This window comes from Neisseria flavescens, from assembly GCF_001618065.1.
Classification (GTDB): Bacteria; Pseudomonadota; Gammaproteobacteria; order Burkholderiales; family Neisseriaceae; genus Neisseria; species Neisseria flavescens_A.
The window spans coordinates 1-57,671 of record NZ_LAEI01000050.1 but is presented as its reverse complement, the minus strand read 5'-3'; the positions used below and the strand labels follow the sequence as shown (position 1 = coordinate 57,671).

Annotated in this window: 51 protein-coding genes, 2 tRNA genes, 1 pseudogene and 1 riboswitch (1 of these 55 running past the window's edge); of the genes and pseudogenes, 21 read left to right on the top strand and 33 right to left on the bottom strand. The window is 49.5% G+C overall.

Going from position 1 to position 57,671, the window contains the following annotated elements:
* The 14 genes from TW89_RS08305 to TW89_RS08240 all read right to left on the bottom strand — a co-directional run.
* Positions 1-2,145 carry the 5' portion of a collagen-flanked surface repeat-containing protein gene (locus tag TW89_RS08305; RefSeq protein WP_164836713.1) on the bottom strand. It extends 321 nt beyond the left edge of the window, so 2,145 of the gene's 2,466 nt are visible here — the first part of the coding sequence; its start codon is at positions 2,143-2,145; the stop codon falls past the left edge of the window.
* 766 nt (positions 2,146-2,911) lie between these two features.
* Positions 2,912-3,040 carry a hypothetical protein gene (locus tag TW89_RS12100; RefSeq protein ID WP_256388401.1) on the bottom strand — a complete coding sequence of 43 codons (129 nt, stop codon included), beginning with the start codon at positions 3,038-3,040 and terminating at the stop codon, positions 2,912-2,914.
* A 246-nt stretch (positions 3,041-3,286) separates the two neighbouring features.
* Complete coding sequence (locus TW89_RS08295; RefSeq protein WP_128581125.1) at positions 3,287-3,802, bottom strand: SMI1/KNR4 family protein; 516 nt, start codon at positions 3,800-3,802, stop codon at positions 3,287-3,289.
* A 73-nt stretch (positions 3,803-3,875) separates the two neighbouring features.
* On the bottom strand, positions 3,876-5,456 hold the full coding sequence (gene purH / locus TW89_RS08290) for a bifunctional phosphoribosylaminoimidazolecarboxamide formyltransferase/IMP cyclohydrolase (RefSeq protein WP_128581124.1): 1,581 nt from the start codon (positions 5,454-5,456) through the stop codon (positions 3,876-3,878).
* Between the two features lie 112 nt (positions 5,457-5,568).
* Positions 5,569-6,048, bottom strand: a complete 480-nt coding sequence (locus TW89_RS08285; protein WP_128581123.1) for a hypothetical protein — start codon at positions 6,046-6,048, stop codon at positions 5,569-5,571.
* 258 nt (positions 6,049-6,306) lie between these two features.
* The gene (locus TW89_RS08280; protein ID WP_225522198.1) at positions 6,307-7,476 is read right to left on the bottom strand and encodes a chloride channel protein; all 1,170 of its coding nucleotides are present in this window, start codon (positions 7,474-7,476) and stop codon (positions 6,307-6,309) included.
* 108 nt (positions 7,477-7,584) lie between these two features.
* Positions 7,585-8,403 carry a hypothetical protein gene (locus TW89_RS08275; protein WP_128581122.1) on the bottom strand — a complete coding sequence of 273 codons (819 nt, stop codon included), beginning with the start codon at positions 8,401-8,403 and terminating at the stop codon, positions 7,585-7,587.
* A 65-nt stretch (positions 8,404-8,468) separates the two neighbouring features.
* Positions 8,469-9,344, bottom strand: coding sequence for a DMT family transporter (locus TW89_RS08270; protein WP_128581121.1), 876 nt, complete (start codon positions 9,342-9,344; stop codon positions 8,469-8,471).
* Between the two features lie 76 nt (positions 9,345-9,420).
* Positions 9,421-10,155, bottom strand: a complete 735-nt coding sequence (locus TW89_RS08265) for a glutamine amidotransferase-related protein (RefSeq protein WP_070625043.1) — start codon at positions 10,153-10,155, stop codon at positions 9,421-9,423.
* 43 nt (positions 10,156-10,198) lie between these two features.
* Positions 10,199-10,438 (bottom strand): Fis family transcriptional regulator, encoded by a 240-nt coding sequence (locus tag TW89_RS08260; protein WP_003684241.1) that lies wholly within the window; start codon positions 10,436-10,438, stop codon positions 10,199-10,201.
* Positions 10,439-10,492: 54 nt separating this feature from the next.
* On the bottom strand, positions 10,493-11,497 hold the full coding sequence (gene dusB / locus TW89_RS08255; RefSeq protein WP_128581120.1) for a tRNA dihydrouridine synthase DusB: 1,005 nt from the start codon (positions 11,495-11,497) through the stop codon (positions 10,493-10,495).
* A gap of 131 nt (positions 11,498-11,628) precedes the next feature.
* Positions 11,629-12,279 carry a site-2 protease family protein gene (locus tag TW89_RS08250; RefSeq protein WP_049344477.1) on the bottom strand — a complete coding sequence of 217 codons (651 nt, stop codon included), beginning with the start codon at positions 12,277-12,279 and terminating at the stop codon, positions 11,629-11,631.
* Positions 12,280-12,654: 375 nt separating this feature from the next.
* On the bottom strand, positions 12,655-14,073 hold the full coding sequence (glnA, locus tag TW89_RS08245) for a type I glutamate--ammonia ligase (protein WP_070712164.1): 1,419 nt from the start codon (positions 14,071-14,073) through the stop codon (positions 12,655-12,657).
* A 238-nt stretch (positions 14,074-14,311) separates the two neighbouring features.
* Entirely contained in the window at positions 14,312-14,698 is a 387-nt protein-coding gene (locus TW89_RS08240) for a surface-adhesin E family protein (protein ID WP_128581119.1), read from the bottom strand.
* Between the two features lie 194 nt (positions 14,699-14,892).
* On the opposite strand from TW89_RS08240, the gene aroE reads away from it, so the two are divergent.
* A complete protein-coding gene (gene aroE / locus TW89_RS08230) occupies positions 14,893-15,702 on the top strand; it encodes a shikimate dehydrogenase (protein WP_070712163.1) in 810 nt (269 codons plus the stop codon).
* A gap of 2 nt (positions 15,703-15,704) precedes the next feature.
* The gene (gene mtgA, locus TW89_RS08225) at positions 15,705-16,406 is read left to right on the top strand and encodes a monofunctional biosynthetic peptidoglycan transglycosylase (RefSeq protein ID WP_128581118.1); all 702 of its coding nucleotides are present in this window, start codon (positions 15,705-15,707) and stop codon (positions 16,404-16,406) included.
* 39 nt (positions 16,407-16,445) lie between these two features.
* On the opposite strand, the gene pncB is transcribed toward mtgA, so the two are convergent.
* Both pncB and TW89_RS08215 read right to left on the bottom strand, forming a co-directional pair.
* Positions 16,446-17,666, bottom strand: a complete 1,221-nt coding sequence (pncB, locus tag TW89_RS08220; protein ID WP_070712162.1) for a nicotinate phosphoribosyltransferase — start codon at positions 17,664-17,666, stop codon at positions 16,446-16,448.
* A 94-nt stretch (positions 17,667-17,760) separates the two neighbouring features.
* The gene (locus TW89_RS08215; RefSeq protein WP_128581117.1) at positions 17,761-19,056 is read right to left on the bottom strand and encodes a M23 family metallopeptidase; all 1,296 of its coding nucleotides are present in this window, start codon (positions 19,054-19,056) and stop codon (positions 17,761-17,763) included.
* Between the two features lie 363 nt (positions 19,057-19,419).
* Between TW89_RS08215 and TW89_RS08210 the strand changes: the two genes are divergently transcribed.
* The gene (locus TW89_RS08210) at positions 19,420-20,400 is read left to right on the top strand and encodes a hypothetical protein (RefSeq protein ID WP_128581116.1); all 981 of its coding nucleotides are present in this window, start codon (positions 19,420-19,422) and stop codon (positions 20,398-20,400) included.
* 6 nt (positions 20,401-20,406) lie between these two features.
* Here TW89_RS08210 and rfaQ read toward each other — a convergent pair whose 3' ends face one another.
* On the bottom strand, positions 20,407-21,489 hold the full coding sequence (gene rfaQ, locus TW89_RS08205; RefSeq protein WP_128581115.1) for a putative lipopolysaccharide heptosyltransferase III: 1,083 nt from the start codon (positions 21,487-21,489) through the stop codon (positions 20,407-20,409).
* A 148-nt stretch (positions 21,490-21,637) separates the two neighbouring features.
* A riboswitch (PreQ1 riboswitch) is annotated at positions 21,638-21,682 on the top strand.
* A gap of 3 nt (positions 21,683-21,685) precedes the next feature.
* Between rfaQ and queF the strand changes: the two genes are divergently transcribed.
* The gene (queF, locus tag TW89_RS08200) at positions 21,686-22,159 is read left to right on the top strand and encodes a preQ(1) synthase (RefSeq protein ID WP_003748427.1); all 474 of its coding nucleotides are present in this window, start codon (positions 21,686-21,688) and stop codon (positions 22,157-22,159) included.
* A gap of 101 nt (positions 22,160-22,260) precedes the next feature.
* Entirely contained in the window at positions 22,261-22,938 is a 678-nt protein-coding gene (locus TW89_RS08195) for a 7-cyano-7-deazaguanine/7-aminomethyl-7-deazaguanine transporter (protein WP_128581114.1), read from the top strand.
* A gap of 67 nt (positions 22,939-23,005) precedes the next feature.
* On the opposite strand, the gene ubiM is transcribed toward TW89_RS08195, so the two are convergent.
* The 3 genes from ubiM to rplU all read right to left on the bottom strand — a co-directional run bounded on the left by ubiM (position 23,006) and on the right by rplU (position 25,078).
* Complete coding sequence (gene ubiM / locus TW89_RS08190) at positions 23,006-24,190, bottom strand: 5-demethoxyubiquinol-8 5-hydroxylase UbiM (RefSeq protein WP_003680095.1); 1,185 nt, start codon at positions 24,188-24,190, stop codon at positions 23,006-23,008.
* 279 nt (positions 24,191-24,469) lie between these two features.
* On the bottom strand, positions 24,470-24,742 hold the full coding sequence (gene rpmA / locus TW89_RS08185; RefSeq protein ID WP_002212328.1) for a 50S ribosomal protein L27: 273 nt from the start codon (positions 24,740-24,742) through the stop codon (positions 24,470-24,472).
* Positions 24,743-24,769: 27 nt separating this feature from the next.
* On the bottom strand, positions 24,770-25,078 hold the full coding sequence (rplU, locus tag TW89_RS08180) for a 50S ribosomal protein L21 (protein ID WP_002216394.1): 309 nt from the start codon (positions 25,076-25,078) through the stop codon (positions 24,770-24,772).
* 263 nt (positions 25,079-25,341) lie between these two features.
* Here rplU and ispB point away from each other — a divergent pair, with 263 nt between their 5' ends.
* The 3 genes from ispB to TW89_RS08165 all read left to right on the top strand — a co-directional run bounded on the left by ispB (position 25,342) and on the right by TW89_RS08165 (position 26,860).
* The gene (ispB, locus tag TW89_RS08175) at positions 25,342-26,316 is read left to right on the top strand and encodes an octaprenyl diphosphate synthase (protein WP_128581113.1); all 975 of its coding nucleotides are present in this window, start codon (positions 25,342-25,344) and stop codon (positions 26,314-26,316) included.
* A gap of 4 nt (positions 26,317-26,320) precedes the next feature.
* Complete coding sequence (locus tag TW89_RS08170) at positions 26,321-26,767, top strand: DUF441 domain-containing protein (protein ID WP_128581112.1); 447 nt, start codon at positions 26,321-26,323, stop codon at positions 26,765-26,767.
* Positions 26,768-26,785: 18 nt separating this feature from the next.
* Positions 26,786-26,860 (top strand) — tRNA-Arg (locus TW89_RS08165).
* 103 nt (positions 26,861-26,963) lie between these two features.
* On the opposite strand, the gene TW89_RS08160 is transcribed toward TW89_RS08165, so the two are convergent.
* Entirely contained in the window at positions 26,964-28,121 is a 1,158-nt protein-coding gene (locus TW89_RS08160) for an NnrS family protein (RefSeq protein ID WP_128581111.1), read from the bottom strand.
* Positions 28,122-28,207: 86 nt separating this feature from the next.
* On the bottom strand, positions 28,208-28,588 hold the full coding sequence (locus TW89_RS08155; RefSeq protein WP_070712158.1) for a hemerythrin domain-containing protein: 381 nt from the start codon (positions 28,586-28,588) through the stop codon (positions 28,208-28,210).
* 146 nt (positions 28,589-28,734) lie between these two features.
* On the opposite strand from TW89_RS08155, the gene TW89_RS08150 reads away from it, so the two are divergent.
* Positions 28,735-29,193, top strand: a complete 459-nt coding sequence (locus TW89_RS08150) for an RrF2 family transcriptional regulator (protein ID WP_004518811.1) — start codon at positions 28,735-28,737, stop codon at positions 29,191-29,193.
* Between the two features lie 598 nt (positions 29,194-29,791).
* On the opposite strand, the gene TW89_RS08145 is transcribed toward TW89_RS08150, so the two are convergent.
* From TW89_RS08145 to TW89_RS08110, 8 genes are all read right to left on the bottom strand, one after another.
* A tRNA-Ile gene (locus TW89_RS08145) sits at positions 29,792-29,867 on the bottom strand.
* A gap of 93 nt (positions 29,868-29,960) precedes the next feature.
* Positions 29,961-30,812: a dihydropteroate synthase gene (folP, locus tag TW89_RS08140; RefSeq protein WP_128581110.1), complete on the bottom strand. Its 852-nt coding sequence runs from the start codon at positions 30,810-30,812 to the stop codon at positions 29,961-29,963.
* An 84-nt stretch (positions 30,813-30,896) separates the two neighbouring features.
* The gene (locus tag TW89_RS08135) at positions 30,897-32,558 is read right to left on the bottom strand and encodes an electron transfer flavoprotein-ubiquinone oxidoreductase (protein ID WP_128581109.1); all 1,662 of its coding nucleotides are present in this window, start codon (positions 32,556-32,558) and stop codon (positions 30,897-30,899) included.
* A 132-nt stretch (positions 32,559-32,690) separates the two neighbouring features.
* Positions 32,691-33,125: an ExbD/TolR family protein gene (locus tag TW89_RS08130; protein WP_049328855.1), complete on the bottom strand. Its 435-nt coding sequence runs from the start codon at positions 33,123-33,125 to the stop codon at positions 32,691-32,693.
* Between the two features lie 3 nt (positions 33,126-33,128).
* A complete protein-coding gene (locus TW89_RS08125; protein ID WP_049328854.1) occupies positions 33,129-33,788 on the bottom strand; it encodes a MotA/TolQ/ExbB proton channel family protein in 660 nt (219 codons plus the stop codon).
* 102 nt (positions 33,789-33,890) lie between these two features.
* Entirely contained in the window at positions 33,891-34,814 is a 924-nt protein-coding gene (locus TW89_RS08120) for an energy transducer TonB (RefSeq protein WP_049328853.1), read from the bottom strand.
* Positions 34,815-35,166: 352 nt separating this feature from the next.
* Entirely contained in the window at positions 35,167-36,063 is an 897-nt protein-coding gene (locus TW89_RS08115; protein WP_128581108.1) for a tyrosine recombinase XerC, read from the bottom strand.
* Position 36,064: 1 nt separating this feature from the next.
* Positions 36,065-36,493: an acyl-CoA thioesterase gene (locus TW89_RS08110; protein ID WP_101755982.1), complete on the bottom strand. Its 429-nt coding sequence runs from the start codon at positions 36,491-36,493 to the stop codon at positions 36,065-36,067.
* 150 nt (positions 36,494-36,643) lie between these two features.
* Between TW89_RS08110 and fba the strand changes: the two genes are divergently transcribed.
* Together fba and TW89_RS08100 are read left to right on the top strand one after the other, a co-directional pair.
* Positions 36,644-37,708 carry a class II fructose-bisphosphate aldolase gene (gene fba / locus TW89_RS08105; protein ID WP_003686828.1) on the top strand — a complete coding sequence of 355 codons (1,065 nt, stop codon included), beginning with the start codon at positions 36,644-36,646 and terminating at the stop codon, positions 37,706-37,708.
* A 128-nt stretch (positions 37,709-37,836) separates the two neighbouring features.
* Entirely contained in the window at positions 37,837-38,766 is a 930-nt protein-coding gene (locus tag TW89_RS08100) for a glycosyltransferase family 2 protein (protein WP_128581107.1), read from the top strand.
* Between the two features lie 65 nt (positions 38,767-38,831).
* On the opposite strand, the gene TW89_RS08095 is transcribed toward TW89_RS08100, so the two are convergent.
* Positions 38,832-40,508: a formate--tetrahydrofolate ligase gene (locus tag TW89_RS08095; RefSeq protein ID WP_128581106.1), complete on the bottom strand. Its 1,677-nt coding sequence runs from the start codon at positions 40,506-40,508 to the stop codon at positions 38,832-38,834.
* A 178-nt stretch (positions 40,509-40,686) separates the two neighbouring features.
* Here TW89_RS08095 and TW89_RS08085 point away from each other — a divergent pair, with 178 nt between their 5' ends.
* Positions 40,687-41,118, top strand: a complete 432-nt coding sequence (locus TW89_RS08085) for an EamA family transporter (RefSeq protein WP_003680126.1) — start codon at positions 40,687-40,689, stop codon at positions 41,116-41,118.
* Positions 41,119-41,192: 74 nt separating this feature from the next.
* Here TW89_RS08085 and TW89_RS08080 read toward each other — a convergent pair whose 3' ends face one another.
* Complete coding sequence (locus TW89_RS08080) at positions 41,193-42,335, bottom strand: extracellular solute-binding protein (protein ID WP_049321971.1); 1,143 nt, start codon at positions 42,333-42,335, stop codon at positions 41,193-41,195.
* 308 nt (positions 42,336-42,643) lie between these two features.
* Here TW89_RS08080 and rpsT point away from each other — a divergent pair, with 308 nt between their 5' ends.
* The 6 genes from rpsT (at position 42,644) to lpxH (ending at position 49,433) form a co-directional block, all read left to right on the top strand.
* Positions 42,644-42,907 (top strand): 30S ribosomal protein S20, encoded by a 264-nt coding sequence (gene rpsT, locus TW89_RS08075; RefSeq protein WP_002212556.1) that lies wholly within the window; start codon positions 42,644-42,646, stop codon positions 42,905-42,907.
* 169 nt (positions 42,908-43,076) lie between these two features.
* A complete protein-coding gene (locus tag TW89_RS08070) occupies positions 43,077-44,216 on the top strand; it encodes a phospholipase A (RefSeq protein ID WP_128581105.1) in 1,140 nt (379 codons plus the stop codon).
* A gap of 151 nt (positions 44,217-44,367) precedes the next feature.
* On the top strand, positions 44,368-45,069 hold the full coding sequence (locus TW89_RS08065; protein WP_128581104.1) for a DUF502 domain-containing protein: 702 nt from the start codon (positions 44,368-44,370) through the stop codon (positions 45,067-45,069).
* Positions 45,070-45,135: 66 nt separating this feature from the next.
* Complete coding sequence (gene aspS, locus TW89_RS08060) at positions 45,136-46,944, top strand: aspartate--tRNA ligase (RefSeq protein WP_070585093.1); 1,809 nt, start codon at positions 45,136-45,138, stop codon at positions 46,942-46,944.
* Between the two features lie 239 nt (positions 46,945-47,183).
* A complete protein-coding gene (locus tag TW89_RS08055) occupies positions 47,184-48,569 on the top strand; it encodes a PIG-L deacetylase family protein (RefSeq protein ID WP_128581103.1) in 1,386 nt (461 codons plus the stop codon).
* Between the two features lie 153 nt (positions 48,570-48,722).
* Positions 48,723-49,433 (top strand): UDP-2,3-diacylglucosamine diphosphatase, encoded by a 711-nt coding sequence (lpxH, locus tag TW89_RS08050; RefSeq protein WP_225522197.1) that lies wholly within the window; start codon positions 48,723-48,725, stop codon positions 49,431-49,433.
* Between the two features lie 71 nt (positions 49,434-49,504).
* Here the strand turns inward: lpxH and serB are convergent, their stop codons facing one another.
* Positions 49,505-50,335 carry a phosphoserine phosphatase SerB gene (gene serB / locus TW89_RS08045; RefSeq protein WP_128581101.1) on the bottom strand — a complete coding sequence of 277 codons (831 nt, stop codon included), beginning with the start codon at positions 50,333-50,335 and terminating at the stop codon, positions 49,505-49,507.
* A gap of 312 nt (positions 50,336-50,647) precedes the next feature.
* Here serB and TW89_RS08040 point away from each other — a divergent pair, with 312 nt between their 5' ends.
* The 3 genes and pseudogenes from TW89_RS08040 to TW89_RS08030 all read left to right on the top strand — a co-directional run bounded on the left by TW89_RS08040 (position 50,648) and on the right by TW89_RS08030 (position 57,317).
* The gene (locus TW89_RS08040; protein WP_128581100.1) at positions 50,648-52,861 is read left to right on the top strand and encodes a TonB-dependent siderophore receptor; all 2,214 of its coding nucleotides are present in this window, start codon (positions 50,648-50,650) and stop codon (positions 52,859-52,861) included.
* Positions 52,862-53,289: 428 nt separating this feature from the next.
* Positions 53,290-55,496 (top strand): annotated as a pseudogene (locus TW89_RS08035) (TonB-dependent siderophore receptor).
* Between the two features lie 129 nt (positions 55,497-55,625).
* The gene (locus TW89_RS08030; protein ID WP_128581099.1) at positions 55,626-57,317 is read left to right on the top strand and encodes an ABC transporter ATP-binding protein/permease; all 1,692 of its coding nucleotides are present in this window, start codon (positions 55,626-55,628) and stop codon (positions 57,315-57,317) included.
* Positions 57,318-57,671 lie beyond the last annotated feature (354 nt).

Genomic DNA, 57,671 nt, shown 5'->3' with positions numbered 1-57,671 from the left:
GGTATCGCCTTTTTCGCCTTTAGGACCAGTAGCGCCGGAAGCACCAGTAGAACCACCACCGATTACGCTCAGGGTGTATTCGTTAGTGCCGTTTGAAGTCATTTTCAGACCTTCACCAGCGATCAGTTTCAGAGGATTGCCTGCTGAATTTGGGTTGTATTTGAATGTACCTACAGCAGGTGAGCTACCGCTACCATCGTGGCCTTGGAATACAAATGGATTCAGATTTTCGATGCGGTTTGCTACGGCAAACAATTGAGAGCCGTTGATTGCATCGGTAGAAGTTGAAGAGATACGACCTGCGGCAACGTTTTGGATTTGACGTTCGTTACCTGCAGAGCCTACAGACAATACTGCGCCGTTATTTAAACCGCTGGTTGCGCCTGCGAAACCACCGTAAGTGTAGTTGCCAACAGTAGCGCTGTTAGTAGGTGAGAATGCGCTGGTTGTAGAACCGTTACCCAGGGCTACGCTGTTTTCGAGAGTAGATTTAGCTTCTGTACCCAAAGCCAAAGTGTTTTTAGCTGTTGCTTGAGCACCGTTACCCAGAGCAGTTGCATAATCACCACCATTGGCTTGAGCACCACGGCCCAATGCAATCGCTTGTTTAGAAGCAGCGTTACTTTGTACGCCCAAAGCTACTGAATATTTACCAGTTGCTGTAGCAGCAGGACCGAATGCAGCGGCAGAAGTACCGTCAGCTACAGAGCCACGACCGATTGCTACGTCAGAACCTTGTTTCGCTTGAGCGTCGCCACCCAATGCTACCGCGCCATTTGCCAGAGCTTTAGAGCGCTCACCGATGGCTGTAGCTACGATACCGGTTGCTTGAGATTCTGTACCGATTGCCATTGCCGAACCGGCATTATTTACTACGCCGTCGCCATCAGAACCGGTAGAAGTACCATTTGCTGTAGCAGCATAACCTACTGCAACGTCAGCAGTTTTAGAAGCATTTGATTTAGAACCTACTGCAATAGAGTTATTACCAACGGCTTTAGCAGCAGTACCTGCTTTATTACCAAAATTACCATCCATCGCACCGCCAATAGCTACAGAATTTTCACCTGTTGCTTGAGCAGATGCACCACCGGCAAATGAGCCTGCGCCATTCGCTTGAGACAACACGCCGATAGCGGTACTACGTGCAGCAGTTGATTCAGCATAAGCACCGATACCAATTGCATTATCGCCTCTAGAAGCTGTTTTTGTACCGACAGCAATGGAGTTATTGTTAGCCGCAGTAGCAGTTTGACCTACGGCAATAGAGTTAGACTCAGCAGCAGTAGCGTTAGAACCTACAGCAACTGCAGCTTCTTTATTGGCTTGCGCATATGGACCAACTGCAACTGTCAGATTACCTTCTGCTTTTGTATATGAACCAACGCCGATAGCTTGAATACCTGACGCATTTGCGCTAGTACCTGCTGCAATCGCGTGGTCTTGTTTTGCTACGCTATCTTTACCGACAGCAATCGCATTGGTCCAAGCGCCATGAGCGTTATTACCAATCGCGATAGAATCTTGATGTGAAGCATCTGCATGCGTACCCACTGCAACAGCCGCAGCACTTGCATGAGAATTATCACCGATAGCGGTTGCAAATTGTGCGTCAGCAGTTGCACGGTTACCGTATGCACTTGCGGAGTCTTGAGTAGCAGTCGCACGGTTACCTACTGCAGTCGCACGAATTTGAGTTGCTTGGGCTACGTTACCAATTGCAATAGAAGCTTCACCACTTGCAATAGAGCTTACACCGATTGCAGTTGAAGCACCTTTGGTTGCTTGGTTGTTGTTACCTACAGCCAATGCAGAGTTTGCGGTCGCAGTATTATTAGCACCGATCGCAGTTGTACCCCACTCATTATTAGTTGTGTTTTGATAGCCTACAACAATAGAGTTTTGGCCAACGTTGTTACTTCCGTTATAAGTGCCATTTGGAGAAATATTAACTGCAGAATTTCCAAGATCCACTCCAGCTTGAGCAGCGCCTGAAGCCATCAAGGCACCTGCCGCTGCAACTGCAGCAGCTACGGCTTTACGCTTATCGGAAGCGGATTTTTTGCCGTGTGCATGGCTGATTTCGGAAACCGCGGTCCATGTCTGGGTCGCGTGATTCCAAATAACTTTAAAGACTTTATTCATATCGATTTTCCTGTAAGGGGTTTGATTTCTTTTGGGACGTGTTGCTCGGCTGTAAACCGCCTGTCCACACATTTGCCGCATTTCAGAGTTTCCCCTTTATGCGGTTTCATGCCGTAATCTCCTGTATGCAATTCCCGTGCCAAAAGTCTCCATTCGGCCGAATAGCAGCTAAAAGCCTGTTTTAAGGGATTTTATGCTGATACATTTTGAGAAGCTTGTGAAGTTTGGGAAACGATGTGCCGTTTTTTGTCAGCTTGTTTCTTAACAAGTCACTTTTTGTCAGCTTCTTTCAATGCATTCGGAATCCTTGTCCAAATTTTATATGCGTTTGGTTTCGCAAATCAACTCTTCCGATAAAGTGTTACTTTTTCGGCCTCAACGGTCATGCCCGTTAAATTTACTTGTTGCTTTTTTTAAACGGTTTTTCTAGCTGTTTGATTTTACTTTTTTATTCTCAAACAATAATGATTAATAAATAATATATGATTTAAATAGTTTCTTTAGTGATAGATTTAAGTATGGGCTTTTATTTAGAGAATTAATGAAATTTGTATTGAAGATCGGCTTAAAACGTGTGATGGATTTGTATGGCCTGTTTTCAGACGGCCTTTGACGTTTCCTAACATATAAATAGTGAATAAATGATACGAATTTATGCGCTATTGAGCCGATGGACAGCGTTAAAAAGGCAAGTGTAAAACTTGCCTTTACGTTTGGGATTTAGTTGTTCTCTGGTGTAGAAAACCGTGTTGTTTTTCAGACGGCCTTACCAACGGAATGTTTGGGTCACGCCTGCGGAAGCGCCGTTGTTGCCGGCATAGCCGTAACCGCCGGTATGACTGGAGGCGCAGGCGGTAAGTGTGGCGAGGGTGAGGATGAGGAGGATGTGTTTCATGTTTCTTTCTCTGAGTGGGTTGGTTTTAGACTTTTGTGGCGTTGCGTTGCTGCATAAATTGGACGGGCTGGGGCTTAGTCGCTTTGTCCTGATTTGCAGTTAAGCCGCTAAATTGTTTGATGATTGAAGAAGGCCGTCTGAAAACGGGTTTCATGATATTGAAACTTTGTTTTCAGACGGCCTTTATTTTATATCAGCTTACTAGAGACAGGAATATTTGAAATCCTAACCACTTATCCGCCCTACTTACTCGTCTGCAGTCAAACGACGGACAAAATCAGCAAAGCTGTCGGCAATATATTCCTCATGAAAATTATCCAAATAAATATTGATAACCGATGGCTCACCATCGGTATTTATATTGCGGTAATCCAGCGCAAAAAATCCGTGCCCGCTATCTTCTTCGGCAAAGTAAACACCAATATGCGGCAATGCGTGATTTTTGGAATCCTCCAAAAAACGGCTACCCATTTGACCGCACAAGGCATTATTATTCGCAAAACCAATACCATATATACCACGAACCATTAGTTCGCATTCATATCCATCCGTATCGGCATAACGAAAAAAACAACGTTTCAAACTACCGCCATTTTTCAGGCGCATCAAAGCTATATAATCAATGGGCAGAGAATAGCCCAGCTCCTCTTCCACGCGTGCAATAATCTCATCCGTAAGCGGCGTATCCCCTTCAAAACCTTCGTCATAGTTAACAAAAAGATTGGCAGCAAAATCTGCCAACTCAGCTTGGCTAAAAGACATGACTTATCCCATTTATTAAAACTTAGGCCGTCTGAAATCGGTTTTCAGACGGCCTTCATTTTATATCAGCTTATTAGTGGCGGAAATGGCGGATGCCGGTTACGACCATGGCGATGCCGTGTTCGTCCGCTGCGTCAAAGACTTCTTGGTCGCGCATCGAGCCTGCCGGATGAATGATGGCTTTGATGCCCTGTTCGGCAATCACATCCACGCCGTCGCGGAATGGGAAGAAGGCATCGGAAGCGGCACATGCGCCGTTGAGGTCGAGATTGGCATCTTGCGCTTTGCGGGCGGCGATGCGGGTGCTGTCCACGCGGCTCATTTGGCCTGCGCCGATGCCGTAGGTTTGACCGCCTTTGCCGAAGACAATGGCGTTGGATTTGACGTATTTTGCGACGTTCCAGACAAACATCAGGTCGTTCCATTCTTGCTCGGTCGGTTGGCGTTTGGAGACAACTTTCAAATCGGCGCGGTTGATGCGGTGGATGTCGGGGGTTTGTACCAACAGTCCGCCGCCGACGCGTTTGAGTTCAAAGCGATTGGCTCCTGCTTCGAGCGGCACTTCCAATACGCGCACGTTTTTCTTGGCGGCGGCGATTTCGAGGGCTTCGGCGGTGAACTTCGGCGCCATGAGGACTTCCATAAATTGGTTGTCGGTAATTTGTTTGACAGTTTCGCCGTCTACTTCGCGGTTGAAGGCGATGATGCCGCCGAATGCGCTGGTGGTGTCGGTAGCGTAGGCGAGTTTGTAGGCGGTCAATGTATCGGCTGCGACGGCAACGCCGCACGGATTGGCGTGTTTCACAATCACACAGGCGGGCGCATCGAAGGATTTGACGGCTTCCCATGCGGCATCGGCATCGGCGATGTTGTTGTACGACAATTCTTTGCCTTGCAGCTGTTTGTAGGCAGAAAGGCTGCCTGCGGCGGGGTAAATATCGCGGTAGAACGCGGCGCGTTGGTGCGGATTTTCGCCGTAGCGCATGTCTTGCACTTTAATCCAGCTTTGGTTGAACTGGCTTGGGAATTCGCCGATTTGGGGCTGGCCGCTCAAGACGTCGTCTGAAAGCGAGGTCAGGTAGTTGGAAATCATACCGTCGTATTGGGCGGTGTGGCTGAACGCTTTGCGTGAGAGGTTGAAACGGGTTTTGTCGCTCAATGCGCCGTTGTTGGCTTCGAGTTCGGAGGCGATGGCCGGGAAATCGGCGGTGTCGGTAACGATGGCGACGTGTTTCCAGTTTTTCGCGGCAGAACGCACCATGGTTGGGCCGCCGATGTCGATGTTTTCAATCGCGTCTTCCAGTGTGCAGTTTGGTTTGGCGATGGTGGCGGCGAAGGGGTAGAGGTTGACGCACACGAGGTCGATATTGCCGATGCCGTGTTCTTCCATCTTGGCGACGTGTTCGTCCAAATCGCGACGGCCGAGGATGCCGCCGTGGATTTTCGGATGCAGGGTTTTCACGCGGCCGTCGAGCATTTCGGGAAAACCGGTATAGTCGGCAACTTCGATAACGGGAACGCCTGCATCAGCCAAGAGTTTTGCTGTACCGCCGGTAGAGAGGATTTCAACACCGAGCTTGGTCAGGGTTTGGGCAAATTCGACTGCGCCTGTCTTGTCGGATAGGCTGATCAGGGCGCGTTTGATGGAAGACATTTGGATTTCCTTTGTTGAAGGTTTAATCGATACACGCTACTAGAGCAAATATGAAATAAAATTAAATGGGATGTTTAGTCACGATAACATCCCCTTGGACAATTCAATAAATTTATGCCTTACGGCAAGCCATATCTTGTTTATCGCCCTGCATACGGACGCTTAGGCTGTCATTCCCGATTTTTTTAACCTGCATTTGCAATTTATCTGATTTACCAATGCCATTTCTCATCTGGGCAAACATTTCCTTATCCACTTCACGCCACGGAATAGTGCGAATTTTAGTTGTGCTATGTTGTCTTTGAACATCGGTGGTTTTAATATTCAAACCAACTTTTCCTCCGTTCAACGTCCAAGTACCGTCTGTAAACACCCGATAAACTAAGGTTTCATCATCTGGAGAAGGAATATTCATATCCACAATCACGCTTACTTTTTGCTCACTGCCAAAAGTAAACGTCATCGGCGTTTTATCAGTGGCAGCGCACTGCCATTTACCGAGTAGTTGCGCTTCTTGAACAACAACAGGTTTTGCCAACACAGGCGCAGCAGCAAAGGCAGCAAGAAGAAAAATCAGGTGTTTTTTTTGCATAACAGTTTCTTTCTATAAAATCGGGAGTGAATAAGCTACTTTCTTAGTTTTCCAACTGCCTTATACAAGTTTGAAGACACTGGCAATAAGTTCGACAGAATACATCTTCAATCTTGGCAAAACATTATGGGATGAATTTTCAGGGCGGTATTATCCGCTATTTTCGCCTTTTTGGCAGTAGGTTTTTATAGATATTGTTAACAATTTTATTGTAAAAGGCCGTCTGAAACTTGGTTTCAGACGGCCTTTTGCTTTTTCTTATTTAAATCCCATTTTCTTTGCCACCCATACTGCGCCTGCCATGCCTGCACATAATGGCATGAGTAAGGCAACGGGGGCGTAGGTTAGCTCCAAAATAAAGGCTATGGCTGTCAGTGGCATTTTGAGGGAAACGCCGAGAAAAACGGCAGCGCCGACAACGGCAGCGCTTTCGGACGACACTTCTGGGAAAACGCTGTTCCACGCGGCGGCAGCGGCAAAGGCGATGGTGCTGCCGAGCATCATGGACGGGGTAATCAGGCCGCCGTATGCGCCTGCCGCCAGCGCCATTAAGACGACCAGCCATTTGACGGCGGTCAGCTCAAGGCTGTGTTGCCAGTCGGTCATGCCGCCAAAGGTCAGTTGGTTGCCTGCTTTGCCGTTGCCCAAAATTTCGGGAAACCAAACGGCAATCACGCCGATGAGTGCAAACATACAGACGGCCAAGGGAATGATTTTGATGTTGTCGCGCTTGATGAAGGGGAACTTTTGGGCTGTGCGCTGGAAAAAGACGGCGGTTGCGCCCAGTATCGGGCCGATGATGACGGAAAACCAAAGTAATGAGGTGTTGATGGAAAGGTTGGTCGGATGATATTGCTGCACGTCGCCCAAGCCGATGCGTGCGACGGCGGTGGCGATGACTGAAGTCAGCAATGCGGCGGCGACGGCTTGCTGCGTCCACAAGCCCAGCATGGCTTCGAGGATAAAAAGTGTGGAGGCGAGCGGCACGTTATACACAGCCGCCAAACCTGCACCCGAGGCGCAAGCGATGACCAGCCTTGCGTCGTCTTCGCTCAACCCGAAACGGTTGACGCCTACTGAAGCAAAGGCAGCGGTCATTTCGCGCGGCGCAACTTCACGACCGAGCGGCGAGCCCAGCCCGACAGTAATGATTTGCAACAGGGCATGGCTGACGGTTTCAAAAAACGGAAAACCGGCGAGCGGATTTTTAACCACTGCTTTGATACTCGGTTGCGGTCTGCCGTAGCGTTTGAGAAACCACCACCCCAAACCAACCACCACGCCGCAAAAGGCCATCACGCCGATACGTCGCTCCGGACTTGCCTGCGATACGCCCTCTCGGAATGAAACGTATAGGCCGTCTGAACCGTAACCATAGGCAAGATGTTGAATTGTGTGCATGATTTCGGTTAATACAATGCCGACCATGCCGCCGATAATGCCGGTAATGATGAGGGCGGCCCAGAGTTTATGCGTTTCTTTCACGGGATTTGACTTGAGGTAGTAATGGTTTGATCAAAGCGTTTTTCGAGGGAACTATTGTCCGCCTAGGGGATAGTTTTTGGGGGCGACGTGGGTTTTGCCGTTATAAGGGAAAATATATTTCTGATTTTTATAATTTTTCTTTCTTGATACGCCGCTGAGTTTTGCAGCCAACGCCCATACGCCGGATACGGCAGGACGGCTTTTGTCAAAAGCAATTTTGGCTTCCAGGCTGACAAACGTGTCTTCGCAGAGGCGTTTTTCGCGCCCTTTATATTCATCGCAATTGCCGTAATATGCGCCGTTATCGTTACCGCTGATCATGACACTGTTGCGGATTCGGTTGCTATCATCGGTAAACAGGAAGTTTTGCGAAGTCGTCGTGTCGCCTTGGCCTGTATAACTTGATTCGGCAACATAGCCCCAGTTTTGCGCGCCTACCTGAACAAACTTCCACGCCTTATTCTCCGGCGGCTCGCCCCATGCGCCGATTTTATCTTTTCCGTGCCGTTTGATTGCCCACTTGCCGTCTGCTTTTTCCAAAACAAACAATTCTGCCAGACCGGAAGAAGCATGAGCGTCTTGTTTTACTTTTTGTTCCATATCGTAGGCAAAACCTGTGTACAACACATAGCGCGCGGCTTTGCCGTTGCGTGTTACGGTATGGTCGGCGACAGGTTTCATGCAATACATGATGTTGTCAGATGCTGTCTCACTGTCTTTCGGCGGCTTGGCGAGCTGGCATTTGTGCGCGGCAAGCGGTCGGTTGTAATACTTGGCAATGACGGCCTGTACGGCGGCTTTGTCGTTATCGGGTGCAGCCGACGCCAAAACGGGGCAGGCAAGCAAAAGCAGGGAGATAATGCGTTTCATAGAAATTTTCCCAAAATGTTTTATTGAAAAAAGTACTGCTTACTTCAGGCCGTCTGAAACCGTTTTCAGACGGCCTTTTTGTGTTTGTTGCTGACACGCGCCAACATACCGGCGACAAAAGTGGACGCAATAACGACGGTAATGCCCATCGCAGACATAGCACTTAAATGTTCGCCCAAAATTAACACTGCCATGATAACGCCGATGACAGGCTCAAGCGAAATCAGTAGGCCGGAGACGTTGGCAGGGACTTTGTTCATGCCTTTGTTCCACAACAGATAGGCAAGCCAACTGCAACCGATCCCCATATACAAAATCGACAGCGTACCGCCCCATGACCAGTTGATTTGATAACTGTCTGCCAACACCAACGAAAACGGCAGACACAACACCGCCGCTACCGCCATGGAAGCCGCGGTAAATGCGGGCGCACCGATACGGGCAACCATCTGCTGGCTCGGACGTATCACGCCTGCAAAACCCAATCCTGCAAGCAAAATCAACAGACAGCCGAACCAGTCAATCGTACCGCCCTCTTCTGCACCGCCCATTACCATCATGCCCACTCCGGCAAACGCCACTGCGCAGCAAATCCAGTGGTAAAGTTTGGCTTTGTCGTTGAAGAAGAAATGACCGACAAAAACTACCAGTAAGGGTTCCAGCCCGACCATGGTAACCGCGCTGGCGGCAGACGTGTATTTCAAACCGATAAACTGAAGCATTAAAACGACAACGTAGTTGACAAAGGAAATCCACAACAACGGCTTCCACTCGCTCCTCGGAATCCAACCCAAATGACGGCGGCACGACGGCAGCACCATCAACGCGGCAATCAACAACCGCGCCTCAACCATCAGCGTCGGGTCGATCATCTCGTAAGAATACTTGGCAGCGATAAAAGAGCTGCCCCAAATCAGCAGGGCAAGTATTTGATAGAACATGGTCCGACCTTTTAAAAAGGGTTAATCGTTTCTTCTCTATATTTATTATTCAGACGGCCTGGAGGGTTAGCCTTTTTTATTTTGTCTGCGTCAGCGAATCCAAAAAGTCGAAGAGTTTGGCATTCATTTCACTGAAATCCGCCGCTTCGATTTTATCCGGATGCTGAACATAAGTTTGGGCTTGGCTTTGTTCGGCCACATTTTCGCGTCCGTCCGCCGCAATCAGCAGCCCGACGGCTTCGCGGTCAAACTCCAAATGGGCCTGGAAGGCATAATGTTTGGGCGCAAAACGGATAATCTGGCGCGGACAGCCTTTGCTGGTCGCCAACACAACCGCCTTATCCGTCAAACCGGGCATATCGCCGTGCCAATGGCCGGTATTCAGGGTTTTGCCCAACAGGGAAACATGGGCATCCGCCAAACCTTCCGCCGTCAGCTCAATCGGATAAATGCCGATTTCACGCTCAGGGCTGCGTGTGTGGCGCGCGCCGTAGGCAACGGATAAAAGCTGCGCACCCAAACACACGCCGACAATATATTTATCCGCCGCCATCGCCTGACGCATCAGGCGCAGCTCGGATTCGGGGTCGTAATACGGGAATGCCTGCCTGTCTTCATCAGGCGATTGCGGCCCGCCCATCACAATCAAAAAATCTATATCGTCCACATTGTCAGGCAGGGTTTCCCTTTCGTACACTTTGGTTGTACTGATGTTATGTCCGCGCCATTGTGCCCATTTCAAATATGCTCCCGGCACTTCAAATGCCTCGTGCAAGATGAAATGGATATTTAATTTATTCGGATTTTGCATTGTTATTTCTCCTTCGACCGTCAGGACGGATTGCCCTGCCGTATTACAGCATACCGTGCTGTTGTAATTTTTTACGCAGGGTATTGCGGTTCAAACCCAAAATGACCGCCGCTTTAGACTGGTTGCCGCCGCATTGCTCCATCACGCAGGCAAGCATCGGCTTTTCCACTTGATGCAATACCATATCATACACGCCGCAAGGTTCCGTACCATCCAAGTCTTTGAAGTATTGTCGTAAGTTTTGTTCAATACATTGCGCAATGTCAGTCGTCGTTTGATTCATCGTGATTGTCTTTCTTTAGATTTGTTTTTAAATGATGAGGCCGTCTGAAACTCTTCAGCCTTCCCGATAATGGCATACCCAACGATCGGCTTTTTCTGAAAGTATCTCAAGATAGGCGGCAAGGGTATCGTATTGTGCTGCGGCGCTGTCCAAGCGGTTGATGTCTCGGCGTGTTTGTTCGCCGTCGGGCATTTCGTCAATGTACCAGCCTATGTGTTTACGGGCGATGCGTACGCCGGCCACTTCGCCATAAAATTCATGCATGGCGCGGATGTGGTTCAAAATGGTGGCGTTGCATTCTGCCAAGCTTAAGGCCGGCGGCAAAACGCCGTGTTCGGCGTAATGTTTTAAATCACGGAAAAGCCACGGCCTGCCTTGTGCGCCGCGCCCTATCATGATGCCGTCGGCAGCGGTTTGCTTGAGGACGGTGGCGGCTTTTTGCGGCGAAGTGATATCGCCGTTGACCCAAACGGGGATGTTCAGACGGCCTTTGGTTTCGGCAATCAGTTCGTAACGCGCCTCGCCTTTGTACATCTGCGTGCGTGTGCGGCCATGGATGGCAAGGGCTGCGATGCCTGATTCTTCGGCGATTTTGGCGATGGTCGGCAAGTTTTGATGTTCATCGTGCCAGCCTAGACGGGTTTTGAGGGTAACGGGTACGTCCACCGCGTTGACAACGGCTTCCAAGATTGCGGCAACCAAAGGCTCGTTTTGCATCAATGCGCTGCCTGCCTGCACATTGCAGACTTTTTTGGCCGGGCAGCCCATATTGATGTCAATCACCTGCGCGCCCAGGCCGACGTTGTAACGCGCAGCTTCCGCCATCTGTTGCGGATCGCTGCCTGCAATCTGCACGGCTACAACTCCGCCCTCGCCTTCAAAATCGCTGCGGCGCAAGGTTTTTTTGGTATGGCGCAAGCTCGGATCGCTGGTCAGCATTTCGCATACCGCCCACCCTGCGCCAAACTCGCGGCAAATCCGGCGGAACGGTTTGTCCGTAATGCCTGCCATAGGGGCAAGTGCGATGGGGTTGTCAATGAAATAGCCGCCGATGTGCATGATGTGTGCGCCAAATTGAAAGGGCTGAAATTGTACAATTTTTAAGCAACTTTTCCAATCGTATTTACATGTTGCACAATGAAAAAGGCCGTCTGAAACTGAGTTTCAGACGGCCTTTTCAGCCACAACATTTAAATAAACAGCATAACCACCATCTGCACTGCGGCCTGAATCATGGCGATAATCGGCCAAATCAGTTTGGCCAGCAGGCCGGTAAACAACAGGATCAGGATAATCCATGTGCCGTATGGCTCGATTTTACGGAACTGCATGGACTGTTTGGCATTGAGAAAGGTATCGATAAAAATACCGCCGTCCCAAGGCAAAATCGGAATCAGGCTGAATGCGACCCAAATCGAGTTCACCATCACGCCGTAACCGGCCATCTGCGCCAAGGGCGCTTGATAAGACTCAGGCACATACGCAGCAAGTACGACGACAAAGCCCCAAAAGAACGCCAAAATCAGATTGGCTATCGGCCCCGAAATCGACACCCAACGCCACGCGCGGCGCGGATCACGGAAATTGCGCGAATCAATGGGCATAGGACGCGCCCAACCAAACAAAAAACTGCCTATCATCAGACACACCAACGGCACGACAATCGTACCGACAGGATCGATGTGCGGCAGCGGATTGAGGGTCAAACGCCCAAACTGCTCGCCGGTATGGTCGCCCCAATACCGCGCCGTATAACCGCGTGCCACTTCGCGCACGGTAATGGCCAACAACACGGGCAATACTGCCAGCAGAAATACGCCTAAATCAAAATTTGCAAACATGGTTTTCCTTATCAAACATGCCGTCTGAAAACAGAAAATATCCTTTCAGACGGCCTGAGGCTTTAATCTTCTTCTGTCTTATCCGAATCGAAAGACTCTTTCAGCTCTTCCCAAGTAATGCCTTTACCTTGCGGATTTAGTTTGAAGACTGGTTCACTATAAAGTAATGGCGAATATCTTTAATAAAAGGCCTGTCATGCTGAAATTTAACACGCAGTACTAATTCCATAAAGGTTTTCAAACAGCATGATTCATTGCTTCTCGCTATCATACCCAATTCGAGCACCCCATTTATTTCAAGCCTAAAGGCCGTCTGAAACTTCAAATCCAGTTTCAGACGGCCTTTGATTTCCTATTTAAAATGTTTCAGCTGTTTTACAGGCTGTAATACATTTCAAATTCCAGCGGATGAGGTGCCATGCGGATGCGGCGGACATCCTCCTCTTTAAAGGTGATGTAGCTGTCGATCCAGTCTTTGCTGAACACGCCGCCGCGCAGGAGGAATTCGTGGTCGGCTTTGAGGGCGGCCAGTGCTTCTTCCAAAGAAGCGCAAACGGTTGGCACCAATGCATCTTCTTCCGGAGGCAGGTCGTACAGGTTTTTATCGGCAGGGTCGCCCGGATGGATTTTGTTTTGAATACCGTCCAAACCGGCCATCAACAAAGCGGCAAACGCCAAGTATGGGTTGGCGGTCGGATCAGGGAAACGCGCTTCGATGCGGCGTGCCTTACTGCTGTTCACAGACGGAATACGGATGGAAGCGGAACGGTTTTTGGCGGAATAAGCCAGTTTGGTTGGCGCTTCAAAGTGCGGCACGAGGCGTTTGTAAGAGTTGGTGGACGGATTGGTAATCGCGTTCAGGGCTTTGGCGTGTTTGATGATGCCGCCGATGTAATAAAGGGCGGTATCGGACAAACCGGCATAGCCGTCGCCTGAGAACAGGTTTTGACCGTCTTTCCAAATGGATTGGTGAACGTGCATACCGCTGCCGTTGTCGCCCATGATGGGTTTAGGCATGAAGGTGGCAGTTTTGCCGAAGTTGTGGGCAACGTTTTGAATCACGTATTTCATGTCTTGGGTTTGGTCGGCGCGTTTAACCAAAGTGGCGAAACGGGTGCCGATTTCCATTTGGCTGCCGGTACCGACTTCACTGTGATGCACTTCCACTTCGATGCCGAGTTCTTCCAAAATGTTCACCATGGCAGAACGCAGGTCTTGACCGCAGTCAATCGGCGCAACAGGTGCGTAACCGCCTTTGACGGTCGGGCGGTGGCCGGTGTTTTGACCGTCCATGTGCAGGCCGCTTGACCATGCGCCGCTTTCGGAAGTGATTTCGTAACGGGTTTTGTGCATATCGGTTTCAAATTCTACGCCGTCAAAAACGAAGAATTCAGGCTCGGGGCCGAAATAGGCGGTGTCTCCGATACCGGAAGATTTCAAATAGGCTTCGGCGCGGCGTGCGATAGAGCGGGGGTCGCGGTCATAGCCTTGGCCGTCGGCCGGGTCGATAACGTCGCAGGTAAAGACAACGGTGGTATCGTCGTAGAAAGGATCAACGAAGGCCGTAGACGCATCGGGACGCAACTGCATATCGGAAGCCTGAATACCTTTCCAACCGCCGATGGACGAACCGTCAAACGCTTGACCGTTTTCAAACCATTCTTCGGGATCGTCGAGGACGATGCGGGCGGGGATGGTAAAGTGGTGCTGCTTGCCTTTGGTATCGGTAAAGCGCAAATCTACGAAGCGGGCTTCGCTTTCTTCAATCAGTTTTACAGCGTCTTTGATGGACATCTTCAGCTCCTGAGGGAATGGGTTTAAGTTGTTATTCTACCACGGTAAGGCCGTCTGAAATACATCAGGGCCCCCGTTTTTACGCAATGAAATATAGTTTCAGACGGCAAGATTGTCAACAATATGCTTTGGTTTATCTGTTCAAAAGCGGAATGCCCGCTCTTTTGTCCGAATGCCGACAAAACAGATGCCGTCTGAAAGCAGTTCAGACGGCATCTGTTGTTTGATTTGAAAATGGTCAACGAGGATCGTGGTTGCAGACAAATTTGTACATACTCTCTCCAAGCGTACCGGGAATAACATAATCCCATTCGGCATAGGATCGTGTATCAGAGCCGATAGGGTTTCCCGATTTGGAATACCACGTTACCGTCAAAGACCTACGACGTTTACCACTGCAATCTATTTCTTCCAACCCTTTATCTGTATTATAAAATTTTCCATTGCTATGCTTTTTCGGCTTGGCATACCTCATTTCAACCCATGCACTATTGTCCGTACGGCTGTCTGCATCACCAAACACGGCAGTATTGTTACTGTCATTACCTAACCACACCCAATCCGCCGCCACCGCCGGCGTTGCCAACCCTAATGCAAATACTGCCAAGCACAACACCTTTTTCATGTCCGCCCCTTTCGTCCTTGTCAACAAAATCAAAGTTAAATTGTAAAAAAATAAAGTTAAATTGTAAAAAGAAAACGACTTTTTTTCAAGAAACAAATATTCCATCATGCTACCTGACAACCGTTTCAGACGACATCGTTTCCATCTGTACGCCGCCGTTATAAAATAGCCGTCCCGTCTTTTGGAACACGACCATGACTACCCTCCCGCGTTACGCCGTTTTCGGCAATCCCGTTGCACACAGTAAATCGCCGCAAATCCATCAGCAGTTTGCGCTGCAAGAAGGTGCGGCCATCGAATATGAGCGCATTTGTGCCGAAATCAGCGGTTTTGCCGAGGCTGTTGCGGCGTTTCGTGCCGAGGGCGGGCAAGGTGCGAATGTAACCGTCCCGTTCAAGCAGGAAGCTTTTGCGCTGGCGGACGAACATTCCGACCGCGCTTTGGCTGCCGGCGCGGTCAATACGCTGGTGTGGTTGGAAGACGGCAGAATACGCGGCGACAATACCGACGGTATCGGTTTGGCCAACGACATCACGCAGGTCAAAAATATTGCCATCGAAGGCAAAACCATTTTACTTTTGGGCGCGGGCGGCGCGGTGCGTGGCGTGATTCCGGTTTTGAAAGAACACCGCCCTGCCCGTATCGTCATTGCCAACCGTACCCATGCCAAGGCCGAGGAATTGGTGCGGCTTTTCGGCATTGAAGCCGTCCCGATGGCGGATTTGAACGGCGGTTTCGATATCATCATCAACGGCACGTCCGGCGGCTTGAGCGGTCAGCTTCCTGCCGTCAATCCTGAAATTTTCCGCAACTGCCGCCTTGCCTACGATATGGTTTACGGCAAAGCGGCGCAGGCGTTTTTGAACTTTGCCCAAAGTAACGGCGCGGCCGAAGTTTCAGACGGCCTGGGCATGCTGGTCGGTCAGGCTGCCGCCTCTTACCATATTTGGCGCGGATTTACGCCCGATATCCGCCCCGTTATCGAATACATGAAAGCCCTGTAACCATGTTCCGCATCATTAAATGGCTGATTGCCCTGCCCATCGGTATCTTCATTTTCTTCAACGCTTATGTGTACGGCAACATCATTACCTACCGCGCCGTCGCGCCCAGCAAAACCACCTTCATGTCCATGCGCATGAGCCAGTTTGCAAAAGAAGGCCGCGATGTCGAGCTGGATTACCGTTGGGTGCCTTACGACCAAATTTCCGTCAACCTCAAAAAAGCCCTGATTGCCTCCGAAGACGCCAACTTTGCCGAACACAGCGGCTTTGACTGGAACGGCATCAAATACGCCATGAAACGCAATAAGCAAAGCGGCGAAGTCAAAGCCGGCGGCTCGACCATCAGCCAGCAACTGGCGAAAAACCTATTTCTCAACGAAAGCCGCAGCTACCTACGCAAAGGCGAAGAAGCGGCGATTACGGCGATGATGGAAGCCGTTACCGACAAAGACCGAATTTTCGAGCTGTATCTGAACTCAATCGAATGGCACTACGGCGTATTCGGCGCAGAAGCTGCGTCCCAGTATTTCTACAAGAAACCTGCCTCCGCCCTCACCCGCCAACAAGCCGCCAAGCTCACGGCGCGCGTTCCGGCTCCGCTGTTTTACGCAGACCACCCTAAGAGCAAACGGATGCACAACAAAACCAATATCATCCTGCGCCGCATGGGTTCGGCAGAATTACCCGAAAGCGATATGGATTAATTAAAAAGGCCGTCTGAACATTTCAGACGGCCTTTGTTTTTAGGCTTTCTCTTCCGGCTCTGGTACGTCAAACACTTGGCGCAGGTAAGCGAGGAAGGTGTTATTGGTGGTCATGGTTTTGCCCGGGGAGTCGGAGAGCTTGGCGACGGATTGGCCATTACACTCGACAAGCTTCAAAACAATGTTCAAAGGCGTGTGTCCCAAGTCGTTGGTCAGGTTGGTACCGATACCGAAACTGGTTTTGAAACGGTCTTTGAAGTATTGGTGCAACGCCCATGAACGCTCAATATCGAGGCCGTCTGAAAAGGTCAGCATTTTGGTGCGGCTGTCGATTTTGAGTTTTTTGTAATGCTCGTAGGCTTTGTCGCCCCAAACATAAGGATCGCCGCTGTCGTGGCGCAGGCCGTCGAAGAGTTTGGCGAAGTAAAGGTCAAAATCGCGCAAGAAGGCATCCATGCCGACCACATCGGTCAGGGCGATGCCAAGGTCGCCGCGGTATTCATGTACCCAGCTTTCCAGCGCGGCTTTTTGGAAATTGCGCAAACGTACGTCCAAGGCTTGGAAGGCTTGGAGAAACTCATGCGCCATGGTGCCGATGGGTGTGATGCCGAGTTTTTTGGCCAGATAAACGTTGCTGGTACCGCGCACGATGTCGGGAGCAGCTTCCAGCAAGGTGCGGATAACGTGTTCCTGCCATGCGAGGGTGTAGCGGCGGCGTGTACCGAAATCGGAAATAAGGAACGGCGGATCATTCGGATTTTGAGTGGCCGCAATTTCTTTCAGCTGTTGCGCTTTGGCCTGCAAACGGCGCTCGCCTTCTTCGATGACGGCAGGCGTTTCCAAGCGGCGGAAATAGAGTTCGTTGACGATGGCAAGAATGAAAATCTCGAAGAACATCGCCTGTATCATCGGGCCTTCGATGCGGATGTTCAGACGGCCTTGATCGTCAGGGCTGACTTGGACAAAGCGGCGTTGGAGTTGGAAAAGTTCGAGATAATCGACAAAGTCGCTTTTGATAAAGCGCAGACTGCGCAAGTAGTCGAGTTCGTCATGCGTAAAGCGCAGCTGACACAGGGCGTCGAGTTCGCGTTCCAAGTCTTCTTGAATATCGGCCAGCGGATACACCATCTCTTTGTTGCGACAGCGGAATTCGTAGAGGCTGTGGGTTTGCGGGAACTGGTGCAACACGACTTGCAGCATGGTGAATTTGTACAGGTCGGTATCAAGCAGGGATTGGATAATGGGCTGATGAGCAGACATAAGCTTTCTCTGAGTAAACGTGGGCGTTGAGGTATCGATTTTAATGGAAAAGGCCGTCTGAAAGAAACCTTATTCAGACGGCCTTTATCTTAATTTAATCCAGCTGCGCTACGGAAACCGGCAAAGAGCGGATGGTAGACAACATCGTGCTGGCATCTTTTTGCTGTTTGCGGAACGCGGCCATATTGGTCGGGGTCAATTTCGGCGTCGGCAGGGCGACGGTAGTCGGGTTGACCGGCTGGCCGTTGACACGTGCTTCGTAGTGCAGGTGCGGACCGGTCGAACGGCCGGTTGTACCGACAAAACCAATCACTTCGCCGGCGCGGACTCTGCCATCGGCAGGGCTGAACGCGCTCATGTGGCCGTACAGGGTTTCCACACCGTTGGCATGGCGAATCATCACGGTGTTACCGTAGCCGCCTTTCCAACCTTTGAAAATCACTTCGCCGTCGGCAGCGGCCTTAATCGGCGTACCGGTCGGCGCGGCATAGTCTATACCGGTGTGCATACGGACGGTATGCAGAACCGGGTGGACACGGTAGCCGAATGGGGAAGAAATGCGCGTGTACGCAACAGGCTCGGTATTAAAGCCTGCTTTTTGTTGCAGGGACTTACCGTTTTGGTCGTAGTAGCTACCGCTTTCTTCGTCACCTTTGCCTTGGCTGTAATAATAGGCTTGGTAGGTTTTGCCGTCTTTAACCACTTCAGCCGCCAAAATATCGCCGACCGCCATTTGCTGGCCGCGGAAATACATGCTGTTGTACAAAAGACGCACGGTATCGCCTTCTTTCAAATCGCTCATATTGAATGAGTCGGCAAAGATTTCTTTGAGCTGGATATACACTTCGGAAGGGATTTCGGCACGGAGCATATCGCCGATGGCGGAAGTGCGGATTTGCACGGAGCGCAGGGTCGGCATGGTTTTCATGTCGATTTCGGCATTGGAGATGCGCCATTTACCTTTGACTTTTTCCAAAGCCACCAAGTTGCGTTCTAATTCTTCATCGGTAAAGAATTGAACGTCGGTCACTTGGCCTGAAGAATCGATGCGGATGTTGACGGATTGGTTGGTCCGCAGGTTTTTCATGTCGAGGTTGGCATTGTTTTTCGCCATGATTTGCTTGATGTCTTCTTGGTTGACACCCATGCGCGTCAAAACGTCTGCCAAAGAGTCGCCGGCTTGGACGGCTTCTTGCGCCCAATAGCTGGATTGATAGGTATTGGTTTCCACATAAACGGCAGGTAGCTCTTCGGAAATACGCTCGACTTTGAAATCGGTTTGTGCTGGTTGAGGGTCGGTAATGGCGTATGCGGTCATGATGCCTGAAGCCGGCAGCAGAAACGCTAAGAGGGTTGCTTTGAATCGAGTGGAATATTTGTTTTTAATCACGCGTTATCCTTAATGGGGCGGTCTGTTTTTTGAGGTTTGCAGAATGCCGGCACATCCGGCCTGCCGCGACCGCCTGCTGGTTTAAACAGTTTTGGGGATAAAGGACTTGGAGTCTTTTTTCCGATCTGAAAATCAGGTTTTCATTCGGAATGAATGAGGTCGTGTTTGAGATTGACGTTATTATCAGGGCTATTGTGTTGATTTACACCCTGTTTTTCTGAAATTTACGCCACGCATTTTAACATGACAGCCCGTTTTTTCCAAACCGGCCGTCTGAACGGCTCTTTTTAAGTACATGAGGGCAAGGTTTCGAAACGCATCATTTGTCGCGTAAAATAACGGTTTTTCTATCCATTTGCGCTTATGAAGCTGACCCTCGCCCTTCCCTCGCTCAACCGTTTTGCCGACGAATCCGTGCCTGCGCTTGCCTTACCTGCTTTTAACCGTCTTTTGCGTTACGGCACATTACGCAAAGAAACACTCAGGCCGTCTGAATTTTACGGACGCCATTTGTGGAACGGCAGCCTCATTACCCAAGTGCAACGTTTACGCCACACAAGCCAAAAACGAGCGGCCGCTTTTGCCTCTCCCGTTTGGCAACAGATGGGCATGCACCATGTCAACATTATCGGCGGCGAGTTTATCGGCATCCAAAAAGAAGAGGCTCAACGGTTATGTGCGGATTTGTCGGCGTTTTATCAAGATAAAGATTGGCAATTCGAGCCGCTTTGCGAAAGCATGTGGCTGCTCAGTATGCCGACGATAGAAAATTGGGGCGCGGAATGTGTTTTGGATGTATGCGGGCAGCCGGAAATGGACGGTCAGGCACATGGCAAAGATGCGGTGTCTTGGTTGGCCATGCAGACGGAAATCCAAATGTTTCTCCACACGCATCCAATTAACCAAGCGCGTGAACAACAAGGATTGCCGGAAATCAACGGTTTGTGGCTGTGGAATGATGCGGACGGTACACAGTCTGCGGATATTGTCGCCTCAGACAGCGCATGGGCGCATTTTTCGGATACGCCCAAACTCGATGCGCCGTATGATTTGAAGGCTTGGTTTGAGATGGTTCAAGAAACAGGAAATACTGTTTCAGACGGCCTTATCTTTTTGGACGACTTGGTTTCCACCTTACAAACAGGCGATGTTTGGGCATACAAAGATATTTTGGAAAGCTGGGAAACCCGTTGGTTTGCGCCTTTATGGGACGCACTCGCTTCAGGCCGTCTGAAAACCGTATGCATTGCTACAGATGGCGAAAACGGCGGCACGCTGGAAATCGGCCGCCGTTCCAAATGGGCATTTTGGCGCAAAGCTAAAACGTTTAACGGATCGTGGTAAGCGGTTTTAAGCCTCCAACGCCTCCAATTTGGCTGAAATTTTATCCCACACATCCTGCAAAGGAATCGCTTTCAACAGACGTGTCGGATCGTTGGTATCGATACTGTCTGGGTGAGGCAGTTCGGCATAATCGCCGGCATAAATGACTTCCGCCTGCTCGGAATACGGACGCCATTTATCCACCCATGACGCGCCAAACAAAGCGATTTGCGGTTTATCCAAAGCTGCGGCGATGTGCATCGGTGCGGAATCGACACCGACAAACAGTTTGGCGCCCTCAATGGCCGCCGCCAATTCACGCAGGCTCAAGCATCCGGACAACACATATACTTTTCTGCCCTCTGGAATATTCAGACGGCCTATAATTTCCTGAAGCATGTATTGCTCGACAGTGTCGGGAGAAGCAGTCAATACGACATTCTGCCCGCTGTTGAGCAGAAGCTGTACGATGGCGGCATTCTTGCCGTCTTCCCAACATTTGAAATGCCAACGCGCTCCCGGGTGCAGCAACACATAATCTTCGCCGCCCCAACCCTGCTCACGCAATTTCTGCCGCATGCTTTCCCTTGCATCTTGTGCCACCCAAAGGCGTACTTTCGCATCGGCCACGTCTTCCGGCTGGATAAGCGGCGCAAGGATATTCAATTGGTTTTCAACGATATGATGGCTGGTATCCAGCTCATGGTTGATAAAATCATGACAGAAACGCCACCAAAAACCGTCGCGCTTGATGCAGTCCAAACCCACGCTGCAACGGGCGCACAGTTTGGCAATTACCGCCGCGCGCCATTGATCGGACAGATTGAAAGCCCAGTCGTAATCGCGTGCCTTCAGCTTAGACAAAAGGTTTTTCTCACACGCCAACTGCTTGAATACGCCCAGCTTCTTCCAATTTCGATCAATGGTAAAAATCTGCGCAATCTGCGGATTATCGGCAATCAGCTGCTCCGTACCGGCGTATACCAGCATATCGATTTCGCAATCGGGGAAACGAGTTTTCAGCGCATCGACCACCGGCGTGCTCAAAAGCACATCTCCATGATGGCGCAATTTGATGATCAGAATACGTTTGGGTTGGGCTAAAGACATACAAATACTTTCAGACGGCCTGTTGATTGGTTGCTATTGTAAAGCGGAAAACAGGTTTCATAAAATACAAAACAGGCCGTCTGAAAGCTATCCTGCTGATTCATCGCTATAAAATCCGCACAAGTCATGCAATTTATATTACAATTCGCACCCCGTGGTTCGAAAACCTCCCACATTAAAAAACTAAGGAAACCTCATGTCCCGCAACAACGAAGAGCTGCAAGGCATCTCCCTTTTGGGCAACCAGAAAACCCAATACCCGAGCGAATACGCGCCTGAAATTTTGGAAGCGTTCGACAACAAACATCCCGACAACGACTATTTCGTCAAATTCGTCTGCCCCGAGTTCACCAGCCTCTGCCCGATGACCGGCCAGCCCGACTTTGCCACCATCTACATCCGCTACATCCCCCATATCAAAATGGTGGAAAGCAAATCCCTGAAACTCTATCTCTTCAGCTTCCGCAACCACGGCGACTTCCACGAAGACTGCGTCAACATCATTATGAAAGACCTCATCGCCCTGATGGATCCGAAATACATCGAAGTATTCGGCGAATTCACACCGCGCGGCGGCATCGCCATTCATCCGTTTGCCAACTACGGCAAAGCAGGCACAGAGTTTGAAGCTTTGGCACGCAAACGCCTGTTTGAGCACGATGCACAATAATCCCGTTCAGACGGCCTAACGCCCTTTTCATTGCAAGACTTTCTCTATTGCACAGTCTTGCAAGGCTTCATGCCGTCTGAAAAAACTTCCGAAAGATTTCCATGTACGAATTTACTGCCGCACAGCAGAAGAAAGCGCTCTTCTGGCTGGTGCTTTTCCATATTTTTATTATTGCCGCCAGCAACTATCTGGTACAGTTCCCCTTTCAAATTTTCGGTATTTTTACCACTTGGGGCGCATTTTCCTTCCCCTTTATCTTCCTCGCTACCGACCTGACCGTGCGCATTTTCGGCGCGCCGTTGGCTAGACGGATTATTTTTTGGGTGATGCTCCCCGCCCTGCTGCTCTCTTACGTCTTCTCCGTCCTCTTTCATGACGGCAACTGGACAGGCTGGGCATCTTTAACCGAATTTAACACCTTCGTCGGCCGTATCGCATTGGCCAGTTTTTCCGCCTATGCGCTCGGGCAAATCCTCGATATTTTCGTGTTCAACAGATTACGCCGTCTGAAATCATGGTGGGTTGCCCCTACTGCTTCCACCGTGGTCGGCAACGCGTTGGACACGCTGGTGTTTTTCGCCGTTGCCTTTTATGCGAGCAACGATGAATTTATGGCGGCAAACTGGCAGGGCATCGCCTTTGTCGATTATCTGTTCAAACTCGCCATCTGCACACTCTTCTTCCTGCCTGCATACGGCATCGTATTGAGCATCTTGACCAAAAAACTGACTTCCTTAAACGTCCGTCAAGAAATGCCCGAATCGGTTTTAGCCAAATAAGCAGCAGATAAAAAACAAGGCCGTCTGAAACTTTAAGCGTTCAGACGGCCTTTTATGTTTTAAACAATTAACCGGTCAATTGTTTGGTAATCAGTTTTTTCAGCGGCGGGAAGTTATTGCTTGCACGCAATACCAAACCGCGCAGCAGTTTCGCCGGAGCAGTTTCATTGGTAAAGAGTTTCAGCAACATATTGGTGCCGTGGTAAATCGGATGGGCGTGGAGCATATGCTTGGTGCTGTATTTTTCCAGCAGGCTCTTCGCACCAATATCTTGACCGCGTTGCTCGGCTTCGAGAACCAATTTAGCCAAAAGATCGGCACTTGCCAAACCCAAGTTGAAACCGTGCGCAGTAACCGGATGCATACCGACTGCGGCATCGCCGATCAACGCGCTGCGTTTGCCGTAGAAACGTTGGGCAATCATGCCGACCAAAGGATAATTGTGAATGGTGCTGACCAATTCCATATCGCCCAAACGGCCTTTAAGCTGCTCTTTCACACTGGCTGCCAATTCTTCCGGCGACATGTTTTTAATCGTTTCGGCTTTATCGCTGTCCACCGTAATCACTGTATTGGTCAAATGCTCTTCCAAAGGCAGCAACGCAATGGTGCGGCCGTAGTGGAAGCATTCATATGCGGTATGCAGGTTGGACAGGGTATGCTTCATGCGGCACACAAACATGGTACGGCTGTAATCGTGCATATCGGAAGAAATGCCCAGTTGACGGCGCGTTTGCGAGAAGCGGCTATCGGCGGCCAACAACAGACGGCCGGTCAATACTTCTCCGCTTTCCAAAATGACTTGCGCCTCATCATCAGAAGTTTTGACTTCTTTAACATTGGTGCCGGTCAGAATTTTGACGTTGTCCAATTTGGACACAACTTCATAAGCGGCTTTGCGGATATTGTGATTGGAAATCAAATAGCCCAAGCAGTCCGCAGGCTCGCCGCGCGCCTGAGTCGGTTGCGGGAAATGGAGCTGGTAATCGGAATGGCCGTTCAACACTTTGGCATCGCGCAAAGGATAAATTTCGTCTTTTGGAATCAAATCCCACATACCCAATCGCTGCATGATTTCACGCGACAAGTGCGTCAATGCGATTTCACGGCCATCATACGGCGGATTTTGCAACACTTCTAAAGGACTTCTTTCAATCAGGGTTATGTTCAAACCGCTTCCGGCCAACTCTGCGGCAAAACTTAATCCGGCAGGGCCTGCGCCGACGACGAGAATATCACTGTGTAAGCTCATGGGAGGAATTCCTTGTATTCAACTGATACGGATTTTTTCAGACGGCCTTAAGTTTACTGTGTTTAGCTACATGAGGGTAAATCAAAGGCATTTGATAGATTATATAGAAAGAGTCGATAGAATAAAACAAAGGCCATCGATTGTAAGCACGTTTTTACTTTGGCCTTAATATAAATCAAGCTTCACGACATACAGATTTTATCAAACGGATAAACAGTCAAATAAACAAAAACAAAACCGCATTCCAAAAAGGGAATGCGGCTTTCAATCGTAAAACGATTATTCTTCAGAACCGGTGTAAGGACGGATGCTGACAGTTTTACGGTTCAGCGCGCCTTTGGTTTTGAATTCAACGTAACCGTCGACTTTAGCAAACAAAGTGTGGTCTTTGCCCATGCCTACGTTGTCACCTGCGTGGAATTTAGTACCACGTTGACGAACGATGATAGAGCCTGCCGGAATCAGCTCGTTGCCATAGGCTTTAACGCCCAAGCGTTTGGCTTCTGAATCGCGACCGTTGCGGGTGCTACCGCCTGCTTTTTTACTTGCCATTTGTAATACTCCTGAACTTACTTGAAATTAGGCGATTGCCACGATTTCGATTTGGGTGAAATTTTGGCGATGGCCTTGGCGTTTTTGGTAGTGTTTGCGACGACGCATTTTGAAAATGCGTACTTTCTCGCCACGACCATGAGCAACGACTTTAGCTGTTACTTTTGCGCCTTCGATAAAAGGTGCGCCTACTTTTACAGATTCGCCGTCAGCAATCATCAAAACTTCAGTCAGTTCGATTTGGCTGTCGAGTTCGGCTGGTATCTGTTCTACTTTCAATTTTTCGCCAACGGAAACTTTGTATTGTTTACCGCCGGTTTTTACGACCGCGTACATACTCAACTCCATGAGAATTAGGTTAACATTCCGCACACCATGTGCGAAACGAGCTATTCTATTTCTATTTACCTGTTTTGTCAAAATTTATTTTATTTACAAGTGAAAAGGCCGTCTGAAAGATATGTTGCATGCTTTTTAACTGATATAATCACGCGCTGGATTGCTGATATCTTTATGCAACATTATTACCCCGACCGAATGTACGGGTTTAAACAGATTCATTGGAGCCCCCGCTCCGTTTTATCAACAGAGAATGTTTTATGCTCGAAAACCTGCCTTACTTCCAACGCCACCTGCCCGATGACCTTGCCAAAGTTAATGCGGTCATCAACCAAGCTGTTCAATCCGATGTTGCGCTGATTTCGCAAATCGGCACATACATCATTAGCGCGGGCGGTAAGCGCCTGCGTCCGATTATTACCATTTTGGCAGGCAAAGCAGTCGGGCATGACGATGAAAAACTGTACTCGCTGGCAGCGATGGTGGAATTCATCCACACCTCCACCCTCCTGCACGACGATGTCGTCGATGAAAGCGATTTGCGCCGTGGCCGTAAAACCGCAAACAACCTCTTCGGCAACGCGGCGGCTGTTTTGGTCGGCGACTTCCTATATACACGCGCCTTCCAACTGATGGTTGGTTCGGGCAGCATGCGTATTTTGGAAGTGATGGCAGATGCGACCAACATCATCGCCGAAGGCGAAGTCATGCAGCTGATGAACATCGGCAATACGGATATTACCGAAGAGCAATACGTCCAAGTTATCCAATACAAAACAGCCAAACTGTTTGAAGCGGCCGCTCAAGTCGGCGCAATTTTGGGCAAGGCGTCCCCCGAACACGAGCAAGCCTTGAAAGACTACGGCATGTACGTCGGTACGGCTTTCCAAATCATTGACGATGTATTGGACTATTCAGGCGAAACCGAAGAAATCGGCAAAAACGTCGGCGACGATTTGGCCGAAGGCAAACCTACCCTGCCATTGATTTACCTGATGCGAAACGGTTCCGAGCAGGCAGCAAACGATGTGCGCCACGCCTTGGAAAATGCCGACCGCAGCTATTTTGAAAAAATCCACGACTATGTCGTCAACTCCGATGCTTTGCCGTATTCGATTTCCGAAGCGAAAAAAGCCGTCGACAAAGCCATCGCTTCATTGGACGTGTTACTTGACAGCGAAGTCAAAGATGCCATGATCCAACTGGCAAAAGAATCCTTGGCCCGAGTATCTTAATCCGATGAATTTCAGCTTTGTCCCTTTGTTTCTGGTTACACTGATTTTTTTGGGCGTTGTCAGCAACAACAACTCAATTACGATTTCGGCGGCCGTCTTATTGTTGATGCAACAAACCGCTTTGTCGCAATACATTCCCTTCGTGGAAAAACACGGTTTGCATCTGGGCATCATCCTGCTGACCATCGGCGTATTGAGTCCACTGGTTTCCGGCAAAATACAGATTCCGCCGCTGTCCGAGTTTCTCAATTTCAAAATGATTGCCGCCGTCCTTATCGGCATCTTCGTCGCTTGGCTTGCCGGACGTGGCGTTCCATTGATGAGCGAACAGCCTGTTTTGGTAACCGGATTATTAATCGGCACAGTCATCGGCGTTGCCTTTGTCGGCGGTATTCCGGTCGGCCCTTTGATTGCCGCCGGCTTATTGTCTTTTGTTGCCGGAAAGGTTTAAAATCCCCTCCTTTAACGCCTCGCCATAGTTCAACGGATAGAACGTATGCCTCCTAAGCGTAAAATACAGGTTCGATTCCTGTTGGCGAGGCCACTATTTCAATAAAAGCCTTTCATACTTTGAAAGGCTTTTTTTATTATCAATAAATAAAGGCCGTCTGAAACTTTTCAGACGGCCTTTTCATTTTGCCAAACCGTTAACCCGGACGGCCATCCGAACGCGGACGGATCAGCCAAGGAATATATTTCCATGCGTACAACAGCAGAGACACGGCAAACAAAGCGGCGGAACAACGGATACTGTGCGTGTATGCCGTACCGCTCACAAAGGTAGCCAAAACACGGATAACCGTTGCGGCAATCATCAGCCAAAAGGCGACAGGAACCACTTTAGGCGGCGGATAAATAGAGTTGCCGGTATGGCCAAGCGCAGTTCGTGCCATCATGCCCAAAGTCAACACGCCGATACCGCCAACGCCGATAAGGTGTACGCCAAGATTCAAGAAGCTTGGAATCCAATAAGAAATACCGACCGCAATCAAACCCAAGCCTGTAAACAGATAGCCGGCAAACAAAATCCAAAGCATAGGCTCTTTCAGTACGGCTTTATACCACCAGCGGTACACCTGCACGGTAAAAATCACACCGGCAGCAATAGAGAACAAAGCAGCCAATTTCGGCAATATGTTATGAGCCATCATCATGGCAGTCAGCATTGGCAACCAAAGCGATGCGTGCGCTACCCACTGAGGGCTGGGAATTTGCGGTACGTTCAAACGTTTGGACGTAAAGAACGAGATAATCCGCATACCGATCAAACCGATAAAACCGGCCACCATAATCAAACCGGATTGCAGACCGGTCATCAGCGCGATGGCATCAAACGGCTGCATTTTCATATGGAACGCGAAATGGGTACCGCCCAAAACAAAAATAGCAAATACGGCAACATAGTTACGCTTGTTTTGAGAACGGATTACCGGCAAAGCCATGCATACCGCGCCATACCAGAAAAAGATCGTGCCGAATATACCGCTTGCCGTTGCACCCCAGCCGGGAATAAACGCACACAAACGCGCAAGCAGCCAAAATGCGGTCAAACCTGCCAACGCCTTACCGCGCGTGGGCGGCTGGCCAGTCCAAGTTGCCACGGCCGTCAGCAAGAATGCAATGACAACCAATCCGGCGTAGCCCCAAATCATTTCATGGGCATGCCAATACAAACCCGGCAATTCAGGCGTACCCTGATAGCCAAAGCCCCAAAGCAATATAGACAATGCGCCATACAAAGCCGCCAACGAGTAAAACGGGCGGAAGGCCATTGCCCATACAGGATGTTTGAACAAATCGTTCATGGTGGTTCCTTCAATTTTTATATCATCATAAAACAGCAACAGAGGCCGTCTGAAACTTTTCAGACGGCCATCGATTCCCTGCCCTATTACACATTCTCAGGCAAAGGCAAAAAAGGTTCAATCGCAGGAAAAAGCTCGCGCTCCTCAAAACGCGCATGATCGCGCAAAGTTACCGCAAAATCCTTATTCCATGATTCATTCACATATTCAGGATGAGCCATCATCGCACGCAACTTGGCATGATCGCCTTCAAAACGCTGCCTCAACGCCGGATCAACTTTATCCCAATACGGCGCAAACATGGTTTCCTCTTCCAAAAAATGTGGCTCAAGCTCCGCAAAATGAGGATCCAGCTCTGCTTGATGGCTTTGCTCCGGCGTACGCAGGAGACGGACGCACAACGACAGCGAGCCATGGTGCTCACGGGAAAGTTCTATTAATGCAGGATGGCGTTTCAAGGGTTTCATAAGTTCGTTATAATGGCAATAGTCTGTCAAACTGGATTAATTTAAATGTTTCAGATATTATGAAACCCAACCCCACATAAAGTCAAACAGCCCTTTACCAAACACTACCCTTTTGACATATAATAAAAATATCTAAAGAGCCAGCCATGTATCTGACCCAACATACCGATTACGGATTGCGCGTATTGGTTTATACCGCCATCAATGATGACACCCTCGTCAATATCGGCACCATTGCCGAGACTTACAATATTTCCAAAAGCCATTTGATGAAAGTAGTTACCTCATTAGTCAAAGGCGGTTTTCTGGTCAGTGTGCGCGGCAAAGGCGGCGGTTTACGCTTGGCAGACAATCCTGAAAACATCAATATCGGTGCAGTTGTACGCCATCTTGAGCCGATGCAGGTTGTCGAATGCATGGGCGACAACAACGAATGCCTCATCACCCCTTCTTGCCGACTGACCGGCATCATTACCGGCGCCATCAAAGCCTTCTTCAACCATTTAGATCAATACTCCCTGCAAGATCTTTTGGACAAACCAACCTACGACATACTCTATACCCCGCGTATCCCGATCAACGAAATACGCGGAACGGCCGACTAAATCTTCAGGCCGTCTGAAAACAATCCAGCCATACTGAAATAGTATTACTTAAAAAATAAAAAATGCCGTCTGAAATAAAGATTTGCAGACGGCATTTTTTTATAAAACACTCTACAGCTTAAATAGCTGACTTTCATTCGATAGGTTAATTTTTATGCTAAATATGTCGAATATAAGACAATAGAAAAACATAAAATAAGAATAATCATCGCAACCGTAAAATTTATTCTTAATATTTTCAAATAAAATTATTAGATATTTTTGTTATTCAAACAGTATCTTGTAAAATTTTAATTCCATACTTCTATGAGTAAATAGATATTCAAAAAAACCTATATCCATCCTTCTGATTTAATTATTTTATATAGCATTACTAGATTAATGATAATTGCAATAAAATACAAAAATACTAAACAAAACCAGAAAATAAAGGCAATAACTCCACCAAACTACTCCTTCTTTTTTAAAAAGAATTTTCCCTAAAAAATATATTGGACGACATAACCGAATTGCTATTGTCGACATTATATTCCAATCTTTCGCAAACCAATGAATACAAAAATGCCCGAAGCCAAAAGCCTCGGGCATTTTTAATATTTGGTGGGTCCGGTGGGTTTCGAACCCACGACCAAGGGATTATGAGTCCCCTGCTCTAACCCCTGAGCTACAGACCCGTCAAGAGTAGAAGCGGATTATAGCATAACTTGTTGCTTGTTCAAGATGCCGGGCAAATGTTTCAGACGGCTTGTTGGTTTTCTATTCGGGCATTATGCCGATACGCCCAATGCTTCCCAAACTTTCAAAGCATCAGCCGTTGCTTTGACATCGTGAACACGGATGATTTGCGCACCTCGGGCGACAGTGGCCAAAGCGGCTGCGACGCTGCCGTGTACACGTTTGGCGGCATCTTGTTCGCCTGTCAGCTCACCAATCATACTTTTGCGCGATATGCCGATCAGAAGGGGGAATCCGGTTGCGTCCATCAATTCAGGCAAATGTTGTATCAAGGTAATATTGTGTTGCAGGTTTTTGCCGAAACAGAAGCCGGGGTCGAGCGTAATGCGCTCGGGGGCAATGCCTGCTTGAACGCATTCTGCCGCGCGTGCTTTTAAATAACGCGCGACTTCTTCGACGACATCTTGATATTGCGGATTAAGCTGCATGGTTTTGGGCAAACCCTGCATGTGCATGAGACACACGCCTGTCGTCGGCTGTTGCGCCAGTAATGCGACTGCGCCTTCATCTCTCAATGCGGCAACATCGTTGATAATATCGACACCACCTTGTGCCAAGGCTTTTTCCATGATTGCCGTGTGGCGCGTGTCCAAACTGACGGGAACATTCCACTTGGCCACTTCCTCCAAAACCGGCTGCACCCTGGCCCATTCTTCTTCGAGAGAAACACCATCCGAACCCGGGCGCATAGATTCGCCGCCGATATCGAGAATATCCGCACCGTCTTTCAGCAACTGCTCGGCATGTGCCAATGCTATTTGGACATTTTGCGAATAGGTGCCGCCATCGGAAAATGAATCGGGGGTCAGATTGACGATGCCCATGATTTTCGGTTTGTCTAAGGCGATTTCAAATCGGCCTGCCTGCCAAATGTGCGTGTTCATAATGCTTCCATTGATGAAATAATAGGATAGAGGCCGTCTTGAACTTTTCAGACGGCCTTTAGGTTTTGACTTTAAAACAGTAAATTACATTCCGCCGTAATTCGGTCCGCTCGCGCCTTCAGGACAAATCCAAGTGATGTTTTGCGTCGGGTCTTTGATGTCGCACGTTTTGCAGTGAACGCAGTTGGCGGCGTTGATTTGCATACGCGGACTGCCGTTTTCTTCGACGATTTCATACACGCCGGCCGGACAATAGCGGGTTTCGGGCGAGGCGTATTCTTTGTAGTTTACGTCTATCATGACCTGCGGATTTTTCAGTACCAAATGGTCGGGCTGGTTTTCTTCGTGCGCAAGGTTGGCAAGAAAAACGCTGCTCAAACGGTCGAAGGTCAACACGCCGTCGGGTTTCGGATAATCAATCGGCTTGCATTCGGCTGCTTTTTTGAGCTGCTCGTTGTCTTTGCCGTGATGTTTCAAAGTCCACGGGGCTTTGCCTCTGAAAATCATTTGGTCGATACCGGTATAGATTGAGCCGAGGTAAACGCCCCATTTGAATGACGGACGGACATTGCGCGCGGCGTAAAGCTCTTGATACAGCCAGCTTTGTTCAAAGCGTTGCTGATAATCGGCCGCTTCTTTGCCGCTGTCAAAGCTTTCCACTTCTTCGAGATTTTCCAACATAGGAAACACGGCTTCTGCGGCAAGCATGGCGGATTTCATGGCCGTATGAATGCCTTTGATGCGCGGCATATTGAGGAAACCTGCGGCATCGCCGATTAAAACGCCGCCTTTGAACGAGAGCTTCGGCAGGCTTTGCAAACCGCCTTCAATCAGCGAACGCGCGCCATAAGCAATGCGGCGGCCGCCTTCGAAGGTTTTGCGAATTTCAGGATGGGTTTTGAAACGTTGGAACTCTTCAAACGGCGACAGATAAGGGTTTTGATAATCCAAACCGACCACAAAGCCGACAGCGACTTTATTTTCGTCAAAGTGATAAATAAACGAGCCGCCATAGGTTTTACTGTCCAACGGCCAGCCTGCGCTGTGCATGACCAAACCGGGTTGATGTTTTTCAGACGGCACTTCCCAAATTTCTTTAATGCCCAAGCCGTAAGTTTGCGGTTCGCTGTTTTGGTCGAGCTTAAATTTTTCAATAACTTGCTTGGAAAGTGAACCGCGACAGCCTTCGGCAAATATGGTTTGCTGCGCCCAAAGCTCCATGCCGGGCTGGAATGAATCGGTCGGTTCGCCGTCTTTGCCCACGCCCATATTGCCGGTCGCAATGCCTTTGACCGAACCGTCTTCGTGATACAACACTTCGGCAGCGGCAAAGCCCGGATAGATTTCCACACCCAAATTTTCCGCCTGCTCCGCCAGCCAGCGCACGACTTCGCCCAAGCTGGCAATATAGTTCGCATGGTTGTCGAAATTCGGGGTAACCGGCAAGTTGAAGGCTTTTTTCTCGGTCAGGAACAAAACCCTGTCCTTCGTCACTGTACGCGTCAGCGGCGCGCCTTTTTCTTTCCAATCAGGAATCAGCTCATTCAAAGAAATCGGATCGATGATGGCACCGGCCAGCGAGTGCGCACCGGCCTCTGAACCCTTCTCCACCACACAAACGCTGATTTCGCGTCCATTCTTTTCGGCAAGCTGCTTGAGTTTGATGGCGGCGGACAAACCCGACGGGCCTGCGCCGACAATCACGACATCGTATTGCATACTGTCGCGTTCGATGGTTTCTGTCATGGCGGTTCCTGTATTGTCGTTATTAAATTTAATCCGCTAATTATACAGCCTGGACATATAGTTACCAAATACAACAAAAGGCCGGCTGAAACTTTACTCAAATTTCAGACGGCCTTTACTGTATTCAAAAGATTATTGCGCTTTGGTTTCCGTTACAAAACCGATTTTACTGATGCCGGCTTCGCGCGCCGCTTGCAGGGCTTGGTTGACATAATCGTATTCAACCGCTTTATCCGCCGCAATCGCCACAATCACATCTTCGTTTTTCGCTTTGGCTTCTTTCAGCTTGGCAGTTACCGTTGCCAAATCCACTTTGGTATCGGAATCGCCGCCAACGATATAAGCACCACTGGCATCAATGCTCAAACGCAAAGGATCTTTAGGCTGCTTATCCTCTTTCGCCGCTTTTTCCGAAGCAGTCGGCAACTCCAAAGGAATCGAGTGGGTTAGCACCGGCATGGTAATCATAAATACAATCAGCAACACCAGCATCACGTCCACCAAAGGCGTAACGTTGATATCCGACATCGGCGCATCATCGCCGGAATTCATTGATCCGAAAGCCATGGTTTAATCCTTTTGGTTCAGCAGGCGGACATGCAGGTCATGTGCAAATGCGTCCATATCTTGCGCGATGGTTTTCGTACCGCGATTGAGGAAGTTGTACGCCAATACGGCCGGAATCGCCACAAACAGGCCGACAGCAGTCGATACCAAAGCCTCGCCAATCGGACCGGCTACCGCAGCAATGCTCATTTGACCGCTTTCGCTGATGCCGATCAGGGCATGGTAAATACCCCAAACAGTACCCAACAGACCGATAAACGGAGCGGTTGCGCCGATAGAGGCTAAAGCAGTCATACCGTAGTCAAACTGGCGCATGGTTTGAGCCAAACTGTTACGGATATGAACGACCAAGTATTCGTTCAAAGGCAATTCGTCAATCAGCGATTTGCTTGTCGTTTGACGGTAGTTTTGGTATGCGCGCAGAGACTCATCGGCAACATTGCTCATCGGTGCTTCTACCGCTTTGGCTTTTTGTACGGCGTCAGCCAGCGTAAACGCATTCAGCATCAACTCTTTTACCTGAGCATTGCCTTTTTTCGCTTTGCGGTATTTTATGCAGCGGATCACGATGACGCTCCAAGTCACCACACTCATCAACAACATCAGGACAAATACACCAATCAGTACCACATCACCTGATTTGAAAACTAAACTTAAATCCATAATTTTTCCAAGTTAAAAATAAAATTAAAATTTCTATCGGGTCATTTAAAATTATTTCCCAACAGCATATATTTTCTAATCAATCAGCTTAGGCCTAGATACTTATTCAAGCGTGAATTTGACAGGTACTTTAAATTCAGTCCAAACACTTGCATGACAGCTACCATCTTTAACGGCTTTACGCGCTGCATTATCCAGACGACTATAACCACTTGATTTATTCACACTAATTGAATCCACTTTACCGCCGGGACCAACCAAGACTTTCAAAACAACCAAGCCCTCTTCACCATTTTCAGTGGATAGTGAAGGATACGGAGGTCTTGGAATATGGCAGGTTCCTTTTGCCGGATTGCCTTTACTGCTGCCGGCACCTGTACCGCTACCACCACCTCCGCCACCGGTACCGGAACCATGTTCGCCTTTCGCACCACCGCTGCCGGATCCGCTGCCTTCGCCACGGCCGCTGCCTGTACCTTTCGTACCGCCGCCGTTGCCTTTCCCTTCTCCGCCCAAGGCTTTGCCTTCGCCGTTGCCTTTACCGTTTTCAGCAGTATTCGGCCCGGTTTTGCTGCCTGAGGATTCAGATGCTTTAGGAGATGGTTTAGGTTCTGCCTTCGGCTCTGGTTTTGGTTCAGGTTTTGGCTCGGGCTTCGGCTCAGGTTTGGGTTCCGGCTTAGGCTCGGGCTTAGGTTTCTCGATAGGTTTTGGTTTTTCCTTTTGCTGTACGATATCCGCTTTTTCTTTTTTCGTTACCACAGGTTTGATAACAGGTTTGGGCGGCTCGACAGGCTTAGGTTTGGGTTTTGGCTTCGGTTGTTCGGGGGCAGGCTCGGGGGCAGCAGGTGCGCCTTCACCCTCAGGACTACCGTCGCCACCGCCGAAATCGCCTAAATCGACAAATTCAATATTCGCTATTTCGACAGGAGGCGGTTTGTGCGCGTGCCATAAAAGTGCAACCAAACCGACGTGAATCAACGCAACGGAAGTCACGACGGCTGGAGTTAAAATTCGTTTTTTATCCATAATTCCGTTATGTTAATAGCAACAATTCCCGTTTGCAAGTCGTTTTACAGTCAAAATAAGCATTAATGCTTATAGAGAAAGTTTATAGACCTGCTGTTTTAAAGGCTGGATATCATAATATGATATTAGCTCTCATTACTAATATTATCAAACAAGCGGCCATCTGAAAAGATAAATGGTATTAAAAAAGCCATCGACTCTTACAATCTTTATGCCATCCGCACATCAGGCCAATATTGAAACCTCATCAGACCGATAAAAATTCAAATGGTTTCAAACCATCTGTATTTTTTATCCATAAAACATCAGGCCGTCTGAAAACATTCTTTCAGACGGCCTGATTCAAACAAAATCATTTTTTCCGTTTCGCCCTTGGGTGCGCCTCATCATAAACGCGCGCCAAATGGTCAAAGTCCAGCTTTGTATAAACTTGCGTAGCGGAAAGGTTGCTGTGCCCCAACAATTCCTGCACAGCACGGATATCGCCCGATGCCTGCAAAAGATGGGTTGCATAGCTGTGGCGCATCATGTGCGGCGAGATATGGCTGGTGCTGCCCACGCGCACTGCCCACGCCTGCAGGCGTTTTTGGATTTGACGTTGCCCCAGCCTGCCGCCATTTTTATTAGTGAACAAGGCCTGCTCGCCCTCTTTGGCAATACGCACCGCCAGATAATCACGCAATGCCGCAATGCTCTTGCCCACCAAAGGCACTTGCCGCTGCTTGCCCCCTTTACCCTTCACACTGACCCAACCTTCGTCCAAAACGATACCGTCCAGATTCAAACCTTGTATCTCGCTCAGGCGCAAACCGCTGCCATACATCAATTCAAACATGGCCTTATCGCGCACATCCAACTCGTCATCAACCGGCGCATGGTCAAGGATATGGTTTAAAGGTTCCTGCGGTAGCGCTTTGGGCAGGCGTTCGGGCAGGCGTGGCGCTTTCATATTAAACGTCGGGTCGCTTTCCATGACTTCTATCTGCACCAGCCAACTGCAATACTGCCGCCACGCCGACAATTTCCGCGCCAAACTGCTTTCGCTTAAACCCTTTTGCGACAGCTTTTTCAATACCGCCACAAAATCACGGCGCGTCGGCAGGCCGTTTTCCAGATTATCGGGCAACAGGCGCATCAATTCACTCAAATCGCGCCGATAAGCGGAAACGGTATGCTCCGACTTGCCTTGTTGCAGCAAGGTTTTCAGATAGCGCTCAAGATGAAGCGCAAAATTGCTTGATACCGCCATTTCAGACGGCCTCCAATGCTGTTTTCAAGGCCGAAGGCAAACGGCAAACTCGTTGCTTGCCATAATCGAAACACACCATGCCTGTCTGCACTTTCGCCAGCACAAGGCCGTCTGAAATCCTACGGATACGGTACAGCAAAGAAAAGCCCACACCGGCCACGCCTGCAGCCCCCATTTCTATCAACAACTCATCGCCATGATGACCTTGCGCCAAATACTGTACCGCCGCATCCGCCATAATCAGGCCAGCCCCTCCAGCATCCATTTCACTCCAACCCAGCTTCGCCAGCCAACGCATCCTCACTTCATGGCACAAACGCAACACCGCATCGTTCGCCAGATGGCCACCATAGTTCACATCGCCCACCTGCACCGTCAAGGCCGTCTGAAACAAAGGCTTATCACACTTGGCCACCAAAATCCTATCCATTTTGCACACCCGTTTTCAATACTCTACCATTATAAACCGAGACCCTGTTCGTTAATATATAAAAACAATGTAGCAGCTTGTAGTTTTTCATTTCAAAAAACATTATAATTTATCGGATAAATTTACCCTTCACTACTTCAGGAGCTTCTCATGGCACTCGTATCCATGCGCCAACTGTTGGACCATGCTGCCGAAAACAGCTACGGTCTGCCCGCATTCAACGTTAACAACCTCGAACAGATGCGCGCCATCATGGAGGCGGCCGACCAAGTCAACGCCCCCGTTATCGTTCAAGCATCCGCAGGCGCACGCAAATACGCAGGTGCCCCATTCCTGCGCCATCTGATTTTGGCCGCAGTCGAAGAATTCCCGCATATCCCTGTCGTAATGCACCAAGACCACGGCGCATCTCCTGATGTGTGCCAACGCTCCATCCAACTAGGCTTCTCCTCCGTGATGATGGACGGCTCGCTGATGGAAGACGGCAAAACCCCTTCTTCTTACGAATACAACGTCAACGCCACCCGTACCGTCGTTAACTTCTCCCACGCTTGCGGCGTGTCTGTTGAAGGTGAAATCGGCGTATTGGGCAACCTCGAAACCGGCGAAGCCGGCGAAGAGGACGGCGTAGGCGCAGTGGGCAAACTTTCCCACGACCAAATGCTGACCAGCGTTGAAGATGCCGTACGTTTCGTTAAAGATACCGGCGTTGACGCACTGGCGATTGCCGTCGGTACCAGCCACGGCGCATACAAATTCACCCGTCCGCCCACAGGCGATGTATTGCGTATCGACCGCATCAAAGAAATCCACCAAGCTCTGCCGAACACCCACATCGTGATGCACGGCTCCAGCTCCGTTCCGCAAGAATGGCTGAAAGTCATCAACGAACACGGCGGCAAAATCGGTGAAACCTACGGCGTACCCGTAGAAGAAATCGTCGAAGGCATCAAACACGGTGTCCGCAAAGTCAACATCGATACCGACTTGCGCCTCGCCTCTACCGGTGCCATCCGCCGCTTCATGGCAGAAAACCCATCCGAATTCGACCCGCGCAAATACTTGAGCAAAACCGTCGAAGCCATGAAACAAATCTGTCTTGACCGCTACCTCGCATTCGGTTGCGAAGGCCAAGCCGACAAAATCAAACCGATTTCTTTGGAAAAAATGGCAACCAAATACGCCAAAGGCGAATTGAACCAAATTGTTAAATAATCCGTATATCGGATTCACACTAAGGCCGTCTGAAACCTTATTGCCAAGTTTTCAGACGGCCTTAGCTTTTGGGAAATTTATAGTAAAATCTTCCACCGACTACACATCAAAACACATCGAAAGCAAACATGAAACTCGCCGTTATTTTGCCGGCCTATTGCGCCGAAGCTTATTTGCCCGAATGCTTGGATTCGGTATTGAATCAAACATTCCGCGACTTTTTCGTCATCGCCATCAACGATGCTTCAACAGACAAAACCGGCGAAATCCTCGAGGCTTACGCAGCCAAAGATTCACGTTTGCAGGTTTTCCACCTTCCGGAAAACAGGGGCGAGCCGTTTGCCTGCCAATTTGCCATGGATATGCTCAAAGACGTAGAAGTCGAATATGTGGCACGAATGGACGCGGACGATATTTGCGCCTTGGATCGTTTTGAAAAACAGATTCAGTTTTTAGACAGCCATCCCGAAATCGATATTGTCGGCAGCCAAGCCACCATCTTTTTTGATGACCAAACCGGAAGAGAACCCGTTTTAAGCGACCTCCCCCTGCTCGACAAAGACATCAAAGCCTTTCTCTCCTTTGCCGCCCAAAACATGTTCAACCCCACCACCATGTGGCGGCACGACAGCATTAAAAACCTCGGGATAAACTACACTGCGACAGAGACCGCGCCCGATTTCCATATGTGGGTGCAATGCGCCCTACATGGCAAAACCTTTGCCAACCTGCCCGAGCCTTTGCTGTCATACAGGATACACACAACTCAAGAAAGCAAAAAAAGAGACAAAATCAACAGATCCGTCCAATACACCATGGAGTTGTGGATCAGTCATCTCTTCCCTGATTTGAACGCGACGGAAGTAACGCTCTTAAGCCGCATCTTGTACGAAAAGCAACTGCGCTTGACCACTGAAGAGCTGAAAACCATTTTTGCCGCCTATGACAGAATCAGCAAAGACCGCAGCATTTCATTGTTTGGCGAAGACCGCAATACAATGTTCGGCATGATAGACAATTTCTTCAATTTCTTAAAAAGTCAGTTAAAATTCACTTAAATCATAAAAGGCCGTCTGAAACCTAAGTTTCAGACGGCCTTTGTCTATTTCAATATCAATCTAAATCAGAACAAGCCGTGAATCACGCCTTCTGCGTCCACATCAATTTTCTCGGCAGCCGGAACTTTCGGCAGACCCGGCATTTTCATCATATTGCCGCACAACGCAACGATGAAACCTGCGCCTGCGGAAACAGTGATACCGCGCACGGTAATGCGGAAGCCTTCGGGGCAGCCCAAAAGTTTGGCGTTGTCGCTCAAAGAATATTGGGTTTTCGCCATGCAGATCGGCATTTTGTCCAAACCCAGTTTTTCCAGTGAAGCGATTTCGGCAGACGCTTCCGCGCTGAAATCGACATCTTCCGCGCCGTACACTTTTTGGGCAATCGCACGGATTTTGTCTTTAATACTCAATTCAACATCGTAGGCAAAATTGAAGTTATTCGGTTGATTTTCGATGGCGTTGACAACTTTGTGCGCCAAGTCTGCACCACCCGCGCCGCCTTTGCCCCATACTTCGGTCAGGGAAACTTCAACGCCGTGTTCCGCGCAGGCTTTTTCAATCATGGCCAACTCGGCATCTGAGTCGGACACAAAGCAGTTGATGGCAACCACCACAGGCAGGCCGAATACGTTTTTCAGGTTGGAAATGTGTTTCAGCAGATTAGGCAGACCTTTGGCCAAAGCTTCGAGGTTTTCTTCGCCGAGGTTGACACGCTCCACGCCGCCGTTGTATTTCAAAGCGCGGACAGTGGCGACGACAACAGCCGCATCAGGTTTCAAATCCGCCAGACGGCATTTGATGTCGCAGAATTTTTCCGCACCCAAATCCGCGCCGAAGCCTGCTTCGGTTACGGCATAATCAGCAAGGTGTTTCGCCAAACGGGTGGCCGTTACGGAGTTACAGCCGTGGGCGATGTTGGCGAACGGGCCGCCGTGTACAAAGGCCGGAGTGCCTTCGATGGTTTGCACCAAGTTAGGCTTAATCGCATCTTTGAGCAATGCCGCCATCGCGCCATTCGCTTTCAAATCTTTGGCATAAACAGGACTGCCGTCTTTGGCATAGGCGACAAGGATGTTGCCCAAACGCTCTTTCAAATCGCTGATGTCTTTGGCAAGGCAGAATACCGCCATCACTTCGGAAGCAACGGTAATGTCAAAACCGTCAGGACGCATCACGCCGTCAACAGGTTTGCCCATACCGTCGATGATGTTGCGCAACTGGCGGTCGTTCATATCGACCACGCGACGCCACAGGACGCGTTTTGGATCGATGTTCAACTCGTTGCCTTGGTAGATATGGTTGTCGAGCATGGCAGCGAGCAAGTTATTCGCCGCGCCGATGGCATGGAAGTCGCCGGTAAAGTGCAGGTTGATGTCTTCCATCGGCAAAACTTGGGCATAGCCGCCGCCTGCCGCGCCGCCTTTAACACCAAACACCGGACCCAAAGAAGGCTCGCGCAGGGCGATAACGGAATCTTTACCGATATGGCGCAATGCATCCGCCAAACCGATGGTTACAGTAGTTTTACCCTCACCCGCAGGAGTCGGATTAATGGCGGTAACCAATTTCAGACGGCCTTGTTTTTGCGGCAGCTTGAATGCCTCGGCAGGATTGATTTTGGCTTTGTAATGACCATAGGGCTCGATGTTGTCAACGTTCAAACCCAGCTTGGCGGCAATTTCACCAATCGGGCGCATGGTGGAAGACTGGGCAATTTCAGCATCGGTTTTGAAGCTCATGATTTTCCTTTATTGAGAGAGGGAAAGGCCGTCTGAAACAATATAATAAAGACGGCTGGAAGAAAAAGAATATTAGTTCTATTATAGCGTTTTCCAAAGACAAACCGCAGTGAAAATTTCGATATCTCATCAACAAGCGGATTCATATTGTCAACAATTTGAAACAAAGGAATAAAACATGAGCAGCAACGCATGGCTGTTTTGGGCATTGGCATCGGCAGGCTTCGCCTCATTGACCGCCATTTTCGCCAAAATGGGTTTACAGGGTATAGATTCAGATTTCGCCACCTTTATCCGCACCTTGGTCATCCTCGCCGCTTTGGTATTGTTTTTAACCTACACCGGCAAATGGCAGGGCGTGAACGGCTTTACCGGCCGCAACTGGACATTCCTCATCCTATCCGGCCTCGCTACCGGCGCATCTTGGCTTGCCTACTTCAAAGCCCTGCAACTGGGCAACGCCTCACAAGTCGCGCCCGTCGACAAATTCAGCCTGGTCTTGGTCGCCCTGATGGCCGTCGTTTTCTTAGACGAACGCCCAAGCACGCAGGAATGGATAGGCTTAGGCTTAGTAACCGCAGGTGTGTTGACTTTAGCTTTGAAACGATAAAGATTGGGACATCAAAAAGGCCGTCTGAAAAATTTCAGACGGCCTTTGCTTTGCTTCAAACAATCAGATCAAAATTAATTTGAACCGACTTTGATTTTTTGCCACAAGTTGACAGACAGTTTTTTCGCATCTGCGCTCATTTGAGGCATGACGAAACCGTCTTTCATGTCTTGCTCGTTCGGGAAAATAGAACGTGTGTTCACCAGCTCGGCAGGCATTTTTTCGCGTGCAGGTTTGCTGGCCGGTGCGAAGGTTACGGCAATACCGTTTTTCGCAGCCACTTCGGGATCAAGCGTGTAGTTGATGTATTTGTGGGCATTGACGATGTTTTTCGCATCTGCCGGAATCAGCCAAGATTCAATCCAGAAGCCCATGCCTTTCGGCGTCAGCACTTCAATGCCGACGTTGTTTTTCACTTCTTCGGAACGCGCTTTGGCCAAGTTCAAATCGCCGCCGTTACCTGCCGCCAAGCAGATATCGCCGCGCGCCAATTCGTCAATGATGGAAGGGCTGAAACGTTTCACGTCAGGACGGATAGACTTCAACACTTCCGCCGCCGCTTTCAAATCTTCAGGATTCGAGCCTTTAGGATCTTTACCCAAGTAGTTCAACAAGATTGGGAACATTTCACTCGGGGTATCCCACAAAGCGATGCCGCAAGATTTCAGCTTATTGGTGTATTCAGGTTTGAACAGCAAATCCCAGCCGTTTTCAGGCAATTTTCCGCCCAAAAGCTCCTTGCCCTTCGCCGTAATCGCAATCGTATTCACACCTGAGAAGTATGGAACGGCGTATTGATTGCCCGGGTCGGCGGTTTCCAACATCTTCAGCAATTCAGGGTCGATGTTTTTGTAGTTCGGAATCAGATCCTTATTGATTTTTTGGTATGCACCTGCCTCAATTTGACGCGGCAGGAAGGCAATACCGGGCACAACCAAGTCATAGCCGGATTTGCCGGTCAGCATTTTGGCTTCCAGCGTTTCGTTGTTTTCATACAAATCGTAAGTCAGCTTCAAATTGTTGGCTTTTTTGAAGTCTTCGACTGTACTTTCATCAACGTAGTTTGACCAGTTGTAGATATTCAAAGTATCGGTAGCGGCTGCCTCGGCATTGGCAGCAGGCGCGCTGCCTGCTTGAGGTTGCTCGGCTTTTTTCTCGCCACCGCCGCACGCGGCCAAAGACAATGCGGCCAATACGGCTAATACAGATTTTTTCATACGGGCAGATTCCTGATGAAAGAGTGGTTAATGTCAATAAATAAGAAACCCTGCACCCCATAAACACCCCGGCGCAGAGTTAGGCTATTGTAATGGAAACGTAAGCAAACGAAAAGCAATATCCATCTGATTTTTATTGAAATAAGACAAAGCAACATCATCTTTTTCCCAAAAGCGTTGCACCGGCTGTCGTTTTTGGGCAAAATACGGCTGATTTGCGCGCGTTTATAGAGAAAAAGCTTGCATATAAGGAAATCTGTCTTTAAAATTGCGCGTTTACAGAATTTATTTTTCAGGAGATATTCAATATGGCAAACAGCGCACAAGCCCGCAAACGTGCCCGCCAGTCGGTTAAACAACGCGCCCACAACGCCAGCCTGCGTACTGCATTCCGTACCGCTGTGAAAAAAGTGTTGAAAGCAGTTGAAGCCGGCGACAAAGCTGCTGCTCAAGCAGTTTACCAAGAATCCGTTAAAGTCATCGACCGTATCGCTGACAAAGGCGTATTCCACAAAAACAAAGCAGCCCGTCACAAAAGCCGTCTGTCTGCTAAAGTAAAAGCTTTGGCTTAATACTGACGCAGATGCTGGAAATCCTGACAATCAAAACAGGATGAATCGAGCTGATACGATGCCCCTGAGGTCCTGCCTTTCAGGGGCATTGCCGTATTCACAGCCCAAACCGACTAAATAAAACCATTTACCCTTTCATCAGGCCGTCTGAAAAACAACGGAAACTCTCATGAACAAGATGTTGAAACATTCCCTAAGTATCGGATTCATTGCCGCCGCCCCACTGGCTGCCGCCGATACCGCCCTACACTGCACCACCATTCAAGACAACGCCACCCGTTTGGCGTGTTACGACAACATCTACTCGGCGCAACTCCCTCCGCAATCCCCACTGCCGCAAACGCAAACTGAAACTGCCAAAACACCGGTTGACCTCGAAAAAAGCGTGCGCAAGAGCATTGAGAAAAAAGAAGCGGCCATCGTATTCGACAACCCTACCCATCCGAATATTTCAGACGACGTATTAAGCGAAACTGCCGACAGCTACACGCCTTTAAGTCTGATGTACGATTTGGATAAAAACGACACGCGCGGCCTGTTAAGCGTACGCGAGCACAATCCTATGTACCTCATGCCCGTTTGGTACAACAGCAGCCCCAACTACCACCCGAAATCCCCCAGCCGCGGCGTAACCACACAGGAAAAATTCAGCGAGCAAAAACGCCTTGAAACTAAAATGCAGGTTTCCTTCAAAAGCAAGATTGCCGAAGATTTATTCAAAACCCGTGCCGACGTATGGTTTGGCTACACCCAAAAATCCGACTGGCAAATCTTCAATCAAGGCCGTAAATCCGCTCCGTTCCGCAATACCGACTACGAGCCCGAAATCTTCATTACCCAACCCGTTAAAGCAGACCTGCCTTTCGGCGGCAAACTGCGCATGGTCGGCGCAGGTTTTGTTCACCAGTCCAACGGTCAAAGCCGCCCCGAATCACGCTCATGGAATCGGGTTTACGCCATGGCCGGCATGGAATGGGGCAAGCTGACCGTCATTCCTAGAGTTTGGATGCGCGCCTTCGACCAAAAAGGGGATGACGATGACAATCCGGACATTAACAAATACATGGGCTACGGCGACTTGAAAGTCCAATACCGCCTCAATGACAAACAAAATGTTTATTCCGTCCTGCGTTACAACCCGAAAAGCGGACGCGGTGCCGTTGAAGCGGCCTATACTTTCCCCATCAAAGGCAAACTCAAAGGCGTTGTCCGCGGCTTCCATGGCTACGGCGAAAGCCTGATTGACTACAACCACAAACAAAACGGCATCGGCTTCGGCCTGATGTTCAACGACTGGGACGGTATCTGATTCCCTCATATTGTTTCAGACGGCCTTTGCAATCAAGACTGCCGTCTGAAACAATAAAACAAAACAAGCCATTCGTTTAAAATACTCGTTTCCTAGCGTCCAAACGCGTATAATGCAAAGTTTGGGCAAAACTTGCCGGAATGAAACAAAGATGACAGAAGCCGCAGCCGAAAGCGGAAAAATCGCCAAGGCTTTAAAGAAATACCTAATTACAGGCGTGCTGGTTTGGTTGCCGATTGCCGTAACCATCTGGGCGATGAGCTATATCATCTCCGCCGCCGACAAACTGATCAACCTATTACCGGAAAGCTGGCAGCCCCAGCATTTCTGGGGGTTCAACATTCCCGGCTTGGGCATCGTCGCCGCCACAGTCGTCTTGTTCGTTACCGGTGTATTCGCCGCCAACGTATTGGGCAGACGGATTCTCGGCGCATGGGACAGCCTTTTAGGACGCATTCCCGTCGTCAAATCCATCTACTCCAGCGTTAAAAAAGTTTCCGAATCCCTGCTCTCCGACAGCAGCCGCTCGTTCAAAACCCCCGTACTGGTTCCCTTTCCGCAACCAGGCATTTGGACGATAGCCTTTGTTTCCGGCCATATCCCCGACAAACTCAAAGGCAGCCTGCCGCAAGATGACGACTATATTTCCGTTTACGTCCCAACCACACCCAACCCGACTGGTGGCTACTACATCATGGTTAAAAAAAGCGACATTCGCGAGCTGGACATGAGTGTGGATCAGGCATTGAAATATGTAATTTCACTGGGCATGGTGATGCCGGACGACTTACCAGTTAAAGCCCTACCTGCCCAAAAGCCGTCTGAAGACGGTGATACCGAACACAACAATTAAGGTCTTCTTTTTTTTCAGACGGCCTTTCCTTCTTTTTCAAATTGAACAATATAAAAAGGTGATTTTATGCGTACCAACTATTGCGGCCTTATCAGCGAGCAATACTTAGACCAAACCGTTACCGTCAAAGGCTGGGTACACCGCCGACGTGACCACGGCGGTGTGATTTTTATCGACCTGCGCGACCGCGAAGGCATCGTTCAAGTCGTTATCGACCCTGATACTCCGGAAGCATTTGCCGCTGCCGACTCTTCCCGCAACGAATACGTTTTGAGCATTACCGGCCGCGTACGCAACCGTCCTGAAGGTACAACCAACGACAAAATGATTTCCGGCAAAATCGAAATCCTTGCCAAAGAAATCGAAGTCTTGAACGCTGCCGCTACGCCTCCGTTCCAAATCGACGATGAAAACATCAGCGAAAACGTTCGCCTGACCAACCGCGTTATCGACTTGCGCCGTCCTGCCATGCAACGCAACCTGCGCCTGCGTTACCAAGTGGCCATGGGCGTTCGCCGCTACTTGGACGCGCAAGGCTTCATCGACATCGAAACACCGATGCTGACCCGCTCTACTCCAGAAGGCGCGCGCGACTACCTCGTACCAAGCCGCGTTCATCCGGGCGAATTCTTCGCTCTGCCTCAATCTCCGCAATTGTTCAAACAATTGCTGATGGTTGCCGGTTTCGACCGTTACTACCAAATCACCAAATGTTTCCGTGACGAAGATTTGCGTGCCGACCGTCAACCTGAATTTACCCAAATCGACTTGGAAACCTCGTTCTTGAACGAGGATGAAATCATGGACATCACCGAAGGCATGGCCAAACAAGTCTTCAAAGATGCTTTGAACGTAGATTTGGGCGACTTCCCACGCATGCCTTACTCTGAAGCCATGTTCTACTACGGCTCTGACAAACCGGACATGCGCATCAACTTGAAATTTACCGAGTTGACCGACCTAATGAAGACCGAAGAATTCAAAGTCTTCCGTGGTGCAGCCGACATGAAAGGCGGCCGCGTAGTCGCTCTGCGCGTGCCTAACGGCGCGAAATTCAGCCGCAAAGAAATCGACGAATACACTAAATTTGTCGGCATCTACGGCGCAAAAGGTCTGGCATACATCAAAGTAAACGATATCAGCAACCTCTCCAACGGCGAAGACAGCGGCCTGCAATCTCCAATCGTCAAATTCCTGTCTGAAAACGCCCTGAAAGAAATCATCGAGCGTACCGGCGCACAAAACGGCGACATCATCTTCTTCGGTGCGGACAAAACCAAAGTCGTGAACGAAGCCATCGGCGCGCTGCGTATCAAAGTCGGCTTGGAACACGGCAAAGACAACGGCTACTTCGTAGACGAATGGAAACCTTTGTGGGTTGTCGATTTCCCAATGTTCGAATACGACGAAGAAGCCGACCGCTACGTTGCTGTACACCATCCGTTTACCGCGCCTAAAGAAGGTCATGAAGACCTAATGGTTTCCGACCCTGCAAACTGCCTGGCCCGTGCCTACGACATGGTATTGAACGGCTGGGAAATCGGCGGCGGCTCCATCCGTATCCACCGTGCAGACGTACAAGAGAAAGTGTTTGCCGCGCTGAAAATCAGCCCTGAAGAGCAACAAGAGAAATTCGGCTTCCTCTTGGACAACCTGAAATTCGGTGCACCTCCTCACGGCGGCCTTGCATTCGGTCTCGACCGTCTGGTTACCCTGATGACCGGTGCCGAATCTATCCGCGACGTAATTGCCTTCCCGAAAACACAACGTGCACAATGTCTGCTGACCAATGCACCTAATGTGGTCGACGACAAACAACTTCGCGAGTTAAGCCTACGTCTGCGTCAGAAAGCAGTTGAAACAAAAGAAGCATAATTTACCGGCTTAACCTTTAAAATATCAAGGCCGTCTGAAATTTTTGAAATTTCTTTCAAATTTTTCAGACGGCCTTTCTACATTTTGGTCGTTTATATATAATCAACCCGCAAACTGTTTTATTTTAAATGTTCACTTTAATGACGTTAGAGTATAAAAAACAACCGTTTGTAAGAAAAACAAACAAATAAGCTCCACAAGCACTATCATGACTGTTACAACAATAAAGGAACCAAACAATGTTTCTGATACTGACGGGGCTGATACTGACTTTTTTTATTTTGTTGTTTATTATTACTTCAATTATTCATAAAAAACAGTTTGCCTATAACACACACCAAGACTATAACTATCTCTCCCTCCCTTCTACCGCGCATGCAACCCTCAAAGGCGGCAGCCTAACCTTGCCCGCCACTGTCAGCGGACGGGATACCATCATTGCCAAAATCCGTATCAAGTCCAACTGGATGGGACTACTGTTCTTGCCTTTTATCGAAACCATTTCATCCAAAGGCAAATGGAAGCAATATTTCGAATACGGCGCAAAAGGCGTGCGCTATATCAATCTGAGTGACACCTTCTCCGACAGCAATAAAACCATCCGCTTGGAAGGCAAATACCTGTCCTTGCCCGATCAAGAAATCGAACTCTCCGTTTATCCGCGTGAAAACCTAGACGGCAAAAAAATCCTTGTCCTCGCGCCTCATGCTGACGATGCCGAACTCAGCGCATACGGTTTGTACGAAAAACACGCTGCCAATTCAATGATCTGTACTTTAACCGCCAGCGAAGGCGGCAGCTTCCACTATGGCAATCTTTACAGCACGTGCGACTGCGATACTCAGGCACAATATCTGCAAAAAGGCAGAATGCGCGTTTGGAACAGCCTGACCGTTCCCCTTTTGGCCGGCGTGCCGTCTGAAAACATCCTGCAACTGGGCTACTTCGACAGCACATTGACCGCCATGCGCCAAAATCCGGAAAAAGAGATTAAATCGACCAAAATCGATACGACCGATGTAGATATTTTCCGCAGTGCCAATACCTCCCCATTGGCGAAACACCTCAAACCCGGCTCGACTTGGAACAGCTTGGTAGACAATCTCGGCTACCTGATAGAAACATTCCAGCCGGACATTATCGTGTCGCCTTCCCCCAATATTGACACGCATCCCGACCACCAACACACAACGCTGGCCGCTATCGAAGCCCTACGCAAAATCGATTACCGCCGCGGCAATCTGTTTTTGCACACCATACATTATCTGAGCGACGACTTTCCTATCGGTAAAGTAGGGTCTTCCCTCAGCCTGCCGCCATCCTCCGAGCAACCGTTTTACTTCCAAAGCATCTATTCCCATCCTTTGGATAAAGAAGAGCAAAACCGCAAACTTCTCGCCCTTGATGCCATGAACGACATCCGTCCCAATTCAGACGGCTATATGCGTTGGAGCACCATGATATTCAAAGGCTTAAATAAACTGCGACACCACGTCCTCCATCTCGACAAAGACTTGGTCAACCGCTTTGTTCGTAGCAACGAATTCTTCTATACCGTCCCCATCAGCGACTTGTACCAAGAAGATACACTAAAACAAATCACTTATCAGGGCAAAGCCCAATAAACCACAAAGGCCGTCTGAAAAGATGTTTCAGACGGCCTTTATCACACCAAATCAAAACAATAAAATCACCGCATTACAAACGAAAAACACCAAGCCCAAATCCAAACGCGACAACCCAAGTTATAATAAAACCCTTCCCATACACCCCACATCATCATGCCAATTTACTTCATCGCCGATTTGCACCTGAGCGAATCCCATCCTCAACTGACCGCACTCTTCCAAAAATTTATGCAAGAAAAAGCCGTCCACGCCCAAGCCGTATACATTCTTGGCGACCTTTTCGATTTTTGGATCGGCGATGACGAAAACAGCCCTTTGGTTCAAACCATCAAACAGACCATCCGCAGCCTGACCGAGCGCGGCATTGATTGTTATTTCATCCATGGCAACCGCGATTTCCTCATCGGCAAAACCTTCGCCCGCGATACCGGCATGACCTTACTGCCCGAGTACGCCGTTATCGACCTGTTCGGCACACCCACCCTACTCTGTCACGGTGACACACTCTGCACCGACGACCATTCTTATCAAAAATTCCGCCGTACCGTCCATCAAAAATGGCTGCAACGCCTGTTCCTGCTCCTGCCGCTCACACTCCGACTGAACATCGCCACCAAAATCCGCAAGCAGAGCAAAGAGGACAAACAGCACAAAACTGCCGACATCATGGACGTCAATCCGGCCTTTACCCACGAAACCGTCCAACGCTTCCACACGCCCCTACTCATCCACGGCCATACCCATCGCGAAAACATCCACCGCAACGCCGATTACACCCGCATCGTACTCGGCGACTGGCGCAACAATTACGCCTCCATTCTCGAAGTCGATGCCGAAGGCTACCGTTTTATCGCCTTATAAAACATCAGGCCGTCTGAAAACCGGTTTCCCGATTGTTCAGACAGTCTGACTGACAAACATCCTCAAACGGTTTACGCAAACCAACCGCGTATCCGCTCCAAACCACCAAAGTGCACACACGCATCCGCATTCGCTTCAGTTTTCGGTTTCGCCCGATAAGCAATGCCAAACCCGGCTTCCAATATCATCGGAATATCGTTCGCACCATCACCCATCGCCACCACCTGCCACGGAGCCAAACCCAGTCGCTCACGGTATTCACGCAATAAATCCGTCTTAGCCTGCGCATCGATAATCCGTCCTTTCAGACGGCCTGTCAGCTTGCCGTTTTCCACTTCCAACACATTCGCAAAATGGAAATCCAAGCCCAAACGCCGTTGCAGACGTTCCGTAAAGAACGTGAACCCGCCCGACACCAGCATAAACTTCACATCATGCCGTTTGCACTCTTCCAACAAAAATTCCGCGCCCGACGACAGCTGCAACACATTCTCGTACACCTCTTCCAACACGCACTCGTCCAAACCGGCCAGCAAAGCCACACGCTTACGCAAAGACTGCTCAAAGTCCAGCTCGCCGCGCATCGACTGCTCCGTAATCGCTGCCACCTCATCCTTCAGCCCGACACCGGCCGCAATCTCATCCACACACTCAATCGTAATCAGCGTCGAATCCATATCGCTGACAATCAGTCCCAAATCAGCAAAAGCCACATCCGGTAACACCGCGCCATCTATCTGCTGCGCAATCAATGCCGCACGCATCTCGTCCGTCAATTCAAAATCATCATCAACCGGCACACGCAACACCGACTTCCCTGATGGCGCAGACACCAAACCGCCAAACGCAGACCAGTCGCACGCGCCCAAATCCCCATGTTGCAACACCAAAACTTTCTTCATCTCATTCTCCTCATACCCCAAAACCCTTACAACCCACATTCAGCTTAAAACAACAAAACCGTATTTTTGCAAAGGCCTTAAAAAAACCAAAACAGCATTATAGCCGAACAACCCCGAAAATTTTCAGACGGCCTGTCACTTGATTCCCTTAGCTAGTTTAATTTCAAAAACACCTTCAAAAACCATAAAAACAACATAAATCCGCTAAAAACCCTCAAAACCTTGTTCTTAAATTACAAAACAACAAAATTATCGTAAAATATAATTATTCTTATTTTTGTTCGATTAAATTTCAATTATAGAAAGACGTTCATGAACGCCCCAACCCTTAAAACATTAGCACTCATTATTGCCACTCTGCCTTATGCAGCCTTAGCAGAAAACACTGTAACGCCCCAACCCGAACAAACTGCCGAGCTACAAACCGTCAATGTAACCGGCAAAAACCGTTCCACCCGCACCGAAAACCGCGACTCCTACACAACTTCAGCCATGCGTACCACCACCGGGCTTGCCTTGTCTCCGAAAGAAACGCCGCAGTCGGTAAGCGTGATTACCAAGACACAAATCAATGAGCAGGGGATTACCAACTTGGTTGATGCCCTGAAAACCACCACCGGCGTAAACGTCATCCGTGATGCCGGCATTCCGCGCTTCCAATCGCGCGGGTTCTATATCGACCAAATCGAAGAGGACGGAATCTCATCTACCGTCCCCGGCGCCATCAACAATCCGATGTATGACGCGCAAAGCATGAACGACATCGCCGTTTACGACCATATCGAAGTCGTGCGCGGGGCGACCGGGCTGACGCAGGCAAACGGCGAGCCGGGTGGTACGGTGAACGCCGTACGCAAACGCCCCACCGGCGAACGCATTATTCAGGGCGAAGTCCAAATCGACCGCTTCGGTAAAGTCCGCACCACGGGAGACTTTTCAGGTCGTCTGAACGATGAAGGCACTTTGCGCGGCCGCGCCGTCGTCGCATTGGAACACGACAAAAATTTCAAAGACCGTGTCAAAGGCGGCAATGCCACGCTTTACGGCGTGATGGACGCATCCGTCGGCGACAACACCAAAATCACTTGGGGCGGCCTCTATCAACGCAAACACACCAAGCCCGACGACTGGGGCGTGGCATTGAACCTGCCGCGCGATACCTATTTGGGCTACAACTGGAACAAAGGCATTTACGACAAAGCGAACGCATTCGCCGAAGTAGAACACTATTTCAACGACAACTGGCGTTATACCGGCAAGCTGGATTACAACTACAACGAAAATATCAAGAAAAACAGCGGCATTTACAATACGTCCACGTCCTACGCAGGCTACACGCCCGGCGGCGCATTAGCCTCTGGCTGGTTGAGCCGTTACGACAATGATGAAAAACAACTGACTTTCAAAAATAATTTGAACGGCAAATTTGAAATTATAGGCGTGCCGCAGGAAATCTTTACCGAATACACTTACACGCACACCAAAAACAACGGCAGCCGCCGTCAATACAACCCGGGCGTTTCCTTCGACCCGATGACCTTTACCGGTAACGAAATCGCCGAACCCGCCGACTGGTACGCCACACCTTATCAGATGTATTGGGAAACCCATTCCAAACGCACCACCCACGCGCTGCTTTTGGGCTTCCGTTTCAATATGTTGAAAGAAAAACTGCACATCATGGCAGGTACGCGCTGGAACCACATCAAATCGAAATATATAACCGACTATTTCTACACGGGCGGCAAGATAGACAACGATCCTGATTCGGTTACCGACCGCAAAACCGTCCGTTTCAATCCCTATTTCGCCGTTACCTACGATTTGACGCCGAACCAAAGCCTGTATGCCAGCTACACATCCATCTTCAAACCGAACAGCAATCAGCGCAAAGACAAATCCTATCTCGACCCAGTTACCGGCGCGAACTACGAAATCGGCTGGAAGGGAGAATGGTTTGACCGCAAGCTAAATACCTCGCTTGCTCTGTTTGACATTGAACAGAAAAACCGCGCGGTGCAGGTTTGGGATACGGCAGACCAAAAATGGTATTGGGAACCCGTCGGCAAAGTCCGCAGCCGCGGCATCGAAGCCGAAATATCCGGCAACCTGAGCGAAGATTGGAAACTGTTTGCAGGTTATACGTTCAACCGGTCCAAATATCTTGAAGCGGAAAGCAAAGGCACCGTCCCCGCAGGCACTAATTTCAGCCTGCACACGCCAAAACACATGCTGCGCCTCCACACCAGCTACAACCTGCCGTTTGACGGCAAAAAATGGACCATCGGCGGCGGCGTAACCGCACAAAGCAAAACCGCCAGCCTCTACGGCGTGAAGCGCGGCGGTCATGCGGTATTCAATGCCAACATTGATTATCAGGCATCGAAAAACCTGAAACTTGCACTGATTTCGACCAACCTGTTCAACCATTACTACTACGAGAACAACAAAGTCAGCAGCAAAGGCGCGAACAACTACTATGGCCAACCGCGCAACGTCATGTTCAAAGTCGATTACAAGTTCTAACCCCGCTTGATTCAAAGGCCGTCTGAAACCGATTCTTTCCATTTTCAGACGGCCTTTTCCAATCAAACTTTTTTAAATCTTGATATAAAGCAAACAGTCTAAAAAATTTTCTCAACCGAAAAAAATTCCTGTTGCTTTTTCTTACAGTTTCGATATAGTTCTTTATAGCTAGTTTGGTACTACCCCTTATATCTAGCTTTCATTGCATTACCACCTCCATTCGTTGCCAACGGCTCCCTTTCCGGCGGCAACCTTTTTTTGACCCGATGGTTTGGCAAAATCAAAATTGAATCAAATAAAATGATTCGGAGATTTAAATTTAATTTTTAAAACAAAACGGATTATAAAAAATAACTGCTCAATTTAAACAGATATTGCCGCCAATATTTAAAAACAAACAGATCTTTCTTTATCAAGGACCTCATCAAATGCATCATTCTGAGAAACTATTCAAACTGAGCACACTTGCTCTCTGCCTTGCCGCATTGCCCCAAGCCGCACAAGCTGCCGAAGAGGTACAACAGGCTGAAGTGGAACAAGTTACCGTAGTGGGTAAAAACAAAAGCCTGCGCACTGAAAGTCAAAACAGCTACACAGTATCCGCCCTGCGCTCAACCACAGGGCTGGTCCTCTCTCCGCGGGAAATCCCCCAATCCGTCAGCATCATTACTAAAAACAAATTGAAGACCAAAGCATCACCGACTTAGAAGGTGCGTTGCAAAACGCTACAGGCATCAATGTTTTCAAAAGCGGCGGACGCACGCATTTCATGTCGCGCGGCTATTTTATCGAACAATTTGAAGAAGACGGTATTGCCACTCAACTCGGCTCACCCGGTGGATTCGGCTTAGGCGGCCCGGCCGGCGACCCGACCAGTGCAACCGATATGGCAATGTACGACCACATTGAAGTGGTGCGCGGTGCGGCAGGTTTGACACAGGCAAACAACGAACCCGGTGGCACGGTAAACGCCGTCCGCAAAAAGCCGACTGCAAAACGCCAGCTTTCCGCCGATTTGATGGCAAACTCATGGGGCAAAGTAAACAGCGTCTTTGATGCATCCGGTACCTTAAGCCAAGAGCACGGCCTGCGCGGACGCTTTGTCGGCTCAGTAGGCAGCAACAAAACCTTCAAAGACCAATCCGGCGGCCGCGACATCCTTCTGTATGGCGTGATGGACAAAGACATCGGCGACAACAGCAAACTTACTTGGGGCTCGAGCTATCTCAACCAAACCGAAACACCCGATCCGGACGGCCTACCTATGCGTGCAAACGGCAAAGAGTGGAAACGCAGCCGCTATCTGGGTGCGGATTGGAACGAAGCCCACCTGAAAAAATACAATCTTTTTACCGAATTTGAACATTATTTCAACGACAACTGGAAGCTGAGCAGCAAGTTGGACTGGCGCAAGAACACCAGTTCAAAAGAATATTACACGCTGGGCGGCACAGGTAACGGCATCGGTACAGACGGCCTGGGAACCACATACAGCTTCGACCGTTACGATGCAGGCAACCGCCAGTTCACTTTCCAAAACAACCTGACCGGCCGCATCTTCGCTTTTGGCCAAAATCACGACCTCTTCTTCATGCACAGCTATTCCAAAGAGAACGTGAACTCAAGCAACCGCTGGCTCAACGACAGCAGCACCTATGACGCAGATGCCTTCAACGGCAGCGAAAAAGCCAAACCCGATTGGAATTCTGCCACAGCCAAAGCCCGTGGCGGCGACGGCCGTTATACTACCCATGCCTTCGGTTTGGGCGCGCGCATCAATCCTACCGACAAACTGCATATCATCGCAGGTGGACGCTACACCAGCTGGAAACGCGACTTCTATTGGGATCGCGACCTCAAAGACGGGGCAGCAGGTTCCTCAGACTCGCTCAAACGCAACCGCTTCGTTCCTTATGCCGGCATCACTTACGATATCACGCCTAAACTAAGTATTTACGCCGCCTACACGTCCATCTTCAAACAAACGATGAACCGCGACTACAACGACAACCTGCTGCCTCCGATTATGGGACGCAACTACGAACTCGGCTGGAAAGGCGAATGGAACGAAGGCCATCTGAACACCTCGGTTGCCCTCTACCGCACCGACAAAGACAACAACAACCAACGCGTCAATGCCAAACCGCACGCCTACTGGGAACCGCTCAACCAAAGCAGCCGCGGCTTGGACGCCGAAATCTCCGGCAGCCTGAGCGACCGTTGGCAAGTTTACGCAGGCTACACCTTCAACCGCAGCACCAACCGCAGCAGCGTTACCGGCAATGTTGAATCGCGCCAAAAAGGCTACAACTTCAGCAGCCATACGCCGAAGCATATGTTCCGCCTCTACACCAGCTATGTCCTGCCGGTGGATGACGGCAAATGGACAGTCGGTCTTGGCTTGAAGAGCAGCAGCAAAACCGCCAATTCCTACGGCTCCATCAAGCAAGGCGGCTACACGGTTTGGAATACCAACGTCCAATACCGCCCGAGCAAAAACCTGCAACTGGGGCTGGCAGTCAACAACCTGACCGACAAACGCTACTACGAAAACCAATACAGCCGTGCCGCCAACAGTGGCAACTTCTACGGCGAACCGCGCAACGCCGTGTTCAGCCTGAAGTGGAAAATGTAAATAGCAGCATAGCAAGCACGGTTTGACCGCTCATTTTTTAAAAGCATAAACCAACTATTGCTGATAAAAAGGCCGTCTGAAAGTACAATTTCACTTTCAGACGGCCATTCGCACGCATTCACAAGCATTATGAAAACACTCAAAAAATTCTTTTACCTCGCCCGTCCTTTCTGGTCGGGGGCGCACGGCCGCCTCCAATGGCTGATGCTCGCCGTACTCATCGGCTTCACCCTTTGCTCCATCACCATCAGCGTTTGGATTGCCGCATGGGACAAACGTTTCTACGACGCACTGGCCGCATTTGACGGCGCGTCCATGCCCGCACTTATTGTCGAATACCTCGGCTACATGGCGATGATCATCGGCTGCATCGTTTGCGGCGACTGGTTGCAAAAACGCCTCATCTTCCGCTGGCGTACCCACCTGACCGAGCAATTTCAAAAAAACTGGCTCGAAGGCCACAAACACTACCGCCTGCGCCTGACGGGCGAACCGGACAACCCCGACCAACGTATCGCCGAAGACATCTACCTGCTTGCCGACAAAAGCATCGGCCTCTTTCGCTCCTTCATCAATAATATTGCCAAATTCAGCGCGTTTGTCGCCGTACTGTGGACGCTGTCCGGCGTACAGACTTTCAACATCGGCGGATACAGCATTACCATTTACGGCTACCTTGTTTGGGTTGCACTGATTTATTCCATCTTCAGCACCGTCATCGCCCACCTTGTCGGCCGCAAACTGAAAAACCTCAATATCGACCGCCAGCACCGCGAAGCCGACTACCGCGCAGCCCTTTTACGCGTACGCGACCATGCCGAACAAATCGCCTTCTACAACGGCGGCGAAGCGGAAACAGACCGTCTGAAACAACGTTACCTCCGCATCCGCGACAACTGGCGACGGCTAACCAACTGCGAATTCCGCCAAGAAACCTTCTGGGCGACCTATGTGCGCATCAGCATCTTCATCCCCATCCTCGCCACCCTGCCCATGTACCTCGCAAAAACCATGACCTTCGGCGACATGATGCAGACGCGCACATCGTTTGCCCGCGTTCAAGACAGTTTTGGCTGGTTTACTGACGCATACCGCCGCCTGATTGAATGGGCGGCAGTCATCGAACGGCTTTCCGGTTTTCAGACGGCCTTAGAACAAGCAGAACACATTGCTCTAGAAGCGCAAACGGATATGCACCCAAGCGGTAAAGTTATGTTGCAGGGTCTTACCGTCCACACCCAAACCGGCAGCCCCCTGCTTACTGATATTCACCTCCAAGCCCGTTCTCCGGAATGGGTATTGCTTGAAGGACGAAGCGGCATCGGCAAATCCACGCTGCTTCGCGTGCTTGCCGGTTTATGGCCGTATTATCACGGCAGTTTTTCACTCGAAGGCAGCCGCCTGTTTTTCCCGCAACGCCCTTACCTGCCTACCGATACCCTGCGTCAAACCGTCAGCTATCCCTATACGGCCTGCCAAGACAACCATTTGATTCAAGCCGTTTTGGAACAAGTCGGCCTAAACAGCTCCACGGGTAGGCTACACACGTTGATCAACGATTTGAACACCCCATACGAATGGCACGGCATCCTCTCCGGCGGCGAACAGCAACGCCTCAGCCTTGCACGCGCACTGCTGCACAAACCTCAAATCCTGTTCCTAGATGAAGCCACCAACCAGCTTGATGACGAATCTGCCCTGATGTTGATGCAGACCCTCAAGCAACATTTGCCCGATACTTTAGTCATCGGCATCAGCCACCAACCCAAGATTCAAGCCCTGTTTGATAGTTCCCTGAATTTGAATAAAAAAATTATTTAAATGTTAAAATGTGCAAAGTACTTGCTTTCAACTCTAACAAGGGATATAGTACCAAGTAACTAGTTCTTATTGATGAGAGCTACTCCTTGGATACTTGCCTCCGGTCCTCCAACCCGGGGGCATTTTTTTACATTTTTATTTTGTGTTCGTATGGATAGGATAAAGACGAAACACCCACCACAAATCAACAGACAAATCGAACCGCAAACTGCGTTTCCCAAACGCTCAGGCCGAGACCTTTGCAAAATTCCCCAAAATCCCCTAAATTCCCACCAAGACATTTAGGGGATTTCTCATGAGCACCTTCTTCCAGCAAACCGCACAAGCCATGATCGCCAAACACATCGACCGTTT

Bases quoted from the DNA above. Each gene is read 5' to 3' on its own strand.
- TW89_RS12100 (WP_256388401.1), bottom strand. From the start codon at position 3,040: ATGAAACACATCCTCCTCATCCTCACCCTCGCCACACTTACCGCCTGC.
- TW89_RS08295 (WP_128581125.1), bottom strand. From the start codon at position 3,802: ATGTCTTTTAGCCAAGCTGAGTTGGCAGATTTTGCTGCCAATCTTTTT.
- purH (WP_128581124.1), bottom strand. From the start codon at position 5,456: ATGTCTTCCATCAAACGCGCCCTGATCAGCCTATCCGACAAGACAGGC.
- TW89_RS08285 (WP_128581123.1), bottom strand. From the start codon at position 6,048: ATGCAAAAAAAACACCTGATTTTTCTTCTTGCTGCCTTTGCTGCTGCG.
- TW89_RS08280 (WP_225522198.1), bottom strand. From the start codon at position 7,476: ATGGTCGGCATTGTATTAACCGAAATCATGCACACAATTCAACATCTT.
- TW89_RS08275 (WP_128581122.1), bottom strand. From the start codon at position 8,403: ATGAAACGCATTATCTCCCTGCTTTTGCTTGCCTGCCCCGTTTTGGCG.
- TW89_RS08270 (WP_128581121.1), bottom strand. From the start codon at position 9,344: ATGTTCTATCAAATACTTGCCCTGCTGATTTGGGGCAGCTCTTTTATC.
- TW89_RS08265 (WP_070625043.1), bottom strand. From the start codon at position 10,155: ATGCAAAATCCGAATAAATTAAATATCCATTTCATCTTGCACGAGGCA.
- TW89_RS08260 (WP_003684241.1), bottom strand. From the start codon at position 10,438: ATGAATCAAACGACGACTGACATTGCGCAATGTATTGAACAAAACTTA.
- dusB (WP_128581120.1), bottom strand. From the start codon at position 11,497: ATGCACATCGGCGGCTATTTCATTGACAACCCCATCGCACTTGCCCCT.
- TW89_RS08250 (WP_049344477.1), bottom strand. From the start codon at position 12,279: ATGTTTGCAAATTTTGATTTAGGCGTATTTCTGCTGGCAGTATTGCCC.
- glnA (WP_070712164.1), bottom strand. From the start codon at position 14,073: ATGTCCATCAAAGACGCTGTAAAACTGATTGAAGAAAGCGAAGCCCGC.
- TW89_RS08240 (WP_128581119.1), bottom strand. From the start codon at position 14,698: ATGAAAAAGGTGTTGTGCTTGGCAGTATTTGCATTAGGGTTGGCAACG.
- aroE (WP_070712163.1), top strand. From the start codon at position 14,893: ATGACTACCCTCCCGCGTTACGCCGTTTTCGGCAATCCCGTTGCACAC.
- mtgA (WP_128581118.1), top strand. From the start codon at position 15,705: ATGTTCCGCATCATTAAATGGCTGATTGCCCTGCCCATCGGTATCTTC.
- pncB (WP_070712162.1), bottom strand. From the start codon at position 17,666: ATGTCTGCTCATCAGCCCATTATCCAATCCCTGCTTGATACCGACCTG.
- TW89_RS08210 (WP_128581116.1), top strand. From the start codon at position 19,420: ATGAAGCTGACCCTCGCCCTTCCCTCGCTCAACCGTTTTGCCGACGAA.
- rfaQ (WP_128581115.1), bottom strand. From the start codon at position 21,489: ATGTCTTTAGCCCAACCCAAACGTATTCTGATCATCAAATTGCGCCAT.
- queF (WP_003748427.1), top strand. From the start codon at position 21,686: ATGTCCCGCAACAACGAAGAGCTGCAAGGCATCTCCCTTTTGGGCAAC.
- TW89_RS08195 (WP_128581114.1), top strand. From the start codon at position 22,261: ATGTACGAATTTACTGCCGCACAGCAGAAGAAAGCGCTCTTCTGGCTG.
- ubiM (WP_003680095.1), bottom strand. From the start codon at position 24,190: ATGAGCTTACACAGTGATATTCTCGTCGTCGGCGCAGGCCCTGCCGGA.
- rpmA (WP_002212328.1), bottom strand. From the start codon at position 24,742: ATGGCAAGTAAAAAAGCAGGCGGTAGCACCCGCAACGGTCGCGATTCA.
- rplU (WP_002216394.1), bottom strand. From the start codon at position 25,078: ATGTACGCGGTCGTAAAAACCGGCGGTAAACAATACAAAGTTTCCGTT.
- ispB (WP_128581113.1), top strand. From the start codon at position 25,342: ATGCTCGAAAACCTGCCTTACTTCCAACGCCACCTGCCCGATGACCTT.
- TW89_RS08170 (WP_128581112.1), top strand. From the start codon at position 26,321: ATGAATTTCAGCTTTGTCCCTTTGTTTCTGGTTACACTGATTTTTTTG.
- TW89_RS08160 (WP_128581111.1), bottom strand. From the start codon at position 28,121: ATGAACGATTTGTTCAAACATCCTGTATGGGCAATGGCCTTCCGCCCG.
- TW89_RS08155 (WP_070712158.1), bottom strand. From the start codon at position 28,588: ATGAAACCCTTGAAACGCCATCCTGCATTAATAGAACTTTCCCGTGAG.
- TW89_RS08150 (WP_004518811.1), top strand. From the start codon at position 28,735: ATGTATCTGACCCAACATACCGATTACGGATTGCGCGTATTGGTTTAT.
- folP (WP_128581110.1), bottom strand. From the start codon at position 30,812: ATGAACACGCACATTTGGCAGGCAGGCCGATTTGAAATCGCCTTAGAC.
- TW89_RS08135 (WP_128581109.1), bottom strand. From the start codon at position 32,558: ATGACAGAAACCATCGAACGCGACAGTATGCAATACGATGTCGTGATT.
- TW89_RS08130 (WP_049328855.1), bottom strand. From the start codon at position 33,125: ATGGCTTTCGGATCAATGAATTCCGGCGATGATGCGCCGATGTCGGAT.
- TW89_RS08125 (WP_049328854.1), bottom strand. From the start codon at position 33,788: ATGGATTTAAGTTTAGTTTTCAAATCAGGTGATGTGGTACTGATTGGT.
- TW89_RS08120 (WP_049328853.1), bottom strand. From the start codon at position 34,814: ATGGATAAAAAACGAATTTTAACTCCAGCCGTCGTGACTTCCGTTGCG.
- TW89_RS08115 (WP_128581108.1), bottom strand. From the start codon at position 36,063: ATGGCGGTATCAAGCAATTTTGCGCTTCATCTTGAGCGCTATCTGAAA.
- TW89_RS08110 (WP_101755982.1), bottom strand. From the start codon at position 36,493: ATGGATAGGATTTTGGTGGCCAAGTGTGATAAGCCTTTGTTTCAGACG.
- fba (WP_003686828.1), top strand. From the start codon at position 36,644: ATGGCACTCGTATCCATGCGCCAACTGTTGGACCATGCTGCCGAAAAC.
- TW89_RS08100 (WP_128581107.1), top strand. From the start codon at position 37,837: ATGAAACTCGCCGTTATTTTGCCGGCCTATTGCGCCGAAGCTTATTTG.
- TW89_RS08095 (WP_128581106.1), bottom strand. From the start codon at position 40,508: ATGAGCTTCAAAACCGATGCTGAAATTGCCCAGTCTTCCACCATGCGC.
- TW89_RS08085 (WP_003680126.1), top strand. From the start codon at position 40,687: ATGAGCAGCAACGCATGGCTGTTTTGGGCATTGGCATCGGCAGGCTTC.
- TW89_RS08080 (WP_049321971.1), bottom strand. From the start codon at position 42,335: ATGAAAAAATCTGTATTAGCCGTATTGGCCGCATTGTCTTTGGCCGCG.
- rpsT (WP_002212556.1), top strand. From the start codon at position 42,644: ATGGCAAACAGCGCACAAGCCCGCAAACGTGCCCGCCAGTCGGTTAAA.
- TW89_RS08070 (WP_128581105.1), top strand. From the start codon at position 43,077: ATGAACAAGATGTTGAAACATTCCCTAAGTATCGGATTCATTGCCGCC.
- TW89_RS08065 (WP_128581104.1), top strand. From the start codon at position 44,368: ATGACAGAAGCCGCAGCCGAAAGCGGAAAAATCGCCAAGGCTTTAAAG.
- aspS (WP_070585093.1), top strand. From the start codon at position 45,136: ATGCGTACCAACTATTGCGGCCTTATCAGCGAGCAATACTTAGACCAA.
- TW89_RS08055 (WP_128581103.1), top strand. From the start codon at position 47,184: ATGTTTCTGATACTGACGGGGCTGATACTGACTTTTTTTATTTTGTTG.
- serB (WP_128581101.1), bottom strand. From the start codon at position 50,335: ATGAAGAAAGTTTTGGTGTTGCAACATGGGGATTTGGGCGCGTGCGAC.
- TW89_RS08040 (WP_128581100.1), top strand. From the start codon at position 50,648: ATGAACGCCCCAACCCTTAAAACATTAGCACTCATTATTGCCACTCTG.
- TW89_RS08030 (WP_128581099.1), top strand. From the start codon at position 55,626: ATGAAAACACTCAAAAAATTCTTTTACCTCGCCCGTCCTTTCTGGTCG.